The sequence below is a fragment of the Streptomyces sp. SP18CS02 genome (assembly GCF_036322365.1).
GTDB lineage: Bacteria > Actinomycetota > Actinomycetes > Streptomycetales > Streptomycetaceae > Streptomyces.
Genome location: NZ_JAQYXC010000269.1, coordinates 1 through 57,224, shown reverse-complemented (window position 1 = coordinate 57,224; position 57,224 = coordinate 1). Strand labels below are relative to the sequence as shown.

General features: G+C 70.4%; 46 protein-coding genes and 10 pseudogenes. 20 read left to right on the top strand and 36 right to left on the bottom strand.

Going from position 1 to position 57,224, the window contains the following annotated elements:
• Positions 1–264: 264 nt before the first annotated feature.
• A complete protein-coding gene (locus PUR26_RS09620; RefSeq protein WP_329871140.1) occupies positions 265–927 on the bottom strand; it encodes a response regulator transcription factor in 663 nt (220 codons plus the stop codon).
• Positions 924–2,084 carry a sensor histidine kinase gene (locus tag PUR26_RS09615; RefSeq protein ID WP_443077029.1) on the bottom strand — a complete coding sequence of 387 codons (1,161 nt, stop codon included), beginning with the start codon at positions 2,082–2,084 and terminating at the stop codon, positions 924–926. The genes PUR26_RS09620 and PUR26_RS09615 overlap by 4 nt, the downstream gene beginning before the upstream one ends.
• Before the next feature lie 454 nt (positions 2,085–2,538).
• Here PUR26_RS09615 and PUR26_RS09610 point away from each other — a divergent pair, with 454 nt between their 5' ends.
• Positions 2,539–4,029 (top strand): alpha/beta hydrolase family protein, encoded by a 1,491-nt coding sequence (locus tag PUR26_RS09610; RefSeq protein ID WP_329871529.1) that lies wholly within the window; start codon positions 2,539–2,541, stop codon positions 4,027–4,029.
• Between the two features lie 134 nt (positions 4,030–4,163).
• Here PUR26_RS09610 and PUR26_RS09605 read toward each other — a convergent pair whose 3' ends face one another.
• The 9 genes and pseudogenes from PUR26_RS09605 to PUR26_RS09565 form a co-directional block, all read right to left on the bottom strand.
• Complete coding sequence (locus PUR26_RS09605; protein WP_329871136.1) at positions 4,164–4,922, bottom strand: methyltransferase domain-containing protein; 759 nt, start codon at positions 4,920–4,922, stop codon at positions 4,164–4,166.
• A gap of 4 nt (positions 4,923–4,926) precedes the next feature.
• Positions 4,927–5,682, bottom strand: coding sequence for an SDR family oxidoreductase (locus PUR26_RS09600; protein ID WP_329871134.1), 756 nt, complete (start codon positions 5,680–5,682; stop codon positions 4,927–4,929).
• A complete protein-coding gene (locus PUR26_RS09595) occupies positions 5,679–6,518 on the bottom strand; it encodes a TauD/TfdA family dioxygenase (RefSeq protein WP_329871133.1) in 840 nt (279 codons plus the stop codon). The genes PUR26_RS09600 and PUR26_RS09595 overlap by 4 nt, the downstream gene beginning before the upstream one ends.
• Before the next feature lie 43 nt (positions 6,519–6,561).
• The gene (locus tag PUR26_RS09590) at positions 6,562–7,818 is read right to left on the bottom strand and encodes an aspartate aminotransferase family protein (protein WP_329871131.1); all 1,257 of its coding nucleotides are present in this window, start codon (positions 7,816–7,818) and stop codon (positions 6,562–6,564) included.
• A gap of 63 nt (positions 7,819–7,881) precedes the next feature.
• The gene (locus PUR26_RS09585; RefSeq protein ID WP_329871129.1) at positions 7,882–12,123 is read right to left on the bottom strand and encodes an amino acid adenylation domain-containing protein; all 4,242 of its coding nucleotides are present in this window, start codon (positions 12,121–12,123) and stop codon (positions 7,882–7,884) included.
• The gene (locus PUR26_RS09580) at positions 12,120–12,704 is read right to left on the bottom strand and encodes a DUF6309 family protein (RefSeq protein ID WP_329871127.1); all 585 of its coding nucleotides are present in this window, start codon (positions 12,702–12,704) and stop codon (positions 12,120–12,122) included. The genes PUR26_RS09585 and PUR26_RS09580 overlap by 4 nt, the downstream gene beginning before the upstream one ends.
• A 15-nt stretch (positions 12,705–12,719) precedes the next feature.
• Positions 12,720–13,520 carry a phytanoyl-CoA dioxygenase family protein gene (locus PUR26_RS09575; RefSeq protein ID WP_329871125.1) on the bottom strand — a complete coding sequence of 267 codons (801 nt, stop codon included), beginning with the start codon at positions 13,518–13,520 and terminating at the stop codon, positions 12,720–12,722.
• Between the two features lie 804 nt (positions 13,521–14,324).
• Positions 14,325–15,140 (bottom strand): annotated as a pseudogene (locus tag PUR26_RS09570) (GDP-mannose 4,6-dehydratase); the annotation flags it as partial.
• A 13-nt stretch (positions 15,141–15,153) separates the two neighbouring features.
• A pseudogene (locus tag PUR26_RS09565) lies at positions 15,154–15,585 on the bottom strand (UDP-N-acetylglucosamine--N-acetylmuramyl-(pentapeptide) pyrophosphoryl-undecaprenol N-acetylglucosamine transferase); the annotation flags it as partial.
• On the opposite strand from PUR26_RS09565, the pseudogene PUR26_RS09560 reads away from it, so the two are divergent.
• The 4 genes and pseudogenes from PUR26_RS09560 to PUR26_RS09545 form a co-directional block, all read left to right on the top strand.
• Positions 15,561–15,890: pseudogene (locus tag PUR26_RS09560) on the top strand (winged helix-turn-helix domain-containing protein); the annotation flags it as partial. The pseudogenes PUR26_RS09565 and PUR26_RS09560 sit on opposite strands and share 25 nt — an antisense overlap.
• Positions 15,887–17,336 (top strand): annotated as a pseudogene (locus PUR26_RS09555) (sensor histidine kinase). The pseudogenes PUR26_RS09560 and PUR26_RS09555, both read left to right, overlap by 4 nt.
• A 631-nt stretch (positions 17,337–17,967) precedes the next feature.
• On the top strand, positions 17,968–18,435 hold the full coding sequence (locus PUR26_RS09550; RefSeq protein WP_329871123.1) for a lamin tail domain-containing protein: 468 nt from the start codon (positions 17,968–17,970) through the stop codon (positions 18,433–18,435).
• A gap of 404 nt (positions 18,436–18,839) precedes the next feature.
• The gene (locus PUR26_RS09545; protein WP_329871121.1) at positions 18,840–19,592 is read left to right on the top strand and encodes an ASCH domain-containing protein; all 753 of its coding nucleotides are present in this window, start codon (positions 18,840–18,842) and stop codon (positions 19,590–19,592) included.
• A gap of 39 nt (positions 19,593–19,631) precedes the next feature.
• On the opposite strand, the pseudogene PUR26_RS09540 reads toward PUR26_RS09545, so the two are convergent.
• Positions 19,632–20,261, bottom strand: a pseudogene (locus tag PUR26_RS09540) (transposase); the annotation flags it as partial.
• A gap of 369 nt (positions 20,262–20,630) precedes the next feature.
• Between PUR26_RS09540 and PUR26_RS09535 the strand changes: the two are divergent.
• Positions 20,631–21,431 (top strand): hypothetical protein, encoded by an 801-nt coding sequence (locus PUR26_RS09535; protein WP_329871119.1) that lies wholly within the window; start codon positions 20,631–20,633, stop codon positions 21,429–21,431.
• 140 nt (positions 21,432–21,571) lie between these two features.
• Here the strand turns inward: PUR26_RS09535 and PUR26_RS09530 are convergent, their stop codons facing one another.
• A complete protein-coding gene (locus PUR26_RS09530; protein ID WP_329871527.1) occupies positions 21,572–22,165 on the bottom strand; it encodes a hypothetical protein in 594 nt (197 codons plus the stop codon).
• A gap of 574 nt (positions 22,166–22,739) precedes the next feature.
• Here PUR26_RS09530 and PUR26_RS09525 point away from each other — a divergent pair.
• The 3 genes and pseudogenes from PUR26_RS09525 to PUR26_RS09510 all read left to right on the top strand — a co-directional run.
• Positions 22,740–23,026, top strand: a pseudogene (locus tag PUR26_RS09525) (helix-turn-helix domain-containing protein); the annotation flags it as partial.
• Positions 23,027–23,724: 698 nt separating this feature from the next.
• Complete coding sequence (locus tag PUR26_RS09520) at positions 23,725–24,465, top strand: class I SAM-dependent DNA methyltransferase (RefSeq protein WP_329871117.1); 741 nt, start codon at positions 23,725–23,727, stop codon at positions 24,463–24,465.
• Positions 24,466–24,635: 170 nt separating this feature from the next.
• Positions 24,636–25,322 (top strand): annotated as a pseudogene (locus tag PUR26_RS09510) (transposase); the annotation flags it as partial.
• A gap of 81 nt (positions 25,323–25,403) precedes the next feature.
• Here the strand turns inward: PUR26_RS09510 and PUR26_RS09505 are convergent.
• Entirely contained in the window at positions 25,404–25,712 is a 309-nt protein-coding gene (locus PUR26_RS09505; RefSeq protein ID WP_329871115.1) for a DUF7677 family protein, read from the bottom strand.
• A gap of 130 nt (positions 25,713–25,842) precedes the next feature.
• Positions 25,843–26,078, bottom strand: a pseudogene (locus PUR26_RS09500) (transposase); the annotation flags it as partial.
• 108 nt (positions 26,079–26,186) lie between these two features.
• Between PUR26_RS09500 and PUR26_RS34640 the strand changes: the two are divergent.
• Positions 26,187–26,567, top strand: coding sequence for a hypothetical protein (locus tag PUR26_RS34640; protein WP_443077021.1), 381 nt, complete (start codon positions 26,187–26,189; stop codon positions 26,565–26,567).
• Between the two features lie 94 nt (positions 26,568–26,661).
• Here the strand turns inward: PUR26_RS34640 and PUR26_RS34635 are convergent, their stop codons facing one another.
• From PUR26_RS34635 to PUR26_RS09450, 11 genes are all read right to left on the bottom strand, one after another.
• Entirely contained in the window at positions 26,662–27,273 is a 612-nt protein-coding gene (locus tag PUR26_RS34635) for a peptidoglycan-binding domain-containing protein (protein ID WP_443077020.1), read from the bottom strand.
• Positions 27,274–27,866: 593 nt separating this feature from the next.
• Positions 27,867–28,988 carry a heparin lyase I family protein gene (locus tag PUR26_RS09495; protein ID WP_329871113.1) on the bottom strand — a complete coding sequence of 374 codons (1,122 nt, stop codon included), beginning with the start codon at positions 28,986–28,988 and terminating at the stop codon, positions 27,867–27,869.
• A 705-nt stretch (positions 28,989–29,693) separates the two neighbouring features.
• Positions 29,694–30,449, bottom strand: coding sequence for an ABC transporter permease (locus PUR26_RS09490; protein ID WP_329871112.1), 756 nt, complete (start codon positions 30,447–30,449; stop codon positions 29,694–29,696).
• Positions 30,442–31,407, bottom strand: coding sequence for an ABC transporter ATP-binding protein (locus PUR26_RS09485; RefSeq protein ID WP_329871110.1), 966 nt, complete (start codon positions 31,405–31,407; stop codon positions 30,442–30,444). Before PUR26_RS09485 ends, PUR26_RS09490 begins: the two co-directional genes overlap by 8 nt.
• Positions 31,404–32,057, bottom strand: coding sequence for an ABC transporter ATP-binding protein (locus PUR26_RS09480; RefSeq protein ID WP_329871109.1), 654 nt, complete (start codon positions 32,055–32,057; stop codon positions 31,404–31,406). The genes PUR26_RS09485 and PUR26_RS09480 overlap by 4 nt, the downstream gene beginning before the upstream one ends.
• Positions 32,054–33,709, bottom strand: coding sequence for a hypothetical protein (locus tag PUR26_RS09475; RefSeq protein WP_329871107.1), 1,656 nt, complete (start codon positions 33,707–33,709; stop codon positions 32,054–32,056). The genes PUR26_RS09480 and PUR26_RS09475 overlap by 4 nt, the downstream gene beginning before the upstream one ends.
• A 91-nt stretch (positions 33,710–33,800) precedes the next feature.
• Entirely contained in the window at positions 33,801–34,316 is a 516-nt protein-coding gene (locus PUR26_RS09470; protein ID WP_329871106.1) for a hypothetical protein, read from the bottom strand.
• 78 nt (positions 34,317–34,394) lie between these two features.
• Entirely contained in the window at positions 34,395–34,934 is a 540-nt protein-coding gene (locus PUR26_RS09465; protein ID WP_329871104.1) for a hypothetical protein, read from the bottom strand.
• 95 nt (positions 34,935–35,029) lie between these two features.
• Positions 35,030–35,527 (bottom strand): stage II sporulation protein M, encoded by a 498-nt coding sequence (locus PUR26_RS09460; RefSeq protein WP_329871102.1) that lies wholly within the window; start codon positions 35,525–35,527, stop codon positions 35,030–35,032.
• A gap of 167 nt (positions 35,528–35,694) precedes the next feature.
• The gene (locus PUR26_RS09455) at positions 35,695–35,976 is read right to left on the bottom strand and encodes a hypothetical protein (protein ID WP_329871100.1); all 282 of its coding nucleotides are present in this window, start codon (positions 35,974–35,976) and stop codon (positions 35,695–35,697) included.
• Between the two features lie 408 nt (positions 35,977–36,384).
• Positions 36,385–36,699, bottom strand: coding sequence for a response regulator transcription factor (locus tag PUR26_RS09450; RefSeq protein WP_329871098.1), 315 nt, complete (start codon positions 36,697–36,699; stop codon positions 36,385–36,387).
• Between PUR26_RS09450 and PUR26_RS09445 the strand changes: the two genes are divergently transcribed.
• The 3 genes from PUR26_RS09445 (at position 36,595) to PUR26_RS09435 (ending at position 39,272) form a co-directional block, all read left to right on the top strand.
• Complete coding sequence (locus PUR26_RS09445) at positions 36,595–37,941, top strand: ATP-binding cassette domain-containing protein (RefSeq protein WP_329871525.1); 1,347 nt, start codon at positions 36,595–36,597, stop codon at positions 37,939–37,941. The two genes, PUR26_RS09450 and PUR26_RS09445, sit on opposite strands and share 105 nt — an antisense overlap.
• 410 nt (positions 37,942–38,351) lie before the next feature.
• Positions 38,352–38,774 carry a hypothetical protein gene (locus PUR26_RS09440; RefSeq protein WP_329871097.1) on the top strand — a complete coding sequence of 141 codons (423 nt, stop codon included), beginning with the start codon at positions 38,352–38,354 and terminating at the stop codon, positions 38,772–38,774.
• 81 nt (positions 38,775–38,855) lie between these two features.
• The gene (locus tag PUR26_RS09435) at positions 38,856–39,272 is read left to right on the top strand and encodes a hypothetical protein (protein ID WP_329871095.1); all 417 of its coding nucleotides are present in this window, start codon (positions 38,856–38,858) and stop codon (positions 39,270–39,272) included.
• 32 nt (positions 39,273–39,304) lie between these two features.
• On the opposite strand, the gene PUR26_RS09430 is transcribed toward PUR26_RS09435, so the two are convergent.
• A complete protein-coding gene (locus PUR26_RS09430) occupies positions 39,305–39,598 on the bottom strand; it encodes a hypothetical protein (RefSeq protein WP_329871094.1) in 294 nt (97 codons plus the stop codon).
• 505 nt (positions 39,599–40,103) lie between these two features.
• Here PUR26_RS09430 and PUR26_RS09425 point away from each other — a divergent pair.
• The 3 genes from PUR26_RS09425 (at position 40,104) to PUR26_RS09415 (ending at position 43,566) form a co-directional block, all read left to right on the top strand.
• Complete coding sequence (locus PUR26_RS09425; protein ID WP_329871092.1) at positions 40,104–41,567, top strand: RICIN domain-containing protein; 1,464 nt, start codon at positions 40,104–40,106, stop codon at positions 41,565–41,567.
• A gap of 418 nt (positions 41,568–41,985) precedes the next feature.
• The gene (locus PUR26_RS09420) at positions 41,986–42,429 is read left to right on the top strand and encodes a hypothetical protein (RefSeq protein ID WP_329871090.1); all 444 of its coding nucleotides are present in this window, start codon (positions 41,986–41,988) and stop codon (positions 42,427–42,429) included.
• A gap of 507 nt (positions 42,430–42,936) precedes the next feature.
• Positions 42,937–43,566 carry a hypothetical protein gene (locus tag PUR26_RS09415; RefSeq protein ID WP_329871088.1) on the top strand — a complete coding sequence of 210 codons (630 nt, stop codon included), beginning with the start codon at positions 42,937–42,939 and terminating at the stop codon, positions 43,564–43,566.
• A 10-nt stretch (positions 43,567–43,576) separates the two neighbouring features.
• Here PUR26_RS09415 and PUR26_RS09410 read toward each other — a convergent pair whose 3' ends face one another.
• Positions 43,577–43,747 carry a hypothetical protein gene (locus tag PUR26_RS09410; RefSeq protein ID WP_329871087.1) on the bottom strand — a complete coding sequence of 57 codons (171 nt, stop codon included), beginning with the start codon at positions 43,745–43,747 and terminating at the stop codon, positions 43,577–43,579.
• 434 nt (positions 43,748–44,181) lie between these two features.
• Here PUR26_RS09410 and PUR26_RS09405 point away from each other — a divergent pair, with 434 nt between their 5' ends.
• Positions 44,182–45,465 carry a fibronectin type III domain-containing protein gene (locus tag PUR26_RS09405; RefSeq protein WP_329871085.1) on the top strand — a complete coding sequence of 428 codons (1,284 nt, stop codon included), beginning with the start codon at positions 44,182–44,184 and terminating at the stop codon, positions 45,463–45,465.
• Positions 45,466–45,774: 309 nt separating this feature from the next.
• Complete coding sequence (locus PUR26_RS09400) at positions 45,775–47,511, top strand: immunity 49 family protein (protein WP_329871523.1); 1,737 nt, start codon at positions 45,775–45,777, stop codon at positions 47,509–47,511.
• Positions 47,512–48,060: 549 nt separating this feature from the next.
• Here the strand turns inward: PUR26_RS09400 and PUR26_RS09395 are convergent.
• The 3 genes from PUR26_RS09395 to PUR26_RS09385 are packed head-to-tail and all read right to left on the bottom strand — an operon-like array spanning position 48,061 to position 50,108.
• Entirely contained in the window at positions 48,061–49,014 is a 954-nt protein-coding gene (locus tag PUR26_RS09395) for a YihY/virulence factor BrkB family protein (RefSeq protein WP_329871521.1), read from the bottom strand.
• Positions 49,014–49,850 (bottom strand): phosphatase PAP2 family protein, encoded by an 837-nt coding sequence (locus tag PUR26_RS09390; protein ID WP_329871083.1) that lies wholly within the window; start codon positions 49,848–49,850, stop codon positions 49,014–49,016. The genes PUR26_RS09395 and PUR26_RS09390 overlap by 1 nt, the downstream gene beginning before the upstream one ends.
• A 51-nt stretch (positions 49,851–49,901) precedes the next feature.
• On the bottom strand, positions 49,902–50,108 hold the full coding sequence (locus PUR26_RS09385; RefSeq protein ID WP_329871082.1) for a DUF6011 domain-containing protein: 207 nt from the start codon (positions 50,106–50,108) through the stop codon (positions 49,902–49,904).
• A 19-nt stretch (positions 50,109–50,127) separates the two neighbouring features.
• On the opposite strand from PUR26_RS09385, the pseudogene PUR26_RS09380 reads away from it, so the two are divergent.
• Positions 50,128–50,502, top strand: a pseudogene (locus tag PUR26_RS09380) (DM13 domain-containing protein); the annotation flags it as partial.
• A 492-nt stretch (positions 50,503–50,994) separates the two neighbouring features.
• On the opposite strand, the gene PUR26_RS09375 reads toward PUR26_RS09380, so the two are convergent.
• The 3 genes from PUR26_RS09375 to PUR26_RS09365 all read right to left on the bottom strand — a co-directional run bounded on the left by PUR26_RS09375 (position 50,995) and on the right by PUR26_RS09365 (position 54,132).
• A complete protein-coding gene (locus PUR26_RS09375) occupies positions 50,995–51,456 on the bottom strand; it encodes a GNAT family N-acetyltransferase (RefSeq protein ID WP_329871519.1) in 462 nt (153 codons plus the stop codon).
• Between the two features lie 592 nt (positions 51,457–52,048).
• Positions 52,049–52,858, bottom strand: a complete 810-nt coding sequence (locus PUR26_RS09370) for a maleylpyruvate isomerase family mycothiol-dependent enzyme (RefSeq protein WP_329871081.1) — start codon at positions 52,856–52,858, stop codon at positions 52,049–52,051.
• A 1,070-nt stretch (positions 52,859–53,928) separates the two neighbouring features.
• Positions 53,929–54,132 (bottom strand): XRE family transcriptional regulator, encoded by a 204-nt coding sequence (locus tag PUR26_RS09365; protein WP_329871080.1) that lies wholly within the window; start codon positions 54,130–54,132, stop codon positions 53,929–53,931.
• A 67-nt stretch (positions 54,133–54,199) separates the two neighbouring features.
• On the opposite strand from PUR26_RS09365, the gene PUR26_RS09360 reads away from it, so the two are divergent.
• Positions 54,200–54,727: a GNAT family N-acetyltransferase gene (locus PUR26_RS09360; RefSeq protein ID WP_329871078.1), complete on the top strand. Its 528-nt coding sequence runs from the start codon at positions 54,200–54,202 to the stop codon at positions 54,725–54,727.
• 449 nt (positions 54,728–55,176) lie between these two features.
• Here the strand turns inward: PUR26_RS09360 and PUR26_RS09355 are convergent, their stop codons facing one another.
• Together PUR26_RS09355 and PUR26_RS09350 are read right to left on the bottom strand one after the other, a co-directional pair.
• On the bottom strand, positions 55,177–56,352 hold the full coding sequence (locus tag PUR26_RS09355; protein WP_329871076.1) for a glutathione-independent formaldehyde dehydrogenase: 1,176 nt from the start codon (positions 56,350–56,352) through the stop codon (positions 55,177–55,179).
• A 388-nt stretch (positions 56,353–56,740) separates the two neighbouring features.
• Positions 56,741–57,224, bottom strand: a pseudogene (locus PUR26_RS09350) (hypothetical protein); the annotation flags it as partial.

Below are 57,224 nucleotides of genomic sequence, written 5' to 3'. Positions count from 1 at the left end.
CTCGATGGATGTCTCAACTCAGGGCGTTCACGGGGCGGTGCCCGCCGCGCGCCGGGATCGGACGACGGTGAACGATGGCTTCGCCGACAGGCCGTTCGTCAGCGCCCGCCGCGGATCGCGGTGATCACCGCGGAGGCTCCGCAGCAGTGGACCCGGAGCGCTCACCGCGGCACCGCACCCCTCGGCACAGCCATGCCGGACGATCGTGCAGCGCTGGTGACACCCGGGGCTGCGGACGGTCGCCGGGCGCTCCGGGCGGCGGCGTCAGGCCGGGCGGATGAGGCGGCTCTCGTAGGCGAAGATCACGGCCTGTATCCGGTCGCGGAGTTCGAGCTTCTGCAGGATTCGCCCCAGGTGGGACTTCACGGTCGCCTCCGCGAGGTACAGGGTGGCCGCGATCTCGGTGTTGGACAGGCCGCAGCCCACCTGGACGAGCACTTCGCGCTCACGAGCGCTGAGCCGGCCCAGCCGCTCGTCGGGGCCGGCGCTGCCGCCGTCGGGGATGTGCGGGCGGAGGTTCTCCAGCAGGCGGCGGGTGATCCGCGGGGAGACCACCGCGTCGCCCGCGGCCACCCTGCGTATCGCGGTGAGCAACTCCTCGGGCCTGGTGTTCTTCAGCAGGAAGCCCGAGGCTCCGGCGCTGAGTCCGGCGAAGGCGTATTCATCGAGGTCGAAGGTGGTGAGGATCAGCACTCTGCTCTGCGGGGAGACCCGGACGACCTGCCGGGTCGCCTCGATCCCGTCGGTCCCGGGCATCCGGACGTCCATGAGGACGACATCGGGGCGCAGCTCCCGGGCGAGGCGTACTGCCTGTGCGCCGTCCGCGGCTTCGCCGACCGGTGCCATGTCGGGCTGGGCCTCCAGGACCGTGCCGAAGGCCATACGGAGCAGCGCTTCGTCGTCGGCGATCAGGATGCGGATCGTCATGCGGACGCCGCTCCGCTGCTGCCGAGGAGAAGGCGGGTATGGACTCCCCAGCCGCCGCCCGGAAGTGGTCCGGCCTTCAACCTCCCGCCGTAGGAGGCCGAGCGCTCGCGCATGCCGGTGATGCCGTGGCCGGAGGGTGTGGCGCCGGGAAGCGGCGGGCGGGGGCCGCTGTCGGTGACGTCCACCGTGACGGTCTCGGCCGAGCACTGTATCCGGACCTTCGCGCGGGTGCCGGTGGGCGTGTGTTTGAGGGTGTTGGTCAAGGCTTCCTGTACCAGACGGTAGACGGTCAGTTGTGCGGCGGCGGGTATATGGGTGTGGCCGCCCCGGACCTCGACGCGGGTCGGCAGCCCGGCCACGCACATCTGGTCGGCCAGGGCCTCCAGTTGTCCGATGCCGGGCAACGGATGGCGCTCCGCGTCCGGCTCGTCGGTCCGCAGGACGCCCAATGAGCGCCGCATGTCGGTCAGGGCCTGCTGGCCCGTCTCGGAGATCCGGAGCATCGTGGTGGTGGCCTTGTCGGGGGACCGGTGCTGCGCGTAGAGGGCCGCGTCGGTGAGCGCGACCATGACGGACAGGTTGTGGGTGACGATGTCGTGCATCTCCCGGGTGATACGTGTCCTCTCCTCGGCGGCGGCCAGTCGCGCCTGCTGCTCCTGTTGTTGCTCCAGGCGCACGGCCCGTTCCTCCAGGGCCGCGAGGTAGGCACGGGTGGTCCGCGTGTTGACACCCAGGACGGCGGCGGCGACGACCATCGCGGTCACCGCGACGAAGGGGGTCAGGAACGCCCCTTCCGTCGCCCAGCGCAGGCAGGCCAGCAGGGCCCCGAGCTCCACGACCGCACCGGCGACAAGCGTGCCGCGCCGGCCGGAGTTCGCGGCCGCCGTGTAGAGAGCCACCAGCAAGGCGATGTCCGCCGGCAGCGGGACGTCCATCAGCCACTGGACGAAGGCCGCGGCCGCCACGGCGCCGAACACCGTGCGCGGGGCCCGGCGCCGCCACATCAGCGGCAGGGCCAGCGCGGCGGTGAGGGCCACGGCCACCGGGAGCTCCTGCGGCGCGCGCGTGGTCATGATGTTGAGCAGGAGCAGCGCCGGCAACAGCGAGTCCCCCACCACGGGCGGCAGCCGGAGGCCCCGGCGTCCGGCTGCTCCCACCAGTCGCGCCGCGCGCGCGGAGCCCGGACCGGCGTACCCCGTCGGCCGTACGGCTGTCCTCGTCCGCCGCACGCGGCCCTGGTGGCGCGCCGGGTGGGCGTTGCCGGGCTCTGCGGCCGCCTCGGTCATCACACGTCCCTGTCGGTTCGGCGTCATGGTGGCCCCGGCCGGGGCCACCACCGCGTACGGCCGGAGCCGGGTCGGGTACACGGAGCGCACGACCCGCCCTCCCCGGCGGGTACCGCGGCCCTGTCACGGTAGGCCGTGGGCCCGCGAAGCGCATGAGCCCACCGGCTGACGGCACCGTGCCGAGGTACGACCGCAGGAGGAGTCCCGCTGCCTACCACGGTCGCAGAGCGGCCGTTCGGCTCGCGTGCCGGATTGCCACTCCGGTCGCACGGGGGACATGCCTCGGATGGCGACTCCGGTCGCGGGCGACGGCGACCGGAGGACGATGCGGCATCGTGTGCCCCGCCGTGAGGATGGCCGGGTGAACGAGATCATCGCGGGGCTGTACATGTCCCCTCCGGAAGTCCTCGCCTTGCCGGCTGCCGTCGCGCTGGTGGTGGCGCGCTGGCTGCCCTCCGCTGTCCGACCACGCGTCACGATCGCGGCAGGGGCGGTTCTCGTGCTGTCCGCCATCGTGCTGAGCGCCGGAGGGATCCGCTGGCAGATGCTGCCGGTACTGGCGGGCGCTGCCGTCGCGTTGCCGTTCGGCCTCCTCCCTCTGCTGCGACGCCGTACCGGCCGGCGAGGGTGGCGGGCCCCATGGTGGCTGGCGTTGCCGGGGTCCGTGGCCTGCGTCGGCCTGATTGCCACGGGTCCGGTGGCCGCCTGGGCCTTCCCCGTCCCCGTTTTCCCCGAGCCGTCGGGCGGTTTCGCGGTCGGCACCCGCGTGGTGCAGTGGACCGACCCGCACCGACCCGAGAGCTTCACCGCCGATCCGCACGACCGGCGCACCGTCGTGGCCCAGCTCTGGTATCCCGCGCAGAAGAGCCCCGTGGACGCGCGACGGGCCCAGTACCTCGGACGCACGGAACACGAGGCGCGCACCGTTTCCGATGCCCTCGCCTGCGGGGCCGGCCTGCCCGGCTTCCTGCTGGACGGCGTCCCGCGGGCCCGCACCCACGCGGTCTTCAACGCCCCGGTGGCCGACGGGGGCGGACGGTTCCCGGTCGTGCTGTTCTCTCCCGGGTCGGGCGGAGTGCGCACCCAGAACACCGCCTGGGCGGAGGAACTGGCCAGCCACGGCTATCTGGTAGCCGCCCTCGACCACCCGTACGACTCCGCCGCCGTCGTCCTCACCGACGGCCGGACGATCCGCACCAGGACCGTCTCCACCGGAGACCGGGACAAGGACGACAGGCTGGCGGCCGGCTGGACGGCTGTTCGGGCCGCCGACCTCGGCTTCGTCCTCACCCAACTCGACCGGCTGGGCCGAGGGGGGATCGCCGGTCCGCTGACCGGACGCGTGGACACCGGCCGGGTCGCGGTCACCGGCCACTCCATGGGTGGTGCCGCCGCCCTGCAGGCAGCCCGGCACGACCAACGGTTCGACGCCGTCATCGATCTGGACGGCTACCCCCGCGGTCCCCTCTCACCCTCCCTCCACCAGCCGACGCTCGCGCTCACCCAGGCCATCACCGCCGAGACCGACCCGCGTTACCTGCCCCGCCTGACCAAGGTCCTCGAGTCCGGCACCGCGACGAGCCACCGGCTCACCATCCCCGGCGCCGCGCACCTCACGTTCATGGACGGCCCCCTGTACCTGCCGCCCGTGCCCTCGATAGCAGGCTCCCTGGGCCGTACCGAGAGCCCGCGTGTCGTCGCCGAGACCACTCTCGCCTTCCTGGACAGCACCCTGCGGCACGGAACCGGTGACCTGGCCGGCGTTCTGTCGGTCCACGGCGACCTCAGCGTCCACTCCCCGGACGGTGGCCGCTGATCGACTGTGCCGCGCCGGCCGGCGGCACGGCCGTTCCCCTCCCCGGCCGGAGCGCAGTCCGCGGTGCCGCCACCGCCGCGGACGGTGATCGGGCGACGGCCTGCCCACCGTTCGGCATCACGGAGCCCTTCGGGTCACGGCTCGTCCCGGGCCGCGGGCGCGGACGGGTGCCGCCAGCGCACCGGGTCGTGGACGTCGGCGCCGGGCCTGGCGGTGGGTAGCGGGCCGGGAGCGGTGGCGTCCAGGATGAGGACCTGGTCGCCGCCTGGCTGGAACGCGTAGTCGACACGGTTGAGCCGCGAGGAGACGCCCAGGGCGTCCAACGCGGAGCGCAGGCGGCCCAGTGGCGCGTACCGGCGGTCATCGGCGTGCAGCACCACCGGGTACAGCCGCACCTCGCGGCGCGCCACCCTCACCAGCTCGATCAGCGCGCTCAGGTGGAACTCCTCGCTCAGCTGTGCCCCGTAGGAGAACAGGAGGTGCGAGCTGAGGACGAGGTCGAAGGAGCGGTCGGCGAAAGGAAGGCGAGGAAGCGCGCCCGCGACATAGCGGTCCGGACGGGCCGCGATGTCGGCGGTGAAGGCGCGCGCCGCCCGGGCCCGCAGCCGGGTGAAGCGTTCGGGGCTGCCGAACCAGTCCCACACGAAGCGCGCCGCGTTGTCGGCCACGTACGCGTGCTTGTGCTCGATCTCGCGCAGCGCCAGCGTACCCAGCAGCTTCCGGCCCGGGCCGTACTGCGGATCGACGGCGACCGCGTCGGTGCCCCGCGACCCGGCCTCGGCCACGAAGCTCGCGGCCCCACCGGGGCAGTCGAGAACGCGCAGCGCGAGGTCGTCGTCCGAGAGCGCGAACATGGCCCGGTACTCGTCGAAGGAGCGGGCGCTGACCAGCATCGCGTCACCCCCTGCCGATATAGGGCATCGTCGTGGGCAGAACCGTCAGGAACTGCACGTTGGTGTCCAGGGGCATGGACGCCATCAGCAGCAGCGCCTCGGTGAAGCGTGCCACCGGAATCGTCGCCTCGACCGCCATGGTGCCGTCAGCCTGCATCGCGGGCGGCTGTGGGCTTCCGTCGGCCGGCGCCACGTTGCCCACGTCGATCTGTCCGCAGGCGATCCGGTAGGGGCGACCGTCCAGGGACAGGCCCCGGGTGAGGCCGAGCACCGCGTGCTTGGCCGTGGTGTAGGCGATGGCGTGGGGGCGGGGCGCATGGGCGGACGGGGCGCCGTTGTTGATGATGCGACCGCCTTGCGGGGACTGATCCCGCATCATGCGGAACGCCTCCTGGGCGCACAGGAACGTTCCGGTGACGGTGGTGGCCATGATCCGGTTCCAGTCGTCGAACGGCACCTGGGGGACCGGCCTGCGCGGGACGGCAGCGCCCGCGTTGTTGAACAGCAGGTCGAGCCGGCCGAAGTGATCGCCGACCGTACGGAACAGCGCTGCGACCTGGTCGGGGTCGCGGATGTCGGTGGGCACCGCTATCACCCGGTCCGGGCCGGCGCCCGACAGCGCGGCGGTCTCCTCCAGTGTCTTCTCGCGCCGCCCGGCGAGCGCGAGGGACCAGCCCCGGTCGAGCAGGGCGAGCGCGGCCGCGCGGCCCAGTCCGCTGCCGCCGCCGGTGACGACCCCGATCCCGCCCCGGCCGCTCACCGCTCGTTCATCCAGGCGCGCAGGATCCGGCGGGCCCGGGGGCCGGGAGCATCCACGTAAGGGGTACGGCCGTGCAGCACGCGACTGTTGCGGATCATGAGCAGGTCGCCCGCGTCGAGCCGCAGCCCGAAGGCGATCTCCGGTCGGTACAGGACCTCGTCCAAGTAGTCGAGGGCTTGCAGGCGCTGGGTATCGAGCTGTGCCGACGCGCGCACCGTGCGGGTCTGGTAGTAGCAGCCGACCGTTCCGTCGTCCTGAGTGAACAGGATCGGGGTGTCGACGATCTGCCGGCCCGCGCGGCCTGTGCGGTCGAAACGCCATGTCTGCCGCAGCAGGGACAGCACGTCGGGGCGTTCACGCGCGATGATGTCGTGGACGTGCCGTGCGCTGGCCAGCTTGGTGGTGCCGCCGCCGTCCGCGGCGGGCCGGAGACACAGCAGGACGAGCAGGTCGCAGGTGTCGCAGTGGAAACCCAGCTCGGTGGCGCCGTCACCGTCGCGGTCGCGCAGCACGGTCCACAGGTCACCCCGGGCGTTCTGCGGAACGGCCACGCCGATCTCGTCGAGGAGGAACGACAGGCCGGAGATGAGGTCGGCGTCGGGGGCGTCCGGCGAGATGATGTTGCGTACGTTCACGAACCCCACGGCGTCGAGGCTGCCCCGGACGAACGAGCGCACGGCGGTGTACACCGCCTCGCCCGCGCCCCGGCGTCCGGCCACCAGATCCGTCCACAACAGCCGGCGGTCGTCGTCGGTGACCGGCAACGACCAGACCCCGCGCGCGGATTCCAGATGCCGCCTGGTCCAGCCGACGTCGTCGATCGCGGTTCCCGTCATGGCGTCATCAGTCCTTTCGGAGGGCGTACGGACACGTGAAGGGTCACCGGACCGCCGTGGCGACGGCGGCGGACCACAACGTCAGCGCCTCGTCGATCTGCTCGGCTGTGACGACGAGAGCCGGGATCATCCGCACGACGTTCCCGTGCACCCCGCAGGTCAGGAGCAGCAGACCCTGCTCCGAGGCGGCGCGTTGGACGCTTCGGGCCAGGTCGGTGTCGGGAGAGCCGTCGGGACGGCGGAACTCGTTGGCGAGCATCAGGCCCGAGCCACGCACGTCGGCGATGGCCGGTACGCCGGCGGCGGTCTTGCGCAGTCCGTCCGCGAGGCGGCGGCCCTGCTCGGCGGCGTTGTTCACCAGGCCCTCGTCGCGGATCACGTCGAGGGTGGCGAGCGCGGCGGCACACGCCACGGCATTGCCGCCGTAGGTTCCGCCCTGCGATCCCGGCCAGGCCTGGCTCATCAGCTCGATGGGAGCGGCGATCGCCGACAGGGGAAAGCCGCTGGCCAGTCCCTTGGCGGTGATCAGCACATCCGGTACGACACCGGAGGAGCGCCTGTGGGCCCAGAACTGCCCCGTCCGGCCGAAGCCGGTCTGGATCTCGTCGACCACCAGCAGGATCCCGTGCCGGTCCGCGCGGTCCCGCAGCCCCGTGAGGAAGCCGGGCGGCGACGGCACGTAACCACCCTCGCCCAGGACCGGTTCGACGAACATCGCGGCGGTCTCGGCGGGCGCGCTCACCGTCGCCAGCACATGGTCGAGGCCGCGCAGCGCGTGCTCGACGGCCGCCTCCTCGCTCAACCCGAGATCGAAGGCGTGCGGGAACGGCGCCACCGCCACCCCGGGCATCAGCGGGCCGATCCCGGCGCGGAAGCGGATGCCCGCCGTGCTCATCGCCGCCGCGCCCATGGTGCGTCCATGGAAGGAACCGTCGAACACGATGACGTTCTGCCGGCCGGTGACCTGCCGGGCGAGCCGCAGCGCCGCCTCCACCGCCTCGCTGCCGGAGTTCATGTAGAACAGTGCGTCCAGCCCCTCGGGCAGCACCTCACCGAGGCGCTCGGTCAGCGTGAGCAGCTGGTCGTGCAGCACGGTCGTGTACTGCCCGTGGATCAGCCGCCCGGCCTGCCGCCGCACGGCCTCGACCACTCGGGGATGGCAGTGGCCGGTGTTGGTCACTCCGACGCCGGCGGTGAAATCCAGGTAGCGCCGGTCATCGGCGTCGTACAGGTACATCCCCTCGCCGCGGACGGCGATCACGGGCGTGGCCTGCTGGAGCATCGGGGAGAGCTGAGGCATCGCGTCACTTCCCAGGAGAGTGGGCGGTCCCCTCTGAGGGCGGACCGAGCCAGGTGGAACGGGTCAGAGCGCCGGGTCGGCGAGGCTCCGCGCCCGGTGAGAGCGGGACGGGTCGGAGGGCCGGGCCGGGCGATCAGGCGACCGGTGCGGCAGGAAACCGACGTCGGCGGCCCAGGACAGCGCGGCCGACCACCACTCGGCGCGGGGCTCGGCGAACCGCACTCCGAGCCGGTCGAGCACGGACCGGGTCCACGCGCTGTCGACGACGACATTGCGCTCGCCGAGCTGGGACCAGGTCGAGGCGAGCCGGGCCATGGCCGGATGACTCCGCTCCGCGCGAGCCAGCGCGGCGGCGAAGGTGGCGTCGTCCGTCAGCCGGACCCGATAGCCGTGCCGGACCATCCACTCCACCAGCTCGTCGTGAGCGAGGCTGTACGGCGACTCGACGTGGTAGACGCCCGGCGCCGTGTACGGGTGGGTGGCGAGTGCCGCGATCCCCGCCGCCACCGTGTCCACGTGGGAGAACTCGAACGTCCGCGACGGCCGGCTCGGCGCCGCCCCGGCCAGCACATAGCCACGCACGGTCTGGTAGATCCGATTGTCCGCGACATTGCGCTGGAACGCCCCGGTCCTGCTGTGCGCGGCGATGTGACCGCTGCGGTGGACATACGCCTGGCGGCCCGAGGCGGCCCACGCGCGCACGGTCTCCTCGGCGCGGAACTTCACCCTCTCGTACGGGGTACGGAAGCTCTGCCCGATGCGCAGGTCGGCCTCGCTGAAGCGGCGCGCGGGCCCCTCCTCCACCTCGCCGGCGACGGCCAGCGTGGAGACGTGGTGGAAGCGGGCACCGGGAGTGTGGGCGTCGATCCAGTGGAGCAGCCGTCGCACCGCCGTATGGTTGGTGCTCTCCAGCTCGGCGGGCGAGGCCACCAGACGGACATCCGCGGCGGCGTGCACGACGACCCGTGCTTCGCGGGCCCGGGCGAGCCCCGAGGGGGTCAGGCCGAGACCCTCAGCGGTGATGTCGCCGGCCACCACGTCGGCGCCCCCGAGCCGCCGGGCGGCCTGGGCGTCGTCGTCCCCGCGCACCAGACATGTCACGCGTGCGCCCCGCGCGGCCAGTTCGCCGAGCACGTGTCCGCCCAGGTAGCCGGTCGCGCCGGTCAGCAGCACGGGCACCGGCTCACGTGCCACCCTCCAGTGAGCCCGCCGCGGCGCGGTACCGGTGTGCAGCAACTGGCCGGACGTGGACACCGGTGCCCTGGTGTACGGGGGAGGGCCGACATCCGCCGCGGCGGCCACCGTGCGGGAGAACGCGGCGACGATCCGCTCCGCGCCGGCGTGCGAGAGCCGGGGCCAGGCGTACACCAGGTCGGTCACCAGTCGGCCGTCCACGATCCGAGCCGTGAGACGCAGCCGGTAGAGCGAGTCCCCGGTGAGGCAGCGGGCCACCCCGGCCTGTTCGGCCGCCACCGACCAGTCCAAGGAGGGCTCATCGGGCAGCTGGAAGGTGCCCAGGAAGTTGAACGCCGCCTCGGGGCGCACTCCTTCGGTGTCCATCGGCAACTGGGGCGCCCGCCGTACCAGGTCCTCGACGCCGTTCACGTCCCGCGTCCCGTCTGCCACGTCGATGGCCAGCCATTTGACCGCGGTGAACCACCCCACCGTGTCCAGGTACCACGCGTTGTCACCATCGGTGCCGCGACCATGGGTCTCCACCTCCACACCGAAGCGCCGCTGACCGCTCCAGGCCAGCGTGGCGTCGGCGAACGCGGCCAGCAGCACTGCTTCCAGGCGCTGGGAGCCTCCGTGGCGTTCGACGAGCCGGCTGGTCGCCCGCTCATCGAGACTCCAGACCAGGGTCACCGGTTCGGTGCTCGACGCGGCGTCGTCCACCGGGAGCGGGGGCGCGACCGCCGGGTGCGCGGACCCGGCCCGGGGCGCGGCCGCGGCCCACCGGTAGAAGTCGGCTGTCGGCGGCAGCTCGGCTTGCTGCCCGGACAGCGCGGCCCGGTAGGCGGCAGCGAGATCGTCGAGCAGGATGCGCCAGGACAGTCCGTCGACGACGAGGTGGTGGGCGATCAGCGCGATCCGGTCGTCGACGCCCTGGCCCCCGGCGAACAGATGCACCCTCAGCAGGCGCCCGGCCTCCGGGTCGAGGCTGCGGTGCAGCTCGGTGCAGACCGCGCCGACCGCTTCGGACAGCGGATCCTCCTTCGCCACCCGTGAATGGCTCACCGTATCCAGGTCGCCCGCCGGTCGGAGCGCCCCGAGGCCGCCGGGGCCCAGAGGCCGGCGCAGCGCCGTGTGACGCTGGAGCACGGCTTCGACAGCACGCGACAGGGCACCGGCGTCCACTCGCTTTCGGCACCGCAGCAGCACGGACTGGTTCCAGTGCCGTGGTTCGTCAATGGGCTGCCGGAACAGCCATCGCTGGCCGGGGGCCAGGGTGTGCGGCTGGACGGCCGCTCCGGTAGGCGGCTGCGGGCGCCGGGAGGACGAAGCGACCGCCGCGAGGCGGGTGGGCGTCGGATGGTCGTAGAAGTCCTCGAACGCGACGCGATGGCCGCGCCTGCGCAGGAAGACGATGGTGCGCATCGCCAGGAGGGAGTCTCCGCCCAGGCCCAGGACGTCGGCGTGCCGGTCCACCGCGGGGAGACCCAGGGCGTCCGCCCACAGCTCACACAGCGCCAGCGCCAGTGCCGGCGCCGGCTGCGCCGCGGAGTCGGGGCGCGCCGGGGCACACGGCCCGGGCCGTACGGTGCGGGCCCGGGACTCGATGAGGCCGTACACGACGTCGTCAAGCCGCGGGCGGTCGAGTTTCCCGTTGGCGCCGAACGGAAATCCGGGCAGTGCGAGGATCGGCTGCGGCACGGAGTGGTCCGGCAGCCGGTCGCGCAGATGGAGGTGGAGCGCGGCGAGCGTCTCGTCCTCGTCGCACTCGTCGGCCAGACGTACGGCGGCGAGGAGCTGGCTGCCCGACGGGGTGGCCCGTACCAGCACCGCGCCCTGGGCGACTCCCGGGAACTCCTCGATGAACCGCTCGATCTCGGCGGGGTCGACGCGAAAGCCCCGGATCTTGACCTGGCGATCCGAGCGGCCGACGAAGACGAGGTTGCCGTCCGCCCTGCGGCGGCACACGTCGCCCGTCCGGTACATCCGAAGCCCTTCGTGCGCGACGAAGCCACGCGCCGTCTCGTACGGACGTCCGAAGTACCCGGCGCTCACGCCCGCGCCCCCGATGTGCAGCTCGCCCTCCGCGGCGTCGGACACCAGGGGGCCCGGCACGAGCCGCAGCTCCACCTCGCCGATCGCGGTGCCGATGGGCACGGTGGCCTCGTCGGTGGGCAGCTCGTCAACGGCGGATGCCAGGAAGCAGGTGGCGCCGACGGTCGTCTCGGTCGGCCCGTAGTGATTGGCGACTCGCTTGGCGATCCCGTCCCGGAGCAGGCGAGTGGCGAGCGACCGGGTGAGCGCCTCCCCACCGAGCAGCACGGTGTCCAGGGCAAGCGTGTCCGGCGGCCGCCCGGCCAGCAGTGCCGTCAGGTGCGAGGGCGTCGTCTTGAGCACCGACACCCCTGCGTCGCCCGTCGCCTTCCAGAACGCCTCCGGGTCCCGTGCCTGCGCGTCGGACACGACGTGCACGCAACCGCCGGTCGCCAGCGCGAGCAGCCAGGAGGTGTGTCCGAGGTCGGCGGCCAGGGTGGTGACATGGGCGACGCGGGGAGCGTCGGCGTCGCCGAGGCCGAGCCGGCCGCTCAGGGCGAGCGCGTAGTGCACCGCGTTGGCGTGGGTCACCGCGACAGCCTTCGGCTCCCCGCTGGACCCCGAGGTGAAGGACAGGTAGGCGAGGTCGTCCGGCGCGCAGGAAGGCGCGACGGCCGGCTCGGCCCGGGCGTCCGCGGCGAGGGCGTCGATGTCGACGTCCTCGGTGCGGTACGGCTCGGGGGCGCGCAACTGCGGTGTGGTGGTGAGAACGTGGCGCGCCTTGACGGCGTCCAGGCGCCGGTGTACATCGCGCGGGCTCCACCCCGGATCCAGCAGGACGGCGACGGCACCCGCGCGCAGCACGCCGTGCAGCAGCGCGAACATGCGGGCGTCCCGGGGGCCGAGCAGCGCCACCCGGTCACCGCGGTCGGTGCCGAGGCGGGCGAGGCGGGCCGCGATGTGGCCGGCCGTGGTATCGAGCCGACGGTAGGAGAAGGTGCGGGGTCCGTCGCTCAGAGCGGGCCGGTCCGGGTGGGTCAGCGCGTGGCGTACGAGCAGATCGGGCAGCGAAGCGGGAGAGCGCATCGCTCGCGTCATGGACGTAGACCTCCGGTGGTGGCGTTCGGGGCGCTGTCGCTTCCGGCGGCCCGGGCGAGCGGCGTGAGGTCACCGGCGATGTAGGCGGTCAGCTCCTCGTGCGGCGAAAGGCGTCCGGCCAGCTCCCAGCCGAGCAGACGGTGCAGGCCGTCGAGGTGGACCAGGCCGTCGCCGGTGGGGAGGCCCGCGTAGTGGTCGTGCGGCACCGGGCGGGTGGTGAGGTAGACGGAGGTGAACGGAGAGGTGCGGAACCGAGTGAGTTTGGCGGAGCAGACGGGGTTGGCCGCGGTGAACTCCGTCTCGTGCGCGCGCAGCAGGTCCGCTGCCTGGCCGACGGTGAGGCCGGACCGCGGGACGAGCTCGCGCCCGCCGCCTTCGCTGAGGTGCCAGGGCAGCAGCACCGAGCGGATGTCGGTACGGGACAGCCGCACCGTCGACCACATGCCGAAGGTCGTGTCGGCCAGACGCAGCGCGCTGTCCGCGTCCTGGTTGGTGTTGGCCTCGTGCACCCGTGTGGCGGGATGGTCCAGGCGGAAGCGCGTGCGCACCTCATCGAAGGTGATGGGGCCGATGATCTGCATCCGTACTGTCCTTTCTCACGCCGGCCGGGCGTACTCGGTGAAGTGCTGCTCCGCGAACAGCTCCGGCCACTGCCCGCGGCCCAGACCGATCGCGCGAGCCGTGGCCAGCATGTGCCGCCAGTACGGTTTCACAGGCCGCCAGCGCGCCCCGGTCTGGCAGTACGACGCGTCGACGAAGTAACGGGGCAGCGTGCCGGGTGGGCTCGGCGCCGGCCTGCGGCCGTGCAGGAGAGCGGAGTTTATGAGCACGGTCGAGCCCGGCGGAAGTTCGTCGATGACCACCTCGCCGGACAGTTCGGTGGTGCCGAGGTGGGCCGGCGCGGGCCTGCCCCGGAGCCGGCGATGGGAGCCGGGCACCACGGTGAGGCTGCCGACCGTGCCGTCCAGGCCGCCCAGATAGTGCAGCGCATGCACCATCACCAGGTCGGGATTGCCCAGGTCGTTGGGCTCGTAGTCGTGATGCCACGGCTTGCCGGGCGCCCCGGGGGCGTGCCGGTCACTGTGCAGGTGGTGGAAGACGAACGGCGCGCCCATAAGGTCCGCGATGATCCGCAGTAACGGCTCGTGAACCAGGAGTTCACCATGCGCGGGCAGCTCCAGCTCCATGACGGGCGGTGGATCGCCGTCGGATCCGGGGTCGAGGCAGACCGCGATCGAGCGTGACCGCAGTCCGTCGTCCACCCAGCGGTCCACCTCGGGCACGAGCCGGTCCTGCAGCGACGCGGGCAGCAGACCGGGCAGGACGAGATAACCCGAGTGCGCGAAGGACTCCCGCTGCGCCGGCACCACCCCGCCGCCATCCAACGATAATCGCATCTACCACACCTTTCGGTAACCCAGAGTGGCGGGTGGAGCTGCTGCCGCCGTGACCCGGGTCGGGCGGCACCGTCGTCCATGAGGTCGTCGTACGCGAGAGCGAAAGTGCGGAATCTTCAGCGCCACGGCCACCCGCACCGCCGGCCGCCCTGGGCGCCGGCAGTCTCCCGACGGGTCGTACACCGGGGCGGCCGCGGGCACTCACCGCCGGCGGCCGGGAGCTCCGCCATCCTCCGGACCGCCTCCAGCGGCCGAGGCAAACGCTGGACGGCGGCCGCGGCGACTCACCGGCAAGAAGGCCACCCCGCACCGCCTCGATCTCGGCCCGCATCGCCGACAGTGCAAACGGCTGTTCGGCGCGGACCGTGGCGATCACGGTGTTCCGTCGGTCGCACAGCCGCTCCGTGCGTCCTCGGTGACGCGGAAGGCGTCGGCCGGGAGGGGGCCGACCAGCGATTCGAGCGCCTTCGACGCCTGTTCCCGCATCCCGTCCACCGCGCTCTCAGCCGTAACGACGCGGGCCGGCCGTCATCTCCTGACCGGAAGCGGCCCGCTACCCGGACACCTCCCAACCTCCCTCACACGCATACCTCCGCCACACGGCGCAGGCAGAGGCGCACGGATCGCAGAAGAAGCAGCTCATATGCCGACGGCATGACCCATACGCCCGCACTGCGCCCGTACGCCATCATGCGCCGAGGCGAAACCCCATGGCCCGTGGCCGCCGGGCATACCCGTGCGTCCCGCACGTCCTGGGCCCCGCGCATGGCTGTGCGCACGGCCCGCACGGGCCCGTGCGGGGGCTCAGACCTGGTAGAGGCCGGGGGCGAACAGGTCCAGATGGTCCGCGATCCACTCCGACGTGTGCTTGAGCCCGTCCTCCAGGGAGACCCGGGGCCGCCAGCCCGCCCAGTCGCGTGCCCTGCTGTTGTCGGAGAGCAGACGCTCGACCTCGCTGCCCGAGGGCCGCAGCCGCTCGGGGTCGACGGCGATCTCGGCGTCCCGTCCGGAGGCCACGATGAGTTTGCGGGCCAGGTTTCCGACGGAGATCTCCTGACCGCTGCCGAGATTGACGACCAGGGCGCGGTCGCAGTCGGCGAGGGCGAGGAAGCCCTCGGCGGTGTCCGTGACGTATGTGAAGTCGCGCGTGGGCGTGAGGGAGCCGAGCCTGATCCGTCGGGTACCCGAGTGGAGTTGGGCGAGGATCGTGGGGATCACGGCGCGGGCCGACTGGCGCGGGCCGTAGGTGTTGAACGGCCGCACCACCGTGACGGGCAGGTCGAAGGCGTGCCAGTGCGACAGGGCCATCATGTCGGCCCCGATCTTCGACGCCGAGTACGGCGACTGGGGCTGGAGGGGATGGTCCTCGTCGATGGGGGCGGTGCGGGCGGTTCCATAGACCTCGCTGGTGGAGGTGTGGACGAGCCGGCGGACCTCATGGCGGCGGCACGCCTCGGCGACGTTCTCGGTACCGGTGACGTTGGTCTGCACGTAGGCGCCGGGCGAGTCGTAGCTGTAGGGGATGCCGATGAGGGCGGCGAGGTGGAAGACGGTGTCGCAGCCCGCGACGGCGTCCATGACGCGCCCGGCGTCGCGGACGTCGCCCGCGATCATCTCGACGTCGTCCGTCCGGTGGCGGAGCCCGGGCGACCGGATTGCCCGCGAGGGCGTTGCGGGTGGCCTGGAGCGCGTCGGGCCCGGTCTTGACCAGCAGATGGACGTCATGGCGTCCGCGCCAGCGGTCCGCCAGCCCCACCGCTGCCTCGGTGAGCCGGGCGGCGCCCAGGCTGCCGCCGTTGAACACCACCAGGCGGGCTCCTTCGGGCACACCGAGTTCGCGCCGGGCGGCGGGCCGCAGAGCATGGCGGTCGAGGCCGGCCAGAGCGGCGGCGATGGGCATCCCGGTGGTGACGGCGCCGGGGAGGTGGCCGGTGTCGAAGGCGACGGCGATGTGCGGGGTGAGGCGGGCGGCGAACCGGTTGGCGCGCCCGGGAACGGCATTGGACTCATGGATGACGCTCGGCAGCCCGGCCATACGGGCGCCGCACCGCTCCGGAACCGTCGGGCCCCGCCGCGCTGTCGTTCGGGGATCTGGTGGTCGATCCTGCGACCCGTACGGGCACGAGGGCCGGCCGGCCTCTGGAGTTCAGCCGGACCGAGTTCGCGCTGCTGGACGTGTTGATGCGGCACCCGGGCCAGGTGCTGCCGCGCGAAGTGATCCTGGAGCTTGTGTGGGGCCGTGACTTCGGGCAGGATTCCAACTCTCTCGCGGTGTACGTCGGGTATCTGCGGCGGAAGCTGGAAGCCGCGGGCGAACCCAGACTGGTGCAGACGGTGCACGGGGTCGGCTACCGGCTGGCCGGGTCGTGAGTGCGCGGCGCCGGCTCGGTGCCCGGTGGCGCAGGCGACGGCCGCTGCGCACCCGGCTGGCGGTCGCCGCGTCCGCCGCCGTCGCTCTGGTCGCCGTCGGGGTGTGTTCCGCCGCTTTCCTCGTCATCCGGTACGCGATGTACCACCAGCTGGATCTGAACCTGACCCAGTCGGCGACCCTGGCGATCCAGCAGAACCGGGACGAGGGGCCGGGTGTCCTGGCGGGTGAGTGCCGCTTCCTGTCCGCGCCGGCCTGCGCCCAGGTCGTGCCGGCCGACCCCGCCGACGACCCGGCTCGGCCGTACCTGCTGCCGGTCTCGGCGCCGGTGCGGGAGGTGGCGGCGGGCCGGCGCGCCGCATACGTGAGCAATGTGCCGGTCGGCGCTCACCCCGGCCGGATGCTGACCACGCCTGCTGACCACGCCGTTCGGCAAGGGCGAGGCGCTCCAGGTCGCGTTGCGCGCCGACACGGTCGCCAAGGGGGTGCGGCAGGCGGCCGAACTGCTCGTCGCGGTGGGTGCGACCGGGGTGGCGCTGGCAACCGGCCTGGGCTTCTGGGTCTCGCGCACGGGGCTGGCCCCGATCGCCCGGCTGACGGCGACGGCGGAGCGGATCGCCGCGACCCGGGACGCGCGCCACCGTATCGAGCTGCCTCCCGGCCCGCCGGACCGGGAGGACGAGGTGACACGGCTGGCGGCCTCGTTCAACACCATGCTCGGGGAGCTGGAGCAGTCGGTGACGGCGCAGCGCAGGCTGGTCGCGGACGCCTCGCACGAGCTGCGGACGCCGCTGACCGCGCTGCGGACCAACGCGGAGCTGCTCGTCAGGGGCGACCGGCTGACCCCCGCCCAGCGTGATCGGGCTTCCGGGGCACTGGCCCGCCAGCTGCACGAGGTGACGGGACTGGTCAACGATTTGGTGGAGCTGGCGCGGGACGAGGAACCGCAACCGCTGGTGGAGGACGTGCGCCCGGCCGCGCTCCTCACGCACGCCGTCTCCGCAGCCCGGGCGCACTGGCCGCGGACCTCCTTCCACCTGCGTACGGACGAGGCGGCGGAGCGGCTGACCGTGCCCGGGGTCCCGTCCCGGCTGTCCCGGCTGCTGACGAACCTGCTCGACAACGCGGCCAAGTTCAGTTCGCCGGGCGGCACACCGGTGGAGGTGGAGCTGGTGGGTACGGAGCTGTCCCTACGGGACCACGGCCGGGGGATCGCCCCCGAGGACCTGCCGTACGTCTTCGACCGCTTCTACCGCGCCGACTCCGCGCGCACCCTTCCCGGCTCGGGGCTCGGGCTCGCGATGGCCCGGCAGATCGCGCGGGCGCACGGCGCCGAGCTGACCGCCGAGAACGCGGCGGGCGGGGGCGCGCTGTTCCGGCTGCGGTTCCCCGGGCCATCGGCGGACGCGTCCGGGCTCCCCACGACCGAAGGAACCCCTCCCGGATGAAACCCGACGTCACTCGGGCCCACGTGCCCGAGCTTGAGAGAAACCCGAGTCGGTGACGCCCGCAGACTCACGGGGGCAGGACCTGGCGGTCGCAATCGGGGGAGTACGTCGAATGGGCAGCGCACCTCACGAACGCCCGCGATGCATGACACCCGGGACCGGATCATGAGCGGGCGGGTCAGCACGCGCGAGGCCACCTTGTACAGCTGTCTGGAGCCGCCGTTGGACGGTGTCGCATGCAAGCGCATTTCGTCTCCGCGTACGACAAGCGGACTGTTGTGCGAAAAAGCGCGCGGAACACCTGTTACCCGGCCTGGTCACTCCGCCGGCCGAGTGCGCCACGCGCCATGAGAGGTGGCGCGCCGGAGCGCGGGAGGGCTCGCCGCGGAGGGGCGACCGGGTGGGTGTAGCGGTCAGCGAATGTCAGGGACGCGTCGGCAGCATATGCGTGCCCTACGAAAGCGACAGTTACGGATATGTCCGTAACTGGTAACGAGGTGGGGTCGGGCTTTCCGGTACGCCCGCGAGGCGGCAGAGTCCGGGCCCTCGGCTCAGCACCGGGCCGGGACCCGTACCGCTCGCACCAGCTGACATCGGCTGGTGGGGCACTGTCATTGAGGAGACATCACCCATGTCTGCTTCTTCGACCACCCGCCGTACCGCCACGACCGTCCTCACGGCCGGCGCCATGGTCTGCGCCGTCGCCCTGCCGGCCTCCGCCGCCCATGACGGAGGCCGCCACCGGACGCCGAAGGTGGAGATCAGCCGTGTCCAGGCCGACAGCTCCGGACGCGACGACCGGACCAACCGGTCACTGAACGCCGAGTGGGTCGAGATCACCAACACCACCCGCCACGCGGTGAACCTCAAGGGCTGGACCCTGCGGAACGAGGACGGCCACCGCTACCGCTTCAACAACGTCCGCCTCGCCAGCCGCTCCAGCATCCGCATCCACACAGGCGAGGGCCGCGACACCCGCACCGACCTCTACCAGGACCGCCACACCTACGTGTGGGACAACCGCTCCGACACCGCGACCCTGCGCGACGACCGCGGCCGCACCGTCGACAACGAGTCCTGGGGCCACCACCGCCGCTGACCCGTACCCCGGTGCCCCGGCCCCCTCCCCGCTCGCCGGGGAAGCCGGGGCACCGGCGCGTCCCGGATGGATCCGCTCGACCTTGCCGCTGCTTCCGCGGCGCGGTCGGATCCGCCGTGAGGGTTGCGTCGTCGCCTTCACCATCGGCGCTGTCCGATCCGGGGTCTGCGACCGCTTACAAAGGGGCCATGCCGCTGGTGACCGTGACGCGGGATGGTTCGGGGAGCTCGAAGTGTCACGGCCGGGCAGGTCGGAGATCACCGAGTCCCACGAGGCCGCTGCGACGTTGTCGGGGAGTCGGCGGGGTGCAGGATCCATGTCCATGGCCCGGCGCGGCCCCTGGGCTTCAGCCGGTGGCAGCGCATGTGCATGGCCTGGGAACGTGTATGAGTAGTGTCTGTTGGATGGACAGTACGCTGAATCTGCCGACGGAAGAAGATCTGGAGCTGGTCGAGTTCGCCCAGCGCGTTGTTGAGACCAACGGCGATGGTGAGGTGCACACCGTTGGGGCAGCCGTGCGAGACGCACAGGGCCGGATGTTCGGTGGTATCAACCTCTATCACTTCACTGGCGGACCTTGCGCGGAGTTGGTGGCGCTCGGGCATGCGCGTGCTGCGGGAGCACGTGACCTGACGGCGATTGTTGCCGTCGGTGACACGGGGCGCGGCGTGCTCGCGCCGTGTGGCCGGGACCGGCAGGTCCTGCTGGACTACCACCCAGGCATCCGCGTCCTGGTGCCGGCAGCCGACGGCATTCGCAGTGTCGCGATCACCGACCTCCTGCCTCACGCTTATGTCTGGGGGGAGCAGTCCGCAGCGTCCGACGGAGCGCTGTGCTCGGCCGCGATACAGGCCCTGCACTTCCACCCCACCTATCTCGATGCTGTACGCACTGGGCGGAAGACGACCACGGTGCGGTTCCGCGACCCAGTAGAGACGGGCCCGGTGAACATGGTGTTCGAGTTGGATGACGAGGTAGTGCTGTCCGGTGTGGTCACAGGGATCACTTCCAAAAGCGTTGCCGAGTTGACCGAGGCGGACGCTATCGCCGACGGGTTTCGCGATCTTGCCGAGCTGCAGGACAGGCTGCGCTTCCACTACCCCGACATCAAGTCAACCGATGCCGTCGCCGTCGTTCACTTCCGCCTAGCACGTTGACTGCGTCCGCCATCGAGCGAACGAGGCGATCGGCCTTCCTCATGCCGCTCCTCGCAGGGGTCTGCCGCCCCAGCGGATGGCTTTCTCGCTGCGGATGCGGGCACGTTCGCGTCGCTGGCCGGTGAGTACGTCGGGGTGGCGCGCGTTCCTGTTGCGCCAGCGCAGGTAGGCGTGCAGGGCCCTCGTCTGAACGGTGTGGTCGGGGTGGTGGGAGTTGGCCAAAGAGAACTGCCGCAGCGGCCCGAAGTGAGCCCGAAGGGGGTCGGCGCCCAGGACGCGTAGGTCGGGGTGAAGCACAGCTCGACCCTGTTCTTGGCCGCCCACCGCCTCATCCGCCAGTTCGTATGGGCGGAAGGGTTGTCAAGGATCACGCAGATCGGAGCGCCGTCCGGACGAGCGGCCCGGATCGCCCGCATGGCCGCCCAGGTGTGGTCGATGCCCTTGCGGCGCCGGTCGACGCCCCACATCTGGTCGTCAGCCAACGGAGCAGCAACCATGGAAGGAGGTAATACCGTGGGTGCGGCGCAACGTCGCCGGCAGCCGGTCGGGACGACGGCGTGCGGCCCAGCAGGCGCCCGCCATCGGACGGATGCCGAGCGGGCCGAACTCGTCGCAGGCGAACGTGCGGTCGGGCCGCTCGTTGCTCGCGTACTCGATCCGCTCCAGCTTGGGATGGCCAGCCCCACGGACCGGGCACCAGGCCCGGTGGGGAGTTACCGGCCGCAGGCGGGGGAGGTTGTACAGGGCACATGCATAGGGCGACCGCACCTGGGCCGCCCGCACGGACTGGGCGCGCAGATCCAGAGCCCTGTAGTGCTGCAACGCCGGTCAGCGCTCGGGTGAGGGGGCCGTGGAACGCGGCGGCCCAAGCCGGCGTGGTCTCGACACCCTTTCGTGAGGCACCGTTGCCGCGCCGGTGTGCTGGTGCCGCTGGCACACCGGGGGCTCGGCGCGAGCGAGTGGTTCAGCTGCGCAACTTCTCAGTACCGAACCTGGACCGGATGCCCGTTGTCAGTGGAGTGCGCTTTCCTGTCCGTCATGGAGCTCACGCAATCGATGCTGAATGACCTGCTGGAACAGATCGCCGCCCCGAGTGGATCTCTGCACCTGTCCCTGGACACCGACCCGCACATGCTCGTCGGCAGGCTGTCCGACCGATACGGGGCACCGCGGACCCTGGTCTTGGACGGCTTCACGGACCCGGCCGTGGACGAGTCCCGTGGCGCGGCTCTTCTCACTGTCCTCGAGGGCCGGGGCGAGACGATCCGGGCCTGGGCCTACGGAGGTCAGTGGATCGGCGCCGGGACCGCGCGGGACGCGCGAGGGGTCGTCCGGCCCGTGCTGGCGACCGCGCCGCGGCGAGTACAGGTGCCGGCTACCGGGGGGACCGGCCGGGACGAGGACTGGGTCGAGCGGCTTACCGCCATCACGGCCTGGACCTCGCCGCCGCAGCGGCCGGACGTCGACTGGGCGCAGGTCGAGGCAGAGGTGGGCACGCCCCTTCCCGGGGACTACAAGCGCATGGTGGAGATATTCGGGGAAGGCGCCTTCGACGGGTACCTCACCCTGAACCAGGAGCCGTGGACCCACCTTCGCGAGGATGGCCTGCTCATCTGGGCAAGTACGGAGCATGAGAATCTGTACTGCTGGCGAACCGAGGACAGCACCGACCCAGACCGCTGGCCTGTCGCCATCCGGACCTTCGACGGCGACCTCGCACCCTTCGACTGCTCGGCTGCCGAGTTCATCTGCCGCATCCTCCTCGACGAGCACCAACCGTTCACAATGGCCCACTACTTCGACACCCACTGGTTCATGACCTACCGCGAGGACGAATGACCGTGGGCAGCACGAAACATCGTCATCAGTCTCTGAGGCAGCCACCGCCAGGCCGCAGTTGAAGGACCTGACCAGCTGGGCGGAGATCCACGCCGCCCGGTTCAGTTGCCCCTTTCCTGCCCTTGGTGTCGCAGCTGCACTCAGTCGTCGTAGTGGAGCCGCTGGCGGGTCCAGAGAGTGAGGTCGCTGCTGGTGGCGATGGCCAGGGTGAGGCCGGAGGGTGAGAATCCGGCGGTGCGGAGTTCTGAGTACTCCGAGTGGAAGACGTGCCACCATGTTTCTCCCGCTGGGCCTTTGTTGGCCCCGCCGTCTGCGGAGAGGATGACGCGGTCGTGGGGCCATTCCGGGCTGACGACGTCCAGGGTCCAGCCGTCGGGGGTGGTGCTGTGCAGACCGCCGCCGAAGATGCCGGCGATGCGGACCTGGGTGCCTTCGAGCGGCCCGAGACCGGGGCAGGCGAGGTCTGGGTGGGCGTCCGGGGTGCTGGTGTCGGGGTCGGGATCCCGGTCGCGGGCGATCTTCTCGCCGGTGACCGTGTCGAAGAGCCCGTGGCCGTCGCTGGAGACGACCATGACGAGGTCGTGCCCGCTGTCGGGGTGGACGGCGAAGCCGATGCCGAGCAGGCCGCCGATGGGAGTCGTGCGGTCATGTACCGGCCGCCACGGCTCCGGGGCCGGCATGACGGGGGCGGCGAGGTAGCGCTCGCGCAGCTTCTGCTGGTACTCCGTGATCAACACGTCTCCTCAGTGCGACTCGCATCGGGGTCCTGTCGCGCAGCGGCCCACGTCGACTCGAATGCACGCCGGTCGAATGCATGCCGGGTGATTTCGGCAGTGCGGCCCGCGTCCTGGCACGCGTGCAGGCCGCCCTTCGAACGGACTGCGTACTCCCGCTCGCAGGCGGCCATCGCCGCGAGGTCGGCGTGGTCCCGGGCCTTGGCGGCCTCCGCCGGACAGGCCGTAGTCACGGGGGGACGCTGAGGTCCTTGCAGGTCGGCCCGTCGTAGGGCCCATCCTTCGCCGTCGAGTTCGAAGAACGACCGGGTGTCACTCCGGTCGTCGTAGGCGCGAATCCACGGGGTCATGTGCGTAATGTTCTCTCGTTGGGAAGGTGCGGGCCTCGGCGGGTCTGTGCACCAGATGATCTCCGGCCTTGCGGCTGCCGGGCTGCCGTTCCCGGCTTGTCCTCTCAGCGGGGAAGACCACGCGACTCGCTGGTTCCTGGCCGGGGGCGCCCTCCTGCTCGACGACGGCACGGCCGCTTTGGGGGCGAGCCGTTGGGAGGGAGCGAGACGTTCATGTGCTGCGGATGCGGCAGTTGGAACGGCTGCTGAAGGTCGTGCGTGAACGGGGTGGAAACGTGCCCGGTGGCGGCGGGCCGTGTTGCCTTCCACTGGCGGGCCAGGTGCTGGTGACTGTCTACTACCGCACGAACCTCACCCTGCGGCAGCTCGCGCCGCTGTCCGGGGTATCGCCCGCGGCGGTCTGCCGGGTCATCCAGCGGCTGCGTCCGCTGTCGCGACCGAGCCGGCCACCCGTTCGGCCAGCGCGGTCGAGCGGCTGTGGATCGTGCCGTCGGTCGCCGGACCGGGGCGGCCCGGCTCGATCCTCCTGGACGCCGTCGCCGTCTACCAGGGACCTTCCTGACCTTCGACGTCGGCGTCCGGGTCCGGCAGTTCGGGGCAGCGCGACCGTTCGTCGGCAGCAAGGCGGCGAATCCGCTCCTCGCCGCAAGGAACATGCGCTAGCGTGGCGGCCACGGCGGAAAGAGGACGGACGGTCAGGGTGGCGGCGGGACCGAAGCGGTGCTCGGCAACGATGAGACCGGCTTACCGGCGGGGGCACGTGTCCCTTCAAAGGCCGGCCGACCACGCGAGCCTTGCAATGGCCAGGAGCGAGGCCGCACCTGACGGGCCCGGGCACCTGCTGATCCGGACGGGCCTGCAGACGCCGCTGAAACCACTGGAAAGGCGTCGTCCCCGGCGCCGCCTCGCCGGTTCAACCGATGCTTGTCTGCCCGCGTCGAGACGCATCAAGCCAAGATCAGGCAACCGAGTTGATTGGATCACTCAGGCACTGATGATCCGGCAGTGCGGTGGCATGGTCGTGCTGTGGGAAGTCGATGACGAGCCATGGGCGGTGCACGCTGCGCCGTGGAGAACGACCGCACCACTGCCCCGAGCCGGAGGGTGCCCCGGAAGGTCCGTACCGGCCCGCCCCGAACTGTGAAATCAGGGGTTGGTGGAAGGTAAATGCGTCGACATCGCCCCTCGGCACCCGGCAAAGTGGCAGCCGTGACGAGCAGTGAGTTGTGGACCCGTGCGATCGCCGACCGCTACGACGCCGAGGAGACAGGAATGTCCTCGGCTGCCGTTCTCGGACCGACTCTCGCCTTCCTCACCGAGCTCGCCGGAGGTGGCCGGGCACTGGAGTTCGCCATCGGGACCGGACGAGTGGGCGTCCCGCTCCGGGAACGCGGCGTGCCGGTAGTGGGCATCGAACTGTCCGAGCACATGGCAGCGGTGCTACGGCGCAAGATCGATGAGGTCACGCTGCCGGTAGCCATCGGGGACATGGCGACCACCGTAGTTCCCGGCGAGTTCACCCTGGTCTATCTCGTCTACAACACCATCACGAACCTGCTCACGCAGAACGAGCAGGTCGAGTGCTTCCGCAACGCCGCACGTCATCTGGAGCCCGGCGGCCGATTCGTCATCGAGCTGGGCGTGCCGCCGCTGCGGTTCCTGCCGCCCGGTCAGGTCGCGGTGCCGTTCGACGTCTCTGATCAGCATCTCGGCTTCGACACCTTCGACCTGGTCGAGCAGATCCTCGTCTCGCACCACTTCACCCGCGACGGCGACGATGGCCGCTACCGTCGCGGCAACTCCCGGCACCGCTACGCCTGGCCGGCAGAGCTCGACCTGATGGCACGGATCGCGGGGCTCGAACTGGAACGTCGCGTCGCGGACTGGGACGGGGCACCGTTCACCCAGGACTCAGCGAAGCACATTTCTGTGTGGCGCAAGCCAACCTGAGGCCGGGCCAGCGGGCTGTCAACGTAAACCGTGCCTGCCCTGCAACCTCTGTCGGGAGTTCGGGCGTCGCCAGCAGACCAGTGCGCATCCGAGAGCGAGGAAGGCTTCGTGGATGTCGTCGAGTATCTCCCAGCGGATCCGCAGGCGGCGGACCCAGCGCAGGTGGGCGGATGCTCGCTCGAGGGCCGAACGTCGGGCGCCGCGTCCTGAGCCATGCGTCCGAGCCGTCCTGGACAGCCCCGTTCACCGGTCTGAGCCCCCCGCGCCTTCGGCAGGTTGGTGACCGCGCTGCGTCGCAAGGGTGCCGACGCCCCGGGCCGGGGCCGGCCGTGGAAGCTGTCGTTGGAGGACCGGGTGCTCCCGGTCGCCGCGTACTGGCGGACGGACTTGAGGTTGAGGCAACTGGTTCCGCTGTTCGGGGTGTCGAAGTCGGCTGCGGACCGGGTGATCGACGACCTCGGCCCGAGGTTCGCGCTGCGTCCCCGCCAGCGGTTCGCCAAGGACGCGGTGCTGATCGTGGACGGCACCCTGGTACCCGACCGGGATCACAAGGTGGCCGAGCAGTCGAAGAACTATCGTTGTTCCACCAATCATCAGGTGGTCATCGACGCCGGCACCCGTCTGATCGTGGTGGTCGGCCGGCCGTTGCCGGGCAATCGCAACGACTGCCGGACCTGGGCGGAGCCTGGTACGAAGGACGCTGTCGGCAACATGGTGACCATCGCAGATGGCGGCTACCCGGGTACCGGCTCGTCATGCCGCACCGCCGCCGCAAGGGAGAGGATCTGCCCGACTGGAAACAGGCTCACACCAGGCCCCACAAGCAGGTTCGATCCCGCGTCGAGCGCACCTTCGCCCTCACCGGATAGCCCCACCACGCGGGGGAGCGGGGTCGCCAGCGGGGCCGGCCTTACCCGAATGGCTTCGCCCGGTGACGGTCAATAAAGTCTGCACTCCCAGGGCTCGATATCCGGTTCCCCAGGAGGCAGCTTCCCGGTGCAGTATGAGTAGAGGTAGGTTGCGGCCCGGCGCTCCGCGTACTTTTCATTGACCGGTTCGCCGTGCTCGTCCAGTTCGAGAACGTTGGCGAAGATCGCGACGCAGACCTCCATCTGGGAGGGCGACTCGCGCAGCTCTTCCCAGTAGTCGATCCCGTCCAACATCGGGTGGCCCACCGACCCTCGAGCAAGCCATCCGGCGAAGCGTCGCAGGGCTCCCGACGCGCCATGACTGAGATGCGAAGACATGCCAGGGAATCTAGTCCCACTCTTCCCGGGTCGACCCCCTGGCCCCGCCTTAGAAGTCATCTCATTTGGTGGGTCTGCGGTAGCAGATCAGGGTGCATGCGAGGCTTGTGCAGGCGAGGAAGCGCTCAGCCTTGCGTCGACCGGGACCTCGGCGGGATCGGATCGGCGGTATGCCTTTCACGAGCGGGATCAGGGCCTGGCTGTCGTGGACGTTGGCACCGGAGATACCGACAGACAGGGGCAGACCGGTCCGGTCGGTGATCAGGTGGTTCTTCGAGCCGTACTTGCCCCGGTCGACAGGATTCGGACCCGTCAAGTCCCCTTTTTCACTGCCCGCATGTCCACCGAGCCGATCGCACAGCGAGATGGCCTCTTACGGCTCCAGCCCTGATCTCTTCGCGCCGGGCGTTTCCCTTGTCTCGTCGTGGAACACCGGCGACCGACCACGCCTCCGACGAGATCTAGGGCACGTCGATGGCAGCCCCGCACGTCACTGGCGCCGCCGCCCTCCATCTTTCGCAGCACCCGCGGAGCGGTCCGGCCGAAGTCGCCGAGGGCCTCGCCGCCGCAGCCACCCCGGGCTTCGTGACCGGACCCGGATCCGGCTCCCCGAATCCGCTCCTGTACGCCGGTGACGGCACCACGCCGCCGCGTGGTCGCCCTTCGCCGGCCTCTGCGGCCGGAGTGCCGTACGTGCTCACCGTCCACGCGTCGTACCGGCTCCGCCTGGGGGGAGAGGAAGACGTCCAGGACTCCGTCGCCGACCTTCGGCCACGCGTTGCCCCAGGTGTTGCGTGCCGGTGCGACCCGTACGGCACGGGCACGCCGCCGGAAGGCGCCGGACTCGGCCCGTAGCCTTTCGGCCTCCGGCGTGTCCCCTGTCCGGCTCGCGTCGACATCGTTCAGCCTTGCTGTATCGGCTCGCCCACAGGGGGCGAGGGCCCGGAGATCAGGTCCTCGCTTCGAGTGCCGCTCTGGTCGCCGGGCCGTAGACCCCTCTCTCGTCTCCCGTGATGCCGTATCGGTCCTGGAACGCGCCCACCGCCCGGGAGACCGGGCCGTTGTACCGCCCGTCTATGGGGCCGTCGTACAGCCCGATCCGGGAGAGGCGGGACTGGACGTCGTTGACAGCGCCACCTCTGTCGCCGCGGCGGAGAACGGGGTGGGGGGTCGGTACCTCCGTCGGCTTGGTCGGGGGCGTTGCCGTAGTGGGTGGCACCGGCGTCCGAGTCGCAGGCGGCGCCGTGGGCGCGGAACCTCCGGACTGGTTGGCCGGGCCTGTCGTGCCGGAAGGTTCACCGGCTTCTTCGGAGTCGGCCGGTCGCCCCTGCGCGGACCGCTGGGGAGCGGCAGTGGCAGAGACCGCGCCGGGGGCCGGAGAGGGAGGCGAGGGCGGTGTGGTCGTGCTGCCGGTGGTCTCCTCTGTGGCTTGGTTGCTCGGCTCGACGACCTCTAGCGCGGTCGACCGGTCCCGCTCCTTGCCGCTGGTTCCATCCGACGAGTGCCATACGGCGGCCGCCACCGCGAGCGTCCCGACCACCGTGGCCACCGCGGTCGCCATGCGCGGGCGGTGGCGCGGGCGGTGGCGCGGGCGGTGGCGCGGGCGGTGGCGCGGAGCGGCATGCCGACCAGGCTGCGGTCTCGACACGCTGACGGTGACCGTGGGCTTGGGGCCGTGCATCACGATGAACACTTCGCCCGAAGGCTCGGCGCCCCGGACGCTCGACAGCCGCAGTGTGTCAGCCGCCTCCGCCTCGCCGGATTCCGTGCGAGCCGTGACATAGGGCCTGATCCACTGGTCCGCGAAGTCGTCGTACTGCTCCGGGTTCGAGGTGCCCCCTACGCGGTACCCGTCCCGATAGCAGGGGCACGGTTCCCCCCAGCCACACCGATGTGCGTTCACTGCCCTCATCTCAAGTCGATTGCTTTTGCCCCACCGGCTCTGTATCACCCCGACGTGCGGCACGGGCTCCGCAACCTGGACCCGGCGAAAGCCTGCTGGCAGGAGTGAACACGTCAAGGCCTGCTCACTCGTGGTCACGAGTCAAGGGAAGACCTCACGCCGGGTCCTGGGCGAAGGGCGCGGTATGGCGCAGTGCGGGGCGGGCGCCATACCGGCCGGTCGAGCTCGTGGGGAAAGGGTGGCCGGGGATCCTACCGGCGGTGTGCCCTTCGGGGTGAGCCGGTCGCGTTGCGTCGCCGGAGGAGGAGGAAGCCACCGGCCAGCGCCGCGGCACTGGCGGCGGCTATGCCGATCACACCGGTCGCCCCAGTGCTCGGGAGCGAGGACCCGTCGGTCTCCGTCTTGTGGTCAGTCGTACCCGGGCCGGTGTCGTCGGCGGCCGCGGCGGCGGGTGCGTCGCTGGTCGGGGCCGCACCGGCCTTCGTGGAGACGGGGGCGGAGGGCGAACTGGTGGAGGTGGAACCGGGCGAAGGCGCCGAGGGGCGTGGGGGAGAGGCGGCACTGCCGGTGGCCGTGGGGCGCGGGGCCGGTGCGGCGCCGGCGGCCGTACTGGTGATGGCGATGTCGTCGATGAAAAGGACCGCCTCGGAAGCTCCGGCCCTGAGCCTGGGTCCCTTTTCCGGGCGCCAGCCGGGTCGGTAGGCGCCGATCCGGAAGTGCGGCGGTTGCCCGCGGTGGTAGTTGTTGGCGCCTTGGTGCGAGCCCACGGTGGCGCCGTCCCGGGTGACGGTGATCGAACCGGGTGTGTTCGGGGAGGACCAGGTGATGTCGAAGGTCCACTGGTTCCAGTGGCCCAGACGTGCGGTCCCGAGCGGGATGATTTTTTCCTGTACTTGACCGCCGCTCATCCAGTGGACCTTCAGGCGCCAGTCGCCGCCGTGGATCGAGAGGGCCAGGACGGGTTTGATCCGCGGATCGTCGTCCTGGGTGCTGAACCACTGGGTGACGATGGTGTCGAAGTCCTGCTTCTGCCAGTCGCCGGGGAGGTAGTTGGCGAAGCTGAAGCGATGACTGCCCGCGTCGAGGCCCTTGATCACCAGCTCGGACTTGAACGAGCTGCCGTCGTTGGGGAGGTTGACGCGCGCGGCCTGCCCAGATTTCCCTCCGGGCGCGGGCCCGACGAGAATGCGGCCGGCGCCTTTGAGCGCCATGTACGGCAGCTTCTGGGAGGACGACTCGAAGTCGTACGAAACGGAGTCGGCGGCAGCGGCCGGGGAGGCTGCCCCCACACCGAGGACCAACAGAGCGGTGGTGCATGAGATCAGGAGGCGTGCGGGGCGGCCGACGGATGGCAGCGGATTGGCGATAGGCATGGGCGTTTCCTCGTGCAGAGCGGAGACTTCAGCCAGTGGTCGATGGGAGAGCGGAAGGCGAAGCCGGAGAGCGGACAGGCGGAGATCGCGAGGGCTGGCAGGCCGATCCCTCGGCTGACGCGGCCCGATACGAAGGACAGTCCTGGGCCTTCGGACGCACTGTCGCGCCGCGGAGCCCACCCTCCGGCAGCGCGCTTCAGGCGCCCTCCCGGTGGTTGAAGTGCGTTGACCCTACTGTGTGGCAACGGAGGAGAACTAGTGAAGAACGCGACCCGCTTTATAACAAACCGCTAACTTCACCCGTGAGACGCCTGGTTGGGGAGTCACGACGGCTGACGGAGGTCCTCAATGGTCGTGCACCGGTCTGCACAGGGTGCAATCGGCCCGCTGCCCCGTCGGCCGTCGGATGAGGCGGGCGTGCAGTAGGGGAGCGTATGGGGCCGCTCGCGGGGCGGGTACACCACAAGCTCCACACGAGCGCTGCGCCGTTGCTAGCCCGTTCCAGGTGTGGGAGAGGCCGCCATGCAGCGGGCGGGCACCCCGCCGCTTGTCCCACTGCTACCCACTGATACCCGGAGACGCCGACTTCGCCGCCCCCATGTGAGTGCGGGCGGCTCGGTGGCGCCGAGATCCCGGCCCAGTGCCCGGAGGCCACGGGAAAGTGCGCGGGGCGTCGCGGGCCAGGCGAGACCGTACGGACACTCCCTAGGCGTCCCGGCGGGCGAAGACCGTCCCCGCGACGGCCGTTGCCCCCACTGTCCACAGCAGCAGGACCAAGCCGCCGACCGACGGCGTGAGGTCGCCCGACTCCTGGTGGACCTGCATGAGGCGCAGTCCGGCTCGATCCGGCAGGAATCGGGCCAGCGGGCGGAGCCGGCCGGACGCGGCCAGCATGCTCGACACCACGAAGAGGGCGGGGAGCAGGATGCCGAGCGCGGCGGTGGGGCGGCGGACGAGGAAGGCGACCGCCGCGGCGCAGACGCTGATCAGCGCCGCGTAGGCGCCCGCTCCCGCCACCGTACGGGCGAGGACGGGCACCGGCAGGCTGCCGAGTTCGGCGCCGAGGGCCCATGTACCCGCCAGGAGCGACAGCGCACCGGTGATCGTGCCCCACGCCAGACCGACGGCCGTCAGCACCGCGCACTTCGCCGCGAGGAATGTGCTGCGGCGCGGTACCGCCGCCAATGAGGTGCGGATCATTCCGGTGGTGAACTCCGAGCCCACCGCGAGGACGGCGAGCACGACGACGGCGAGCTGGCCCAGCTGCATGCCCGCGAAGGACAGACCGACGGGGTCGAAAGCCGCGCGGTCCGCCGGGTCGGCGCGCCGGAACTCGGGACCTACCAGCAGGCAGAAACCCACCCCGGTCGCCACCGTGACGACGGTCCCGGCTGCGAGCAGGGCAAAGGTGGACCGAAGGGAGCCGATTTTGATCCACTCGGCGGCGACGGCATCAGGCACGAGCACGGTTCCTCTCCGTTCCGGGTACCGGGGCCGGCGTGGACGCGCGGTACTCCGCCGCATCGTCCGTGAGCCGGAGATACACGTCCTCCAGGGCAGGGCGTTCGGGTGTCAGCTCATGGACCGGGTAGCCGTGTGTCGCTGCCAGATCCCCTATCTGCGCGCAGGACAGCCCTGTGACCACGGCCTCCGTACCCGAGGCGAAGGCGCCGCCGGGCCCCGTGCGGGCGACCGTTGCCCCCGCTGCCCGTAGCTTCCCGCTCAGTTCTCCGAGTCGGGGCGAGAGCAATCGAACGGCTGTCCCGGCGGTCGTCACGAGTTCGGCGAGCGGCCCGTCCGCGAGCACCCTGCCGCGCCCGATCACGAGGACGTGGTCGGCCACGATCGCCATCTCCGCCATGAGGTGGCTCGACACGAGCACGGTCCGCCCCTCGTCGGCGAGCGCGCGTACGAGCGTGCGGAACCAGCGGATTCCCGCGGGGTCCAGACCATTCACCGGCTCGTCCAGCAGGAGCACCTCCGGGTCGCCGAGCAGTGCCGTCGCGATGCCGAGACGTTGCCGCATCCCCAGGGAGAACCCACGCACGGGGCGGCGGGCGGCGTCAGTCAGACCCACGACGTCCAGCACCGCCGCCACACGGTCACGCGGAATGCGGTGCGTCCGCGCGAGCCAGGCCAGGTGGGCCCGGGGGGTGAACGCCGGGTGCACTGCCGACGCGTCCAGCAGGATGCCCACGGAGCGCAGCGGAGCCGGGAGGTCCCGGTAGGGCACCCCGAGGACGGTGGCGTCGCCCGAGTCCGGGCGCCCCATGCCTGTGATCAGGCGCAGCGTGGTGGACTTGCCCGCCCCGTTGGGGCCGAGGAAGGCGGTGACGCGTCCCGGGGCGACGTGGAACGACATACCGTCCAGGACGCGCTTGCCCTCGTACGTCTTCACCAGATCGCGTACGTCGATCATCGGGCGCCCCCGGTGCTCAGGTCGATGGTGCGGTCGAGCAGGCCGTCGTCGAGGGCCGTGTGGGAGACGCACACGATGGTCACGCCATCCCGCTTCCGTCGGAGCAGATCGTTGTGCACAGTGGAAACGGCCGACGCGTCGAGGCCGTTGAACGGCTCGTCGAGCAGCAACAGCCGGGGGTCGTGAGCAGTGGCACAGACGAATCCCGTCTTCTTGCGCTGGCCGAGCGACAGTTCCCCGACCAGGACGTGTTGCTGCCCCGAGCCGACGCCGAGTGCGGCCAGCCTGTCCATCAGCGGTCCGGTCCGCACACCCCACAGACCGCCGACCAGCGACACCTGCTCGCGAACCGTGAGATGGTCGTAGAGCGGAGGCGGTTCCTGGAGGAATCCGCGCAACGCGCGGACCGTTCGATCGCCGGGCGGGCGGCCCCCCACGACGACCATGCCGGAGAACGGTTGTGTCAGGCCCGCCAGCACGGACAGCAGCGTGCTCTTGCCGCAGCCGTTCGGGCCGGCCAGACGGACCGCGTCGCCCTGTTCGATCCGGGCGGTCAGGCCGCCGAGCACAGAGGTGGTGCCACGCCGCACCACCAGGTCCTTGATCTCGACGGCCGCCGATGGGGCTGCCGTCACCGCTCCGCGGGTCATGTCGTTCCTCCCTTTTCCTGCCGGCCCCTTTGTCCGGATGGCGGCGCCGTCGGCAGGTCGTGGCCGGCCAAGCGGTGGGCACCGACCGAGGCGATCGTGAGTGAGGCGGTGAGCAGAACCGCATCGAGGGCCCGGGCGATCCCGACCCCGGTCACCTTGCCGCTCAGGTGCAGAAGCGCCACGAGGGGCAGGGTGGCCGTCGCGGTCACGACGCCCTCGACGACATCGGCCGTCGGTGGCCGGGTGACGCGCCCGCCGGTGAACGACTCGGTGGCCGGGACCAGATACCAGGTCACGACGACGGAGCAGCCCGCCGCGGCAGCGACGGCCAGCAGCAGGAGTACGGCCACCGGCCACTGCGCGCCCCGAGTCCCGCACAGCGCTGCCGCTCCGAGGCAGAACGGCGCGGTCAGCGCGAGCACGGTCAGCGCCGAAGCCACCGCCTTGGCCACGGGCCACGCGCCGGTCGGGCCGGGGGACTGACGCAGCACGTCCCAGCAATCGCGGTCCGCCTCGATGCCGGCCACCTGCATGGCCTCGCCGGTGGCGAGGAGTGCGGTGGCGGTGAACAGCCCCGCCAGCGCAGGGCTGTTCAAGTGCCAGGGTGTCGTACCCGACTGGACAGCGGCTCCCGCGCACGCGGCCCCGACGAGCAGGCTCAGGCGCTGTAGCCGTGCTGTTCCACCGACCACGGCAGGATCGGCGCGCCGCAGCCGCAGCCAGGTAAGGCGCAGGACAACTGCCAGGGCGTGACGGCGTGGGGAACGGCCGGGGGACCATTCGAAGGTGAGGGTCGCCTTCCCGTGTGCGAGGGGGGCGCGGGCAGGCTGGTTCGCCTCACGGCTGTCGCGCCGCTCGGTCGCCCGGATCCGTATCCACGTCAGCAGCGCTGCGCCGGCGACCACTGCCGAGTAACCGATGCCGGCGCACCAGAGCCGTTCCGGAGCGTGCAGCTGCGTCCACAGGCGGGGGCGGCTGTCGGTGACGGCTTGGCCCAGACGGCTCACGAGATCCATCTCCCTCGCGTGTGCCGTGCCGCCCAGCGCCTCCACGAGGGGGGCGGCGAGTACGCCGACGAGCCAGCCGACTGCCGCGGCGAGGACTGCCCGCGGCAGGTGCGAGACCCTGACGACGCGGACCATGAACAGGCTGACCAGCAGGATCCGCAGGCTCGCCGCGCAGGTGGCCGCGCCGCACAGATGCACCAGCGCGACGGGGAGCAGGCTCCGTCCGGCAGGCGTCGCCGCGAGCCACGGCACCGCGACGGCGGCGGCCGCGGTCACGAGCGCGAGCGCGATTCCGGCCGTGGGCAGGACGAGACGTGCGGCGATCAGGTGCCCCCGCCCGATCGGCAGCGTCCGTAGGACCGCCTCGTCCGGGGGCACCACCAGTGACCGGCCCGACGACGGCTGGACCGTGACCAGCTGATGCAGGACGCACAGCACGGCAGGTGTCCACGTCCAGGCCGCGAGGTCCGCGCCGGACACCGCGGTCGCCGGCGCGAGCGCCCCGAGGGTACGGCCGAGCAGGATCATCGAGCCGAGACCGGCGGCCGATCCGGCGCACACCACGAGTGCGGCGACGCGACGGCGGGTCCGCCCCTGTTCGGCGGGGCCCGTCATGAGGTTGAGGCGCCTGCGCGCGTCGGCCACGCACAGGGCCGCGACCTTTCGCTGCCAAGAGACTTTCCCGGCCCGGGACCGTCGCCGGAACGGTTGCCTACATTCGCGTGCGGCCGTGGGCTCACGCGTCATCGGGCGACGGCCTTCGGGAGGAGTGCGCCCGGCGCCCGCCGGCGAACCGTCCGGCGGGGCACAGTACGGCGGCGGGGATGACGAGCGCGAGGAAGACGCCTGCCAGCATGTGCAGCCCGGGCGCGGCCGGCAACCTGAGTGCGAGGAACCCGAGCGGCGCCCACCACACGAGCCCGCCCACGATGACCACCAGCCCGCCCATCCTGGCGATGGCGACCAGCAGACCAGTGACGATCAGGGCGATGCCGCTGATCAGCCAGACCAGGCTGAGCAGTTGCAGGATGTCCATGACGTTTCCGGGGTCGCCGGTGAGGTCGGGGGAGGTCTCCACCGCCCGGCGGGAGGCGTCGAGCGTCACGCGGAACCGGACGAAGTAGGTGACCGCGCACAGCCCCGCCCCTGTCGCGGCCATGCCGCCGGCGATGCGTACAGCGGGATGGACCAGGCCGTCGCTGATCACTTCCCAGCAGCGGATGGCGAGGGTGATGACTTTGCGGTTGCCCATGAGACTGAACAGGAGGCGATGTATCACGGTTCTCCGGAGCGGGGAGGGGACGGCAGACGATGGGGCCGGGAGGGCTGGTCAGGTGGCGGGAAGCAGGAGCAGGGTCCCGGCATAGAGGGCGCTGAGCCCAGTGGCGACGGCGGCCGCGCGCGGCCAGGGAGCTCGGACGACGGCCCGCCCGGTGCCGAGAAGAGCCGCGGCGAGCAGGCCGATCCAACCGTCGAAGCGGGTCAGCGTGGGAACGGCGTCGGCGGCATCGACCCACCCGAACAACGGCGCGACAAGCGCAGTACCGATGAGCTTCGTCAGAACGAAGCCCAGCCAGGCGACGGTGAAGGCCCGGCGTGCGCGGGTGAAGTCGCTGCCGGGCGCCGCCCACCGGGCCGCCGCCGCGCCTGTGACGCCGAATACGGCGGCCAGTACACCGACCGTGGCGAGGTTGGCGAGCAGCGCGGTGCTCCAGCCGATGGCGGCGCCGATGTCGACGGCGCCGTCGGGAGCGTCGGGCAGCCGCACGGCTATCTCGTTGCGGATCTTGTCCCAGAGCGGCAGTGACGCCGCAGCCGTACAGAGCAGTACGGCTGATACGGCCAGAGCGTGTCCGCGTCTGCTGTCCACCAGCCGTCCTGCGAAGCGCCCTTGCTGCTCTGGTGCTGGAATGTCCGGCGGAGCGGTCGTGGCGGTCGGATCCTCCCGATAGGCCGGCAGGCCGGTCATGTGCTCACCCATGTCTCAACTCCCGCTGCTAGTACCAGTCCTGCCACGGCAACCGCCCACAATCGGCAGGCGTCGACACTCTGGGACCACCAGGCGGTCCGGCGCGGATGCCCCCGCAGGCCGGAGCGCGCCCCCGCCAACAAGGGCACCAGTCCCGCGCCTGCGGACAGCGCGATCGCTGCCAGCTCCAGTGGCATATGCGGAAGCAGATGCCGGATGGTTCCGGCCGTTCCCAGGACCGGGGCCGCCTGCCCCCAGCCGTAACCGGCGAGCGAGCCCGTGATCAGGGCGGCGGGGATCGTTGCCAGGCCCAGGGTCACCACGCCGAGGAAGAGGGCAGCGGAGACGCCGATGTTGTTCATGAGGATATCGAGGAAGAGCGTCCAGCCGGGTTCCTGGTTCACCTTGGTCAGGCCGGTCGAATCGGCCGGCGCGTTCCACCACCCGAAGGCAAAAGCGCCGAACCAGAGCAGCGCTCCGCATGAAATGCTCATCCACTGTCTTCGGAACAGTGAGCCCGCCTGTGCCCCCATGGTGCCCGTCCGTCGTCTCGTCGCTGCTCAGCCGTGCAGGTTTTTGTTCCGGTCGTCGTCGGACGACCGGGAACACCGGTTTCCGCGAGATGGCGGAAACCGGTGTTCCGGTCTGTCCTGCGCCCGTATCAGGCGATGAAAGCCTTGCGGCCGCCCTTCTTGATGGCCTGCTTCGCTGCCCAGATGAGCACGGAGCCGATCGCGAGGCCTCCGGTGACCAGACCGATGGCCGAGGCGACATCCATGCCGGCCATGATCGAGGTCCAGGTGGTGGACGCCGACTCGCTGCTCATCTTGAAGGAGCTCTTGAGGAAGAACGGTGCGGCTACGGCCGCGACCATGAAGGCGCCGAACACCGAAAGGGAAACGGAGGCCACCGGCAGGGCGCGACGGACGGTCGAGCGGTTCATAAGAGAATATTTCCTTCCCATATACGGTGGACGTGGAAGTCGCACCGTTGTCCGGGCACAAATAAGGCCCTGGAAAGGGCGCAGACGGATGTGACCGGACGCGAAAAAGTGATGCAGAGACAGACGCTGCGCGCGGGCCCGTCATTTGTTGCCGGTGTGCCGGCGCGGCGTGTGATGATTTTCCGATGCGGTGCGGGTCGTGCGCTATTGCCCCTTAGGGCAATGCCCACGGATTCCGTTTCAGCACAACGGTTTCTCCGACGAGCCTTCCGGCTGGGCGTGGACGGTAGGACCAGCCGCTTCCCGCCCGGGAGCATCGCACCTGTGCCGCGGCCCCGGACTCCCGGCGCCCCCGCCCCATGCGGCAGCCGGGCCCGGCTCTGCCCCGGCAGCCTGCTGGCGAACCCCTCATCCACGATCGACTTGGGGAGGGGCGGGAAGCCCTGGTGAGCCGAGCAGGTCGTGATGATGCAGCGAGACGAGAGTCACCTCGACCCGTGACTTGAGCTCCAGCTTTCGCGTGATGCTGGTGATGTGTGCCTTGACCGTGCGCTCGGCGATCCCCAGCCGCCTGGCCAGCAAACGGTTCGACTCGCCACCCCCAAGAACCCACAACACGTGGCGTTCGCGTGCGGTGAGCGTCTCCAGGGCAGCTGCTTCGACTGCGACGGCGGTGGAGACGGCGGTGCTGGTCGCACGCAGTATTGCCTGTATCTCGGACATGCCCGTTCGGTGTTCCCCTCTGCACACTTCGGTCCGCCCGTGGCGGCCGGTGACCCACGCCGGAGGCGTTCTCCTGGTCAGGGAGCCGCAGCAGACCGGCATGTACGATTCTGTTGTTGCTTGTTTGTTAATGTCAATCCATGTTGGAGATCTTCCTGGCGTGGGCCGCGGCTCGGGACCCGTCCAGCGCGCCCGCCCTTGCGGCGAACGTGGTCGGGTGATCGAGGCACGTTCGGCGGTCCAGGACCTCCGGACCGGTACCGCCCGGCCTTGAGGTATGCGCACGGTGGGCGCCGCACCGACGTGGAGAGGGCCGCCCGCGAAGGAGCGCATCAGGGCGTGGTCCCGGCCCGGTTCAAGGCGGGTCGGCAGGCATCCCACGGGGTGTCCACCGCGTTGATCCGCAGGTATCCGTCGTGTGCGGCGAGCCAGGCGACCGCGGCATTCCGCGCCCGCGTCCTTCCATCCGGCGCGACGGCGTCCCCCAGGCCGACGCGTACGCGACCTCGGTCCCACCGCGGAGCGGCGATCCACTGCGCACCCCGCCGCTGGCCGCGTCGTCGCGGCGGCAGGAGAATCCGCGGGGGCCGCCGTACGCGTGGACGGCCGGATGATCGACCGGCCCTGCTGGGCCCCGACGGGGCAGGAAAGTCCACGCTGCTGGCTGTTGCCGCTTCACACCTCGAACCGACTCGCGGAACCGTCACCTGGAGAGGACGCAACCCCGCAGCACGCCGAAACCTGACGACGTATCGCAAGGCGGTGGCCTGGCTGCCGCAACAGAACGTTTCGATCCCGGGACTGACGGTACGTGAGCAGGTTGCCCACGCCCGGCTGGTTCAAGGGCATGAACCGCTCCGATGCCCGGTGCGCGTCCGCCTCCGCCCTCGCACGCGCCGGCCTGAGCGACCTGGCCGAACGCCGCAGCCACCAGCTCTCAGGCGGCCAACTGCGCCGCATGGGAATCGCCGGAGCGCTCACCCACCGCAGCGAGGTCATCCGCGTACGGGCCCGAAAGCATGTGGCCACAGCCACTCACGCTCATGTTCCCTGCAGGGTTTGAGCCCCCGCTCAGCGAGGCGCAGCTCAGCTGGCTCCAAGCAGAGTGGGATGCCCCCTCAGCTTGATCCGAAAGAGACGCCCTGGCCAATGTCCGCGCCGATCGACGCCGTTCGTCGATGGCCGCGACGAGGACGGTGGCCTCGTAACGGACTACGAGTCGTCGTACACCGGGTGTCGTAGCCGACGGGCACAGGTGGTTGCCTCCTCGGGCCGCTGCCGTGACAGGTGCTCGTAGAAGGGGAAGGATCAGGCCGGAGATCCACCGAGCCGGGGCCGGCCAGGTGGCGAGGGACGACATGCGCGGCCTGGGCGCGGTTGTTGCCCACCCCACCGATCAAAACTCGCCAAGAACAGGGAACCACGCCGTCTGGTTGCCCATCCTGCTGGGCATGACAAAAACGAAGGCCGTCTCGATAGGCATCGCGGCCATGGCCGTACCCCTTGCCCTGGGGGGCACCATAAGCCGCCTCCCCCAAGCCTCGGGAAGCGCTCCCGCCGCCACCACACCTCGAGCATCCTCCCGAGCGGAGCATCTGCCCAAGGCCCGATCGGCAACGCCGGAGAGACCGAAGGGCCAGTCGGCCAAGCCAATGGCGACGCATCCTGTGGTGCAGAAGCCCGGGCCCACCACGCCGGCCCAGCCGCAGCTCGTCCAGTACCAGCTCCCGCCCGGCGCCATCCGGAACATGTCCGACGCCTCACGTGCGGGGCCGTCCCAGGCGCATGGTGTCCTGGGTATACCGGCCGGAACGGGCCCCCACCCGGTCGTGGTCGTCGTGCACGGCAATCACACCACCTGCGTGATACCGGGGGCGAAGGCCGACGGCGTGGTGGCCCGGCCGGTGAAGGCGGCCTGGCCGCTGGTCTGCGCGGACCCCAAGTCCAAGAAGCTGGAGGAGCCCGGCGTCGGCCCGGACTACCCGCGCCACGGCGCAGGCGTTTCCTACCTCTTACAGGCCCTGGCCCGGAAGGGCTTCGTCGCCGTCGCCATCGAGCCCGGTACGACCGGCTAAACGGTCAGCCACAAGGTCCCCGTTCTCAGCATCCGCGGCGCCTGCAACGAGGACACCGGACCCGACGCAGGGTTGGACGAGATGAAGGCCCTGGCCACATCACGCACCACCCCAGTGGCCGCCGACGTACTGCTCGACGTCCCCGGCCACGCCACGCTCAACACCAACCTCGACCCGACCAAGAGCGACGGCGGCGCCGGTGCCCGCCGCGCCTCCAAGGTCACCCAGCCGGCCGCGGCACGCGACCAGGTCGCCCAGCTGACCGCCGACTTCCCGCAACAGGCACTGCGCGAGGCCACCGCGTACAGGCTCCCCGCCCTGAAGGGCCCCGCCCCCACCGCCCGCTACCTCAACACCAACGGCCCCCGACCCACCTTCGTCCCCTCCACACCGCGGTCCTGCACCGACCCGCTCACGATTCGCGAGGTCACCACTCAGCAACACCTGCTCCCGCCCATTCCCAAGAACCTCACCATTGCCAAGGGCGAGCCCGGCTGATCCTCTCGCCGCCCCAGAACGACACTGAACAGTCAGGCCCGTACGGTCTCGTCGTCGATCACCCCCGTACGGGGCCCTTCCTCGCAGAGGCGCCCTTCCGCCGGCCGGCGCATTGGTGATGCGGCCTGGAAGCCGCGGGTTCCCTGCCGCATCACCACGGGGCCGGTTCGTGTCAGTCGGGATCCAGGGGCGTGTACCACTCGGTCGGCACCTCCTGGAGAAGGCGGTTCGTCGCCCTGGCTGTTCAGGTGCAGCGCGGACACGCCCGTATCGGCTTTGACCGCTTCCGCTTGCAGCTGGGTTTCGGCCACCTCGTCATCGTCCACCCCGCGAATGGGGGTGGCGCGTCTGCGAGATGAGCCCCTCTTCGCGCGGCATTAGGCGCATGTCTCCCAAGGCCGACAGCTCACCTCTGGCTCTGCCCGGGGGCGGCAGGGGAGGGATTCACCCCTTGGCGCCAATGGCAGCCCGGCCCCTTTTTGTGACTGCTGTGAGGCCGTTCGCACCCATCACCAGGCACCTTGGGCACAGACATCGGTGCGGCATCAATGGCATCAAGTCCCGCTTTAGTCAGATCTATTGACAGCGCATCAGAACAACCACACAATCTGGCCAACCGATGTGTGAACGCAAACCGAACGGGGCGGCACATCGGCGTCACGCGAAGGCGGCACCCGGCAGACCAACCGGGCGGCCGCAGCCGGAGCTCGCCATCCGTTGCTTCCTGCTGTACGGCCTATCGCCTTCCGCTCCCGGCAGACGCGGCTTGACCCGCCGCCAGTCACACGCCCCTCCGTCATGCCTGTACAGAACTCCAGAGGTAGTCACGTCATGCACCAAAGGACCAAGCGGACGGTGACGCTGTTCACCGCGCTGTCCGCCACCCTGCTGTCCGCGCTCGGAACCGGCGGTACCGTCCAGGCCGCTCAGGCTCCCCAGCCCGTTCCGCAGAGCGTCGAAAACGCCGCGCAGTTCACCACCACCGAGGGCAAGCCCCTCCACGCTCACGGCGGTGGCATCGTCAAAGTCGGCCGTTATTACTACTGGTTCGGAGAGAACCGGAACCCTGACAACACCTTCCGCGCGGTTTCCGTATACCGCTCCACAGACCTGAAGCACTGGACCTTCAGGAACCACGTCCTCACCCAGGCGAGCCACCCCGAGCTGAGGCATGCCAACATCGAGCGCCCCAAGGTCATCCACAACAAGCGCACCGGCGAGTTCGTGATGTGGATGCACAAGGAGAACGGAACGGACTACACCGAAGCACGTGCCGCGGTCGCCACTTCCACCAGCGTCGACGGCGACTACACATGGAAGGGAAGCTTCCGCCCCGAGGGGCACATGTCCCGCGACATCAGCACCTTCGTCGACACCGACGGCACCGGCTACATGATCTCCGCGGCGAACGAGAACGCCGACCTCCACGTCTACCGTCTCAATGACGCGTACACCGGCATACAGTCCCTGACCCAGAAGCTGTGGGTCGGTCAGTCCCGCGAGGCGCCGGCCATGTTCAAGCGCGGCGGGATCTACTTCCTCCTCACCTCGGGCGCCACCGGTTGGGCCCCCAACCAGCAGAAATACGCCACCGCCACCAGCATCACCGGCGCATGGAGCGAACTGCGGGACATCGGGGACTCCACGACGTACCGCAGCCAGACCGCTTACGTCATCCCGGTGCAGGGCGTCAAGGGAACCGGCTGGCTCTACATGGGCGACCGCTGGGGTGACTCCATGGGCGGCAAGGTCAACGACTCCCAGTACGTCTGGCTTCCGCTGAAGTTCCCCACCAGCACCTCCATGACCATGGACTACTCGCCCCGGGTCGTCATCGACACCGCCCGAGGAACCGTGGAGGGCATCAAGGGGACCTGGGAGACGCTGTCCAACCGCAACAGCGCCAAGTGCGCCGACGTCGGCAACTTCGCGATGACGAACGCGGCGCAGTTGGTCCAGTGGGGCTGCGGCAGCGCGATCAACCAGCACTTCCGGTTCAGGAAGCTCCCGAACGGCAATCACGAGATCATGGCCAGGCACAGCGGCAAGTGCCTCGACATCAGTGGCGCTTCCCACAAGGACGGCGCGCTCGCGGTACAGAACACCTGCAACGGCAAGGACTCCCAGCAGTGGAAGCTCAGGCCGACGGACGACCCCGGCTACCTCCAGATCGTCGCACGCCACAGCGGTAAGTGTCTCGACGTGGTGAACCAGTCGACCACTGACGGCACGGCACTGGAGCAGTGGACCTGCAACGGAGGACGCAACCAGCACTGGCAGCGCACCGCGGTCTGACCGCCGCATGTCTCCGGCGACCCGCCCCAGGCGGGCGCCGGGGGCGTGCACCATGTGGTGGACGTAGCAGCTGTCGGGGCGCGCACGTCAGCACGACGCAGACCCGCACTGACCGGGCCGGCCCCCCAGGCCTGTAGTTGCCGCATTGCAGGCGACTTGACCACGCTCCTCGCGTCTGACTCTGGCCGCCATGCCGTATGCCGTGAAACCTGGCATGACGTCGGTGATGGCAGCGACGGGGGTCGGACTTCTGGACCGCGCTCCTCGCCCTTCAGGCGGAGGCAGATCCTTCGTGGAGTTGATGCGGTCTCGCAGGTCGCCCAGACACAGTGGAGGCATGAGAACCCACACGGCGCACATCAACACGACATCGACAGAACGGCCTGTTCCCCGGTGGGCTGCCGCAGCAGCCCATGCCATGCCTCTGGTCGCACTGCCCGTGTGCCTGTGGCGTCTGCCCATCGCCTTCGGCTACGGCATGGGCGGGGAGGTGCTGCCTCCGTCACCGTGGAACATTCCCTATGTCGTCGGACTCAGCGTTCTGTCCGAGATATTCGCTCTGCTCAGCTTCGGCTTGGTCCGTTGGTGGGGCGAGGTCGTGCCGACCTGGGTTCCCAAGCTGGGGGGCAGACGCGTACCCCCCTTCGCGGTGATCCTCCCCGCGACGACAGGAGGCGTCTTCTTCTCCGCGCTGATGGTTGACTGGGTGTTCGGGGCCTTCCGCCTTGGCGGTGCTGACGGATTCCCCTACGCCGAGGGCTGGGACGTGCTGGCGATGACGGTCAGCGGTCTGTTCACCTTGTGGGGCCCCCTGCTGCTGGCCCTGACGTTCGCGTATCACCGTCGCCGCCGCTCTCACTGAGCTGCTACCAGCGCTCTGCACGGAATCACGGTCAGAGCCCTCGCGGGCAAGGACACCCGGCCTTGAGAGAACGGGCCCATGAGTTCGAACGACAGGACCGCGCAGGCCGAGTGCCGCTTCGGAGTCCGGTTCCCCGAGGACTACCGACACTTCCTGACCACGGAATGGTTGCTGACGCAGTCTCTCCCCACCGGCCCCGGGCCATGGGACCGGGGCACCGGACGCCTGTGCAGCGCGTGGCAAATGTCATGTCCGCATCATGCGGGAACGGTCATGCAGGAACGGGAAGGACGTGCTGAACGGCATGCCCACTTTGGGAACGGTACGCAAGAGAGGCGGGGTGCGACACTCCGCACCTCCTTACCTATTGGTCTGCGTCATGTCCTGGCGCTGCTTTTCGTCGCGGTCCCCGAGTCCGCCGTGGCTCAGGGCCGCGCGGCGGCACCGGGCCGCGCGTGCGCCACTCACGCCACGTCCTCCGCCGGCGACGCGGGCGCGGAAGGGCTCGTGGCCCTGAGCATCGACTGTGCGAGCGATACGCGCGACGACCTGCGCGCGCTGGCGAAGAGCGACGACGACCTGGTCGTGGTGGCCGACCTCAAGGCCCCGCCGCGCGGGGAGCGGATACGCGACCTGACCAGGGATCTGGTTGCTGAAACGCATGCCGACCAGAGCACAGGCATGACTCTGGGGGAGTCGTTCACCAGGATTTTTCAGCAGAACAGCGTCGGGCTCTATCCGCCTCATGAGGCGGGCGCCGATTTCGACGGGGAGTTGACCGCCGTCGACGACAGCCTCGTGCTGGTGCTTTCGGCGGACGGCGTCAGCACCTCGGCGAACGCCTGGCAGAAGTTCATCGCCGGTGCCCTCGGCACGGTTGTCGGCATCCTGACGACGACGGTGTGCCCGCTCGCCTTCAAAATGTGGGCGCGCCGGCGGCGGCTCCGGTGTGTGGAGCCCTCGGAGGGGCTTTCGGCTCACTCAGCAACGAGCTGCTCCAAGCCCACTTCGACGGCAGATCGCTCCGGGACGGCGAGGTATGGGGCGAGGCGGTGGCCGCCTTCGTGTGGCCCACGCTCCAGGGTGCCTTCGGCGGGGCGTTGCTGGCGTACGCCTCCCGGGGCGCCACCGACATGATCGCGGAGATTCAGAAGTTCCTGTGGAAAAGCGCGACCAGGCTGACGAACCTGAACAGCGTGCTGTCCTTCATGGCCGGCAGCTTGGAGGGCGTGGGGCCCAGACTCGTCGAGGCCCTGACCCGGCTCCAAGGGGGCATCAGGGGCACACCCCAGAGAGTGATGATCGTCGGCGACTCCATGACCCAAGGCGCCGAAGGGGACTGGACGTGGCGCTACCGGCTGTGGCAATGGTTCAAGAGCCAGCGCATCGACGTCGACTTCGTGGGCCCGTACAGGGGAACCAAGACCCCGGCCGCCCCGTCGGGCCCTGCCGTGCCGCCGCTTCAAGGAGACCCCCCCACCCCCTCGGTCGACGACCCACCCGTCATGGGCCAGTACGCTGCCGGAGTGTCCCCGGACTTCGACAGGGACCACTCCGCGGTCTGGGGGCGCCAGGCGGCTCAGGACACGGTCCTGATCGGCAGAACGGTAGCGGAGTACAAGCCGGATCTGGTGCTCGTCGGCCTCGGTTTCAACGACATGGGCTGGTTCGTCAGTGGCGCGCAGGGCACGATCGACAGCATGAGGACGCTCGTCGAGAGCGCGCGCCGTCAGACCGGACATCCGGTTCGCCGTGGCCAACGTTCCCCAACGCACCTTCATCGGTGGCCGCGAGGACCTGCCCGCCAGCACAGCCGAGTACAACGACCGGCTCGCCAAGGCGCTCCCCTCCTGGAGTACACCCGTCTCCCCGGTGAAGCTGGTGGACTGGGCCGACGCGTACGACTGCGGTCTTGACGCGTGTCCGGCGGGCTACGACGGCCTGCACCCCAACGCGCTGGGAGAGTTCCAGATCGCGCGGGCCTTCGAGCAGACACTGCACCGCGATTTCGGCATCGGGCATCACGTTCCCGAAGTTCCGCCCACGGCCCCGGCAAGGCCGGCACCCGCCGTTCCCGGGCCCGTCGCCGAGTCCGTCCCCACCGGTATCAAGGTGACCTGGCGGCCGGTCTTCGGTGCCCGCGGATACACCGTCCGCAGCCGCCTCGTGGGCGTCGCCCAGTGGAGCGAGATACCGGTCGCGACGAACCGTTTTGACACGACCTGGACCGCGGACGGCTTGCGGTGGGAATACCAGGTCCGTACCGACCACGGTGGTGACGGCCGGTCGGCGTGGTCGCCGACAGTCAGTGCGGTCTCGCACCCCAGGACCGCAGCCCCACCCGAGAGGATCGTCACCCGCGCCACCGCCACGGGCGTCCGCGTGTCCTGGCAGCCCGCCAAAGGCCCGTACACGGACAACATCGACCGGTACGAAATCATCACCTGGGACAAGGACATCCCTGGCGCGTTCATCAACAGTACGGCGGTCAGGGGCACCTCCGTACACATCGACGGCCTCAAGCCCGGTCACCGCCACCTGGTCGCGGTCGTCACCTGGAACGACGTGGGCGGAGGTCTGCCAGGCGGGGCCAGACCGGTGACCGTGGGAGCGGGTACGCCGGCCACACCCACGGACCTGACGATCGCATCCGTCGACCCCGCGACCGTCCAGTTGAACTGGAAGGTGTCGAAGGGAGCGGCCGGCTACCGCGTGTGGGTACGCAACAACTACAGGGGCGGCGGCTTCACGGCGGACGAATACATCTCGGACACCCCCGACCGGGCATCACCTTCCTGTTCCCCGGCAACTAACTACGACTTCTGTGTCACCGCGGTCAACGGATCGGCGGAATCGGGCAGGTCGAACTGCGTGTCCCTCTCGAAGCCGCCCCCCACGGACCCCATCGAGCCGCCGTCGACGGGCAGGCCTCCGTCGACGGTGGAGAAGGACGTGGCAGGGCTGAGCCCGATGCTCAAGAAGCTCCAGCACGCTCGGTCGGCCCCGAGCCCCACGGGCGGTATGCCGGTGGGCTGAGGAGCGGATGGTGACCCCGGGTGCGCACGCCGCGGACCGTGCGCACCCGGGGCAACCGGAGGCTTCGGCGTGCCGCACCAGGGGACCCGACACCACCGAAGAGGTCGCCGAGTACCTGGTGCCGAGGAAGACAACTGCGTGGAGGGCGAACACTTCCACACCGGTCTGCCGTTCATCGAGGCCGGCCCGTAGACCTACCTCGCGCCGGTCGTGGCCCCGAGGCTCCTCAACCCCCTGTCAGATCCGGCGTCTAGGCTGTCCACAGAGATTCGATCAAGGAGCAGGGCAGTGCGGATAGAGCGTCACCAGGTGGGCGGTTCCGTCGTATCGGCGGCACGCGAGGACTTCACGAACCGCATCGCGGGGCAGGTGCGGTCCATGTCACGGGCCGGCCGGATGGCCACCTACGAGTGGCAGTCGATCGCCGACGACTTCCTCGACTACCTGGGCGCCCTCTCCGTCGAGACACCTGACCTCGACACAGCGGAGGCCAAGACCGCCCTCAAGGACGCCTCCGAGGCCGCGGCCGGCGCCGTCGCCTACGCGGCGTACCACCCGCACTGCAGCTTCCAGGTCTTCCTGGAGTACGTGAACTTCGGCATGAGCTACGACCCGGGGGATGACGCCCCTGAGGAGAGTGTCACGCCCGGGGAGTGGGTCGAGGCGCTCTGCTTGACGGTCCTCAGGGACAAGGCCAAGTGGCACGGTGAGGCCTTCCACTTCGCCCGGCAGAAGTTCGCGGAGAAGGCGCAGGGAACACCCGCCGGCGAGCTCGCCACCGGAATGACGGCCGTGGTCCTGGACGACACCGGCGACGACGCGGAGTACCCGCCGAGCGCGCAGGCCAAGCTCTCCGCCGTCGACGCGGCGCTGGACCGGATCCGTATCCGCGCCGAGGAGACCGGCGAGCCGCTCCTGGACCGGCCGGACAGCGCGGCACTGCGCACGCTGCGCGCCCTGGCCGCCGAGGACAGGGAGGCCTTCGACGCCGCGCTGGCCGACGTCCTGGTCAGGCACAGCACCCTGCACGGCCCGTCGGCCTCCCCGAGCACTCTTCTGCCGCTCGTTCCCATAGCCCTCGCCGCGCTCGCGTACCGGACTCTGGGGTGGGTGCCTGCCGTCAGCTCCGGCTACCTTCCGCACGCGCTGATCACCGGCTTCGAAACCCGGGGCCCGCGGGTCGCGGGGTTCGGCCGCGACCGGCGACCGGACGCGGTCGCCGCGCTCGCCGCGGGCCCGCTGGTGGTGGAGCGGCCGGCCTTCGACTGGACGGTGAGCCCGCAGACCGAGGCCGGGTACGAGGAGCACATCCAGGAGGCGTTCACCGCTGCCGATGGGAAGCCCCTCGCTGTCTGGCGGCTCGGCTGGATCATGGGCGACCAGGAGCGCCTCTTCAAGTGGCGTGCGGGAAACCCCGGCGGGGTCACGGACGTCCAGCTCGCGCACCTTCGGCTGGCCTCCCAGATGGGGGCGGCCCTGTTCCGCATCGCCCTGGCGGAGCCGGGCACCGAGGTCGAGGTGACCATCGACGGCCGCGATCTGCGCTACCCGGCCGAGCGGAAGGAGGAAGCCGGCGCCCACAACTGGCAGAAGGCCACTGCCTTCGCCTTGATCACCGGGACACGCGAGGACCTCGTCCCCCTGGTCCTCACCGGCCCTGCCTTCGCCCGCCCGGACGGCTCCGCCTTCAGCGCGTACCGCGAAGCCCTTCACGCCTATCTGAAGGGCACCGATCCCGAACAGGCCGCGCAGCGCGCGCTGCAGCAGGCCGAGCAGGCCAAGGACTGGGGCTTCGACATGCCGCCGGCCGTGCTGCTGTCGCAGCTCGTGGAAGGCGACGAGGAGAGCTTCAATCTGGCACTGGCCGACGCGCTCGAAGCCCACCGCGACTACTACCAGGTCGCCGACCGCGCCGACGATCCGGACGCCTCCATCAACCTCGACATCCTCGCCCTGGCCTGCCACGCCCGCCGCCGTGGCTGGGACATCCGTGTCGATTCCCCCTACCTTCCGCACGGTCTGCTGCGGGCGGCCGAACCCTTCTAGGGACGGAGTCCGAGGGGCGTGGCGACCCACGCCGGCTGCTGATGGCCGTCGGCGAGGCCCGGGCCAGGGCTCGGGCCAGGGCCGCGGCCGGGTATCTGGAGCCGCTGGAGGTGCTCGGCCGCACCCGCGTGAGGGCTCGCAGCGGGCGATGCGTGCGAGCGGGGCCCGGCGTTCGCGTAGGACAAGGACGCGGCCGGTGAGCAGGACGAGGCGGGCGGCCCAGTGGCGCTGCCCGGTGTAGGCGGCCGCGGTTCCGGCGTGGTGGCGGCGCCCGGACCGCGACATCCGGTCAGGGTGGAGCCGATGTGTCGGGCAGGTGCGGATCGCCCGTGGGGAGGGCGTCGGGAGCCCCGTGGGAGCGCCGCAGTACCCCGGCGGCGGTCCACAGCCCGACCGCGGGCACGAGCCGGAGATGTCGCGAACGCCGCGGGCAGGTCCTGCCCGCGGCGTCCGCCAGGTCGTAGCGGCCCCCGCCGTACGCCGGCTCGACATCCTCGGCATGGAACCGCGCGTCGAGGTCTCCGTGGACAGCTTCCGCGCCCGGCCTGCTCAGACTCCCGGGTCCGGCCTGGCGGGACTGTTCACTCCCGCTCGTACGGCTTCCAGCTGGGCGGCGAACGCCAGACCGAGGAAGAGGGCCAAAGAGGTGAGGTAGGACCACAGGAGCAACGCCATGACCGCGCTGAGGGGGCCGTACACACTGGTGAAGGAGCCGCTGACCCCCACGTACAGGCTCAGACCCCAGGTCGCCCCGTTCCAGAGCACCAGATAGAGGACGGCGCCGAAGGCGAGCCAGGTATAGCCGGGCTGGTCACGGCGCGGGGAGAGCCGGAAGATCGCGCTGGTGGCCAGTACGGCGAGCAGTACTCCGACCGGCCAGCGCAGGACTCCCCAGGTGCGGGTGGTGTCCGGCCCGAGACGGTAGATCTCCGTGAGCGCCTGGGTCAGGTCGGATCCGAGGACGGTGAGGAGGAAGCTCATCCCCAGCGGCAACCCGGCCATCACCGCCATGGCCAGCCCCCAGGAGTACTTGAGCGGAAAGGGGCGGTCGCGCTCATTGCCGTAGATGCGATTGGCGCCGCGTTCGACTTGGCACAGAGCGGTGGTGACGTTGAGGAGAGAGAACAGCAGGCCCAGCCAGAGGGCTGCCTGACCCCCGTCGCCCGCGTGGTGACGGCTCAGTCGCAGCGCTTCGTCGACCATCTCCTGGCTGGGACCACTGGTGATCCGGCGAATCGTCAGCTCGGCGACCCGGCCGATGCCCTCCGTGTGGAGGACACCGGACAGGCCGATGGCGGCGATGGCCAGCGGGACGAGGGACAGGACCGTCTGCAGCGCCAGGGCTCGCGAGTGGCTGAACCCGTCGGCGTAGCGGAAGCGTATGAAGGAGTCCCGTGCAAGGCTCCAGCCTCCGTACCGGCGCAAAGCGGCCCATGCCTCGTCGCCGGACAGTTCCTCGCCCAGTACGTCACGTCTCTGCGGTACGCGAGTGGCGGTGCCCATCATCGTCCTGTCTGTGTGTGCTTCGGGGATCGCGTCGGGTGGGGGAGCGGTTGCGCAGCGCGCGCGGCCAGCTCCTTCGGGGCCGGGAGCCCGCTGTGCCGGTGACGGGTGGACCCGGTCCGACGGCCGGCGGGCCCCATGCCCACCTGAGCCGCCGGGTGAAGGGCCCGCTCCCCGCCCGGGGAGCGGGCGGACAGAAACACGGAACCCACGATGATCAGCGTCAGGGCGCCGTTGACCAGACCACCCACGACATCGGTGGGGTGATGCATGCCCCGGTACATCCGCGACAGCCCCACGGCGGCGGGAACGAGCAGCAGCACCAGGGCGGCATACCGCCAGGCACTGCGCACACGGGTCAGCGACAGCACGGCCAACCCTCCGTACAGGGCGACGGACGCCCCGACGTGACCCGACGGAAAACTCGACGTCGGCGGGGCCATGTCGAGGTGGGGCACGTCGGGCCGCGGCCGTTGCACGCACAGCGTGACCACGAGGAAGGTGGCGGACTGCACCGCGACCGCCGCGCCGAGAAAGGCGGCTTCCCTCCCTCTCCGCCCGCCCGACAGCGTCAGCAGAGCGGTGACGCACACGAGCGTCATGCCGACGACAGCCTCGGTGCCGGCGAGTGCCGAGAACCACTCCGACAGGCCGTCGACCGTGGAACCGCGAAAGGCGAGGGCCCCACGGACGACTCGGCCCTCCACGGCGGTAAGCCGGTCGCCCTCCTGGGCAGAGGTCACCGCGATACCGAGCCCCACCATCAAGGTCATCTGCACCGGCACCAACGCCACAAGCCAAGAAGGCCTCACGCCCGCGCCGCTCCCCGTCACCATGGAGTCCTCGTTGCCCGTGGCCGCCGGATGATGTGTCCCGGGCGGCCTCGATCAGGTTCCGGGCAGCGGCTCCTGGTCGACCACGTGCTCGGGCGTGGGGGGAGGCCGGCGGGATGGGTCGCAGGTGGGCCCGTAGCCGGTGAGGCGGGATTCGGGGCTGGTGAGCTCGCGGCCGCAGCGCCGGCAGTAGCGGTGCCGGTAACCGGTGACGGGGTCGTCGAGCAGGGCGGGTCGATGGGGCACGTGTCGTCGGGGCATGATCACATTCTCCCGGCCGGGGCTGCGAATACTCGCCCGGGGGGAACTGATCAGCCACGAGCACACCACCACGGGTTCCGTGAAGCTTGTCCAGTCGGGGGAGGGCACTCGTACGCTGCGCATCGAGGGCCTCGACACGAGCAACGGGCCGGACCTGCGCGTCTGGCTCACCGACGCGCCGGTCACGGCGGGCAAGGCGGGCTGGCACGTCTTCGACGACGGCAAGCACGTCAGCCTCGGCAGGCTCAAGGGCAACAAGGGCAACAAGGGCAACAAGGGCGATCAGAACTACGCGCTGTCCTCGGACATCGACTGGAACGCCTATGTGAGCGTCACCATCTGGTGCGACCGCTTCGACGTCTCGTTCGGTGCTGCGGAGTTGTCTCCCGCCTGACAGACCTGTCTGGACGTGCGCACTGCCCGCGCCCGCCACCTCCGCTTGTCCCGGGCACCGGCATCGTCGTCCACGCCGACGGGCAGCCGCGGCGAGCCGTGGAGCGCACGCCGCCCGAGCGGGGAGGTCATCGAGCCGGGCCTGCCTCGCGCCGCTCTTGGTGACCGTCAACGACCTGGCGGCCTTTCAGACGGTCAGCCACAGTGCGACGCAGCTTCATCCAGCCGTGCCTCGGCCCACTCCGTATCCGGCTGCTCCCGCGCGTGGGGCAGCCCCACCGGCGAGACGTAGCGGGCTGCTCGCCTTCCGCACGCCGGGCAGTGCTTCCACGGCCGCGGCCACCGAGGCCTCCACGTGCCGTTCGGCTGTCAGCCCGGCGTGCTCATCCCCGCTGCCTGGTACCAGGTCCTGGCGCAACCGCCCTGGCGACAGCGTGGCGGAAGCTCTGAAGGCGACCGTCGGTGATGCGCCACGAGGCTATGACTGTCCACGTCACGATGGCGCTGCGTAACAGCGGATGGCCACCGTCTGGTGCGGACTCCACTGCTGCTCGACTGTGGCCATCAGCTCCCAGCCCAGCCGCTCATACAGGGCTGCCGCCGCGGTATCGGATGCGACGACGTCGAGCACCGGATGCAGGCCACGACGCCGTGCTTCCTCCACTGCTCGGCCGACCAGCAGTGCACCGATCCGATGTCCCCTCGCCTGTGGGGCAACGAACAGCCTGCTGACCACGGCGGTCATACCCCGAGTCACCCCGTTCCGATCGCTCCACAACGTCGGGGCCAGATCGCCTTCGCCGCCTTGCGACAAACTGACATGCCCGACCAGGCCGCCTTCGAGTTCGGCAACCCAGGAGCCCAGCAGGGGGCCGCGTGACAGCCACTCGCCGGGCTGATCCGGCCAGTTCACCGGATAGCCGTCGCGCGCATGGACCTCCGCGAGGACCCGCACGCACTCCCCAACATCGCCATCAGCCCTATACCGGACCCAGCGGCTCGGCCTCTCATCCGGCACCCCGGAGCTCTCGACGTTCACGCGGGCATAGAATCACAGGCCACAGAGGCACAACCAGCCACTTTCGGTACAGACCTAGGTGACTCAACTATGACTGGTCCTCGCTGGCGCTCCTCGACCTGCTCGCAGCTGCGTTTCTGATCGCCGGCAAGCGTCGTGGGACAGAGCTTGTCCGCGCCATCATGACGAGCGACCTCGCCGCCGACTGGTACGCGACCTATGGCATCCAGCACAGCAACCTTGCCGCTCAGCTCGGCCTCCAACGAGTTGTCGCCTTCTGCTGCATTCGTCTTGGGAACAGCGCCCTTCGTCTGGCGGCACCTCAGTTGACGAGATCGGGACGACGGCAGTCGCGTCGCTTCTCGTGATCGCTGGGACGGACAAATGCGCACTGCCATCCAGGTAGACGGTCGGTTTGGTGACGCCCCGAGGCCGCCTCGCGGGTTTGAGCCCGGTGCCGCGACTGACGAACCTGGCGAAGAGTCGTGTCCTACCGGCTCGAGGCGCGGCCAACCGTCCCCGCCACGTCCTACTTCTCCTCCGGCTCCCAGGCGCGGAGCAGGTCGAGCAGCCCTGCGTCTCCGTCAACGTGCAAGGAGTCGGCCTGGATCCGGTCGTACAGGTAGAGGACCAGCTCGCTGGCCGTGCCATGGACGGAGGCGCCGGCTGCATTCGAGTCTTCGCCGGTCGCGCCGGTCGCGGCGGTGGGTGCGGGGATGCGGGTGACGCGTGCGCCGTCGCCGTCGACGGTGAGGCGCCAGGAGCGGCCCTCGGCGGCGTGGAAGTCGAAGGCCGTGGGCTTGTGCGGCCAGGCACTCGGCGTTGCGCAGACGGTGAACAGGAACTCCTCCACACCGTCGAGTGCCAGCTCGACCGGCAGCGGCTGCGGGGAGCCCCCGGCGTGCTGGGCGTCGTAGGTGTGCACCGCGGTCTCCTGGACCCGGTGCCGGGCGGTGCCTCCGGCGGTCTGCGGTGACTGCGATGCGGGCCACCACGTCCAGCAACCGCTCTCTGGGCCTGCTTCGCGCAGGGCGCCCAGCAGAAGCTGCGTCGACGCGTCCAGCCAGGCCAGCAAGGCCTCACGCTCCTGCGGCACTTCCAGCGCGGCGCGCGCGGCGACGGCCTCGGCCGGGGGAGCGTCGGCAGACCCCGCGCCGACGATGGCGGCCCAGAAACGGTCTCCCCCACCCAGGTGCTTCACCAGATCGAACAGCGTCCACCCGGGGCAGGTCGGCACCTGCGCGTCGAGACCGGGCGCGGCGGCGACCACGGCGCGGAAGGCGGTCGACCGTTCATCGATCAGTCGCAACAGGTCAGGGAACTCAAGGTTCTTTTCCACGCCGGATGTCTATCACCGTGCTCCAGTGATCGGACAGCGATTTTCACAGTCGCCGCCGGTTGGCCAGTGCGGACGTCCTCGCCTCCCACCGCTCGGGTGACAAGCTGCGCACTGCTGCGAGGACGCTGGTGGTGGCGGTACGCCAGGCGTCGTGCCTGTGGGTGTTCTGGCCTCGCCATGCGGCCGGGCACGTCGGCGACGTGACGTCCACCCGGTGCGCGCGGTCATGCTGCCGCTCGATGTGATGGACGCGGAGGTCACGATGGCGGGGGAGGACCGGTCTCCTCAAGTTCGGAACAACAACAGCCAGTGAGCACCCCCACTTCGGCCCATACGTGCCTGAGCGGTGGTGCTCCGACACCGATCAAACACTCGTGCCGGCTGACTGGATCGAGTACCAGGCTGGCTCAAGGCCCTGGTCTGCCACCTGAACGTGGGTGCGGCGAGCATGGGCGCTGGCTTGCACTGCCCTGCACATTCCCCAGGAGCGGGACCAGGTCGTACCTGAGGAGGAGGCCAGCGGTATCCGCATCGCGCGCTTTCGCAGCTGACCGCGACCGGCCCCGGATGTCAGTGGCAGCCGCAAGCGACGCCCCCCCCCGGCTCGCGGCCCAATCGGGTGCTATGCCGGAGAGGCCGGCGAGCCGCTGTACGGACTGTCGACCGACTTCACCGACTGGACGCAGGCTGGCCAGCACTGCGGCCACGCCGACACTCTCCGCGAGCGAGTTCTCGGCAGCCCCGCACCGGGCGGCTGAAGCGGGCTCCCTACGGTAGGACCAGCCTGGGCCACGAACTCGGGGTCCTCGGGTTCGCACCGAAGCGTCGGCTTCTCAGCCCGGATCGCGCGCTGAGGGTGGCCGGAGAAGTCGCCGGACCCTGGCGACCGCTCCACGGCTCCCGTCCCGTCGGCGGCACGTACGCCGGGGCTCCCGCACCGGTCCCCGGCCATCGGCGGGACCGCGCCGCTGACCGGTACGGCCGGTGAGCAGATCCAACCCGAAGCCAGCGTGTGATGCTGGACTGCGCGTCTCGAACATGAGCCCCGCCCCGCCGACGCACCACCAGGGTCAGGCCGGTGTCCCGGCAGGAGCGCGGGCGGCGTCGAGGACGTCGGTCAGGGGAAGCTGCAGGGCGGCGGCGATCTCGACCAGCTCCTGCTCCGTAGGAGGAACGGGGCCTTGGGCCCCATCCTGCGCGAAAACCCTGATGCGGGGGGTGCGAATACCGGTCCGGTCCGCGAGAGCCTGGGGGGTCAGGTGCCGGCGGCGCATGGTTCCTTGCAGAAGTTCTCCAAGATCGGCCATGAATCTCGCGTGCCCCCGTCGGCCGCTGGCATACGTGTGGCAACCCGTTTGGAGCAGTGCAGCCGAGGACGCTCACCGCCGTCCCCTACGGCAGCCCGACGCCCGGACCCTCGCCCAAGCCCTCCACCAGGAGCAACTGGCCACCTACGGCACCGCCGACGACCCCGAAGCCACCGAGAACGCGGAATTCGACGCCCCCAACGGCCTGTTCCTCGTCGTCCGGCTCAGGGACGGACCGGCACTGGCCTGGGGTGGCTGGCGCACCCTCAACACCTCGGCCGCCGAAATCAAACGGATGTACGTCGCACCGCCCGCGCGCGGGCAGGGACTCGGGCGCCGGATCCTCGCCGCTCTGGAGCAGGACGCGCTCGGCCGCGGCCGCACCGAGATCCTGCTGGAAACCGGCATACGCAACGTCGCCGCCCTCGGCCTGTACACCGCATGCGGCTACAAGCTGATCCGCTCGTACGTCCCCGGTCGCAACTCCGAGATCAACCGGGCACTCAGGAAGGTCATCCGGCGGCAGCCGGCGTCCCACCCCCACACCAACCTGCTCATGTAGCCCGCTGCAGACCCAGGGGCCGTGGCCGTCCGCTCACCACCAAGGCCATCGCCAACCTGAACCTGCTGCCCCAGGAGCTCTCCACCGTCCTGCGTCGGGCCCTCGACAGGGGAGACATGCTCGCCATGCCATGTAGGCGCGGACCGATGCTCGGTCGGCAGGGAGGTCCACCAGCCCTGTGCCGACCACAGCATCATGGATTGCTCCGGGGACGCTCAGGAGCGCGGGTCAGGCTGAAGGGAAACGGCGCCGGAAGGATCTGGTCGGCGGCCGCGGCTGCTGGGACGAGGCGCTGTCAGAGCGGACATTGCTGGGCCCGCGGGAGCGTCCGTGAAGCCGGGCAGGAGGAGGCGGCCGCCGTCCGAGCGGCCCCGGCCGGAGCCGGGGCGATCGCCACCCGTCCCCCGGGTCCGTGGGGGAAACACGCGCGACGGCGGTCCTTCGATCCCTCACCGCTTGTGGCCGTTCCCGTGTCCGTTCGGATGCAGGACCACCTTGGTCCAGCCGTCGTCACGGGCGTCGAAGTGCTCGTAGGCGGTAGGGGCCTCGTCCAGGCTGAGCTCGTGGGAGACGACGAAGCTCGGCGTTGCCTTCCCGCCGGCGATCAGGTCCCGCAGTGCCCGGTTGTACTTCTTCACCGGCGCCTGCCCGGTGCCCATGTGCTGGCCCTTGAACCACATCATGCCGAAGTCGAGCGGGACCTTGCCCTGCGCCTCCAGCTCCCCCTGGGCCTCGGCACCGCCGGGGTCCTCGGGCAGGAACACGCCCACCACGCCGATGTCGCCGGTGAACCTGACCGAGTCGATCAGTCCGTTGAGCGTGAGGCTGGCGTCCTCGTGTCCCTCGGGGTCGTGTGCCTGGTAACCGACGCATTCACAGCCGTTGTCGGCGCCCAGACCGAGGGTGGCCTCCTTGACGACCTCCGCCGGGTTCTGCTCGGCGGTGTTGATCGGGATGGCCCCTATCTCCTCCGCCTTGCGCAGCCGGTCGGGCTGGTGGTCGGCCACCCAGACGCGGCCGGCGCCCTTGAGGAGGGCGGAGTAGGTCGCCATGAGCCCGACGGGACCGGCCCCGAAGACGATCGTCTGGTCGCCGGGCTTGACGTGGGCCATCTCGGTGGCGTGATAGCCGGTGGGGAAGATGTCGGCGAGCATCACGTAGTCGGTCTGCCGGTCGGCGGCGTCCTCCCCCAAGCGCAGCGCGTTGAAGTCGCCGTAGGGTACGCGCAGCAGTTCCGCCTGACCGCCCTGATAGGGGCCCATGTCGGCGAATCCGTAGGCGGCTCCCGCGAGAGCCGGTTCCGGCTGCATGGTCAGGCAGTAGTTGGTGAGACCCTGCTCGCACTGCTTGCAGAAGCCGCAGGCGATGTTGAAGGGCAGGACCACGTATTCGCCGACCTGGACCTTGCGGACGGCCGAGCCGACCTCGACGACCTGGCCCAGGTTTTCATGTCCCAGGGAACGGCCGGGCTCGAACGAGGTGCGGCCCTCATACATGTGCAGGTCCGAACCGCATATGTTGGTAGTGGTGATCTTGACGATGATGTCACAGGGGTGTTCGATCTTCGCGTCCGGTACGTCCTTCACCGTGACCGTTCGCGGGCCTTCATAGACCGCTGCTTTCATGATTGCTTCCTTCGGTGTCCCGGCACGACCACAGCACGGCGGCGATGGAGACGGCGGCCGACTCCCGGCAATTGATGCGGCGGGATCCATTGCTCCGACATGCCTCTGCGGGTCGCTCACCCGGCGGGTGGAAATGTGCCGCCGGCCGGTCGTCGGAGCCCCGGCGCTCGGCGGCGGCACCGGGCGAGTCCCCCTGGGCCCTCGCGCCAAACGCCCCCACACCGATCGACCAGCGGAATCCCCGGACCCGGACGGCCACGGCCCGGGTCCGTGGCCGGTACTCCGACCGCTCGGGTCCGCCGGGTTGTTCGGGCCGCGGTGACGAGGGGGCGCCAGCTCCGGCTGTTGCCAGGTGACAGGTGGCTGGCTGCCGGTCGGGACCCTGGCGCCCGTGGTCGTCCTGCAGCATGTGGCGTCGTTCCTGTTCCCGCTTGGAGTAGGCGGCGGCCCGGATGGCCTCGTCGCTCTCCAAGCCGGAGCCCAGCGCGCCGCCCACTGTCGCGGTCGAAGCGACGAACCATGACAACGTCCAGTAGTCCGTGGCGTGCGGCGGGGTTCGTGTCATGGAAGCGAACACCTGGTCACTGAGGATGAACAGCGCCCACACCACGTTGATGAGCATCAAACCCACGTAGCAGACGAGCACGCCGATACGCACGGTCAGGACCGTCGACGTGTTGTAGAGCCTCGCCCTCTGCCTCGCCTCCGGGGAACCCTCTGCCGAGCGATGTCACAGCTGCGCGTCCACGATCAGCCAGCCGATCATGAGCGCGACAGAGCCGACCATGGCGATCACGAGGCGCGGGGTGCTCAGGGCCTCAGCGAGACTCCAGACGGTGGAGTTCACGGTGGCGACCGCTCCCGTGGCGAGT

Coding starts and splice junctions, on each gene's coding strand:
- PUR26_RS09365 (WP_329871080.1), bottom strand. CDS start 54,132: ATGCGCCGCCGGCACCTGACCCCCCAGGCTCTCGCGGACCGGACCGGT.
- PUR26_RS09410 (WP_329871087.1), bottom strand. CDS start 43,747: ATGGAGTCGCCGACGATCATCACTCTCTGGGGTGTGCCCCTGATGCCC.
- PUR26_RS09580 (WP_329871127.1), bottom strand. CDS start 12,704: ATGCAGATCATCGGCCCCATCACCTTCGATGAGGTGCGCACGCGCTTC.
- PUR26_RS09505 (WP_329871115.1), bottom strand. CDS start 25,712: ATGTCTTCGCATCTCAGTCATGGCGCGTCGGGAGCCCTGCGACGCTTC.
- PUR26_RS09425 (WP_329871092.1), top strand. CDS start 40,104: ATGCACCAAAGGACCAAGCGGACGGTGACGCTGTTCACCGCGCTGTCC.
- PUR26_RS09435 (WP_329871095.1), top strand. CDS start 38,856: ATGAAGGCCCTGGCCACATCACGCACCACCCCAGTGGCCGCCGACGTA.
- PUR26_RS09420 (WP_329871090.1), top strand. CDS start 41,986: ATGCCTCTGGTCGCACTGCCCGTGTGCCTGTGGCGTCTGCCCATCGCC.
- PUR26_RS09455 (WP_329871100.1), bottom strand. CDS start 35,976: ATGAACCGCTCGACCGTCCGTCGCGCCCTGCCGGTGGCCTCCGTTTCC.
- PUR26_RS09620 (WP_329871140.1), bottom strand. CDS start 927: ATGACGATCCGCATCCTGATCGCCGACGACGAAGCGCTGCTCCGTATG.
- PUR26_RS09480 (WP_329871109.1), bottom strand. CDS start 32,057: ATGACCCGCGGAGCGGTGACGGCAGCCCCATCGGCGGCCGTCGAGATC.
- PUR26_RS09395 (WP_329871521.1), bottom strand. CDS start 49,014: ATGGGCACCGCCACTCGCGTACCGCAGAGACGTGACGTACTGGGCGAG.
- PUR26_RS09385 (WP_329871082.1), bottom strand. CDS start 50,108: ATGCCCCGACGACACGTGCCCCATCGACCCGCCCTGCTCGACGACCCC.
- PUR26_RS09470 (WP_329871106.1), bottom strand. CDS start 34,316: ATGGGCAACCGCAAAGTCATCACCCTCGCCATCCGCTGCTGGGAAGTG.
- PUR26_RS09590 (WP_329871131.1), bottom strand. CDS start 7,818: ATGCCTCAGCTCTCCCCGATGCTCCAGCAGGCCACGCCCGTGATCGCC.
- PUR26_RS09440 (WP_329871097.1), top strand. CDS start 38,352: ATGGCGACGCATCCTGTGGTGCAGAAGCCCGGGCCCACCACGCCGGCC.
- PUR26_RS09550 (WP_329871123.1), top strand. CDS start 17,968: ATGTCTGCTTCTTCGACCACCCGCCGTACCGCCACGACCGTCCTCACG.
- PUR26_RS09460 (WP_329871102.1), bottom strand. CDS start 35,527: ATGAGCATTTCATGCGGAGCGCTGCTCTGGTTCGGCGCTTTTGCCTTC.
- PUR26_RS09575 (WP_329871125.1), bottom strand. CDS start 13,520: ATGCGATTATCGTTGGATGGCGGCGGGGTGGTGCCGGCGCAGCGGGAG.
- PUR26_RS09495 (WP_329871113.1), bottom strand. CDS start 28,988: ATGCCTATCGCCAATCCGCTGCCATCCGTCGGCCGCCCCGCACGCCTC.
- PUR26_RS09585 (WP_329871129.1), bottom strand. CDS start 12,123: ATGACGCGAGCGATGCGCTCTCCCGCTTCGCTGCCCGATCTGCTCGTA.
- PUR26_RS09355 (WP_329871076.1), bottom strand. CDS start 56,352: ATGAAAGCAGCGGTCTATGAAGGCCCGCGAACGGTCACGGTGAAGGAC.
- PUR26_RS09545 (WP_329871121.1), top strand. CDS start 18,840: ATGGACAGTACGCTGAATCTGCCGACGGAAGAAGATCTGGAGCTGGTC.
- PUR26_RS34640 (WP_443077021.1), top strand. CDS start 26,187: ATGGCAGCCCCGCACGTCACTGGCGCCGCCGCCCTCCATCTTTCGCAG.
- PUR26_RS09595 (WP_329871133.1), bottom strand. CDS start 6,518: ATGACGGGAACCGCGATCGACGACGTCGGCTGGACCAGGCGGCATCTG.
- PUR26_RS09390 (WP_329871083.1), bottom strand. CDS start 49,850: ATGGTGACGGGGAGCGGCGCGGGCGTGAGGCCTTCTTGGCTTGTGGCG.
- PUR26_RS09610 (WP_329871529.1), top strand. CDS start 2,539: ATGCGGCATCGTGTGCCCCGCCGTGAGGATGGCCGGGTGAACGAGATC.
- PUR26_RS09485 (WP_329871110.1), bottom strand. CDS start 31,407: ATGATCGACGTACGCGATCTGGTGAAGACGTACGAGGGCAAGCGCGTC.
- PUR26_RS09535 (WP_329871119.1), top strand. CDS start 20,631: ATGGAGCTCACGCAATCGATGCTGAATGACCTGCTGGAACAGATCGCC.
- PUR26_RS09450 (WP_329871098.1), bottom strand. CDS start 36,699: ATGTCCGAGATACAGGCAATACTGCGTGCGACCAGCACCGCCGTCTCC.
- PUR26_RS34635 (WP_443077020.1), bottom strand. CDS start 27,273: ATGGCGACCGCGGTGGCCACGGTGGTCGGGACGCTCGCGGTGGCGGCC.
- PUR26_RS09605 (WP_329871136.1), bottom strand. CDS start 4,922: ATGCTGGTCAGCGCCCGCTCCTTCGACGAGTACCGGGCCATGTTCGCG.